This is a genomic window from Geodermatophilus sp. SYSU D00965 (assembly GCF_054050075.1).
The window spans coordinates 1-56,684 of sequence record NZ_JBJGYQ010000004.1; the positions used below are offsets into that span (position 1 = coordinate 1).

The following is a 56,684-nucleotide window of genomic DNA, read 5'->3' on the forward strand; positions in this document are numbered from 1 at the left end:
CCGACGGCAAGCTGGAGTTCCTCGGCCGCCGCGACAGCCAGGTCAAGATCGCCGGTTTCCGGATCGAGATCGGCGAGATCGAGAACACCCTGCTGCGCACGCCGGGCGTCCGCGACGGCGCGGTGGTGGTCGCCGAGGCGGCCGACCACAGCCGGCACCTGGTCGCCTTCTACACCGGCGACCGGGCGGTCGAGGCGGACCTGCTGCGCGCGCGGATCGCCGCCGCGCTGCCGCCGTACATGGTGCCCAAGGCCTTCCACTGGCGGGACCGGCTGCCGCTGACCACCAACGGCAAGATCGACAAGAAGGCGCTCACCGCCCTCGCCGCGGACCTCGCCGCCGCCGAGGCCGAGCACAGCAGCCCGCGCACCGCCACCGAGCGCCGGCTGGCCGCGGCGTGGGCCCGGGTGCTGGGCATCGGCGAGGACCAGATCGGCCGCGCCGACTCCTTCTTCGACCGCGGCGGCACCTCCCTGTCCGCGGTGAAGCTCGCCATCGCCCTCGACCGCGCCGTCACCCTGCCCGAGCTCATGGCCCACCCCGTCCTCGCCGACCTCGCCGCCCTCGTCGACGAGAAGACCGGCGCCCCGGCCTGACCGTCCCCTCTCGCTAAGGAGCACCGATGTCCTCCCTCTCCCCGGGCGCGCTGCTCGACGTCGCGCAGCACCCCGGCCGGCCGCCCCTGCTCCAGGTCGACGGGTCCGGCGACCCGGCCGGCTGGGTCGCCGCGCACCGGGACGCCGTGCGCGCGGCGGTCACCGAGCACGGCGCGCTGCTCGTCCGCGGCCTCGGCCTGGCCGACGCCGGCACCGTGGCCGCGGTGTGCGACCGGCTGGCCGACCGGCTGATGCCGGAGCTGGAGGCGTTCGCGCCCCGCGAGCCGGCGGTCGACGGCGTGTACTCGGCCACGCCCTGGCCGGCGAACCAGCAGATGTGCATGCACCACGAGCTCAGCTACACCGAGCAGTTCCCCGGGCTGCTGCTGTTCGCCTGCCTGACCCCGCCCACCACCGGCGGTGCGACCGGCCTGGCCGACGCGCCGTCCGTGCTGGCCGCGCTGCCCCCGGACCTGGTGGCGCGGTTCGAGCAGGAGGGCTGGCTGCTGGTGCGCAGCTACAACGACGAGATCGGCGCCTCGGTGGCCGAGGCGTTCGGCACCGACGAGCGGGGCGCGGTGGAGGCCTACTGCCGCACGCACGACATCGAGTTCGAGTGGCAGCCCGACGGCGGGCTGCGCACCCGCCAGCGGCGCGGCGCCGTGGTCCGGCACCCGGTCACCGGGACGCGCTGCTGGTTCAACCAGGTCGCCTTCCTCAACGAGTGGACCCTCGCCCCCGAGATCCGCGAGTACCTCGTCGAGGTCTACGGCGAGGACGGCCTGCCGTTCACCACCCGCTTCGGCAACGGCGACCCGATCGGCGCCGACGTCGTGGCGACGATCAACGAGGTGTACGAGGGGGCGACGGTGCGGGAGCCGTGGCAGGCCGGGGACCTGCTGCTGGTGGACAACGTGCGCACCGCCCACGCCCGGGAGCCCTACGAGGGCCCGCGCGAGGTGCTCGCCGCGCTGGCCGACCCGATCCGGCGCTCCGACCTGCCCGGGGAGTCCCGGTGACCGCCGCGGTGCCCCCGTTCGCGGTGGTGCCCGGGGCACAGGTCAGCGCGGTCCTGCAGGGACGGGAGAAGCAGGTCGTCGAACTGGTCGAGGCCACCTACCGGGTGCACGGCGCCGGGGACTCGGTCAACCCGCCGTCCTACTTCCTGACCTTCCCCGACCGGCCCACCGCGCGGATCATCGCCCTGCCGGCCTCGATCGGCGGCGACGTCCGCGTCGACGGGCTGAAGTGGATCTCGAGCTTCCCGGACAACGTGGCCGCGGGCATCCCCCGGGCGTCGGCGGTCCTCATCCTCAACGACCACGACACCGGCTACCCGTTCGCCTGCATGGAGGCCTCGGTCATCAGCGCCACGCGGACCGCCGCGTCGGCGGCGGCCGCCGCCGACTGGCTCAGCCGCGGCCGGCCCCGGCCGACACGGGTCGGCTTCTTCGGGGTGGGCCTGATCGCCCGCTACATCCACACCTTCCTGGCCGGCACCGGGTGGGTCTTCGACGAGATCGGCGTCTTCGACCTCTCCCCCGACAGCACCGCCGGGTTCGGCTCCTACCTGAACTCGTCCGGCACGCCCGGCCGGGTCACCGTCCACGGCAGTGCGGAGGAGCTGATCCGCGGCAGCGACCTGGTGGTCTTCGCGACCATCGCCGGGGAGCCGCACGTCAGCGACCCGTCCTGGTTCGACCACGCCCCGCTGGTGCTGCACGTCTCGCTGCGCGACCTGGCCCCCGAGGTGCTGCTGCGCTCGGTCAACGTCGTGGACGACGTCGAGCACTGCCTCAAGGCGAACACCTCCCCGCACCTGGTCGAGCAGCTCACCGGCAGCCGGGACTTCCTCGCGGGCACGCTGGCCGAGGTTATGGCCGGGCAGGTGGAGATCCCGGCCGACCGCCCGGTGGTCTTCTCCCCCTTCGGCCTCGGGGTGCTCGACCTCGCCGTCGGCAAGTACGTCTACGACGAGGTGGTCCGCGCCGGCGACCTGCGGGTCGTCGACGACTTCTTCTCCGAGCTGCGCCGGTACGGATGAGTCTGCCGGGCCGGCAGGCCGCCGCTCTGGCCGCGGGCGGCCTCCGGCCCGGCGCGGTCCAGGTGTGGTGGGCGGCGACGAGCACGCTGCGGCCGGAGCACGACGTGCTGCTCGCCCCCGCCGACCTCGAGCGACGGGCGCGGCTGGCCCGCGCCGAGGACCGGCAGCGCAGCACCGCGGCCGCGGCCGTGGTCCGCGCGGTCCTGGGCACCGCCCTCGCCGTGCACCCGGCCGAGCTGGGGATCGACCGGACCTGCCCGGAGTGCGGCGCCGCGCACGGCAAGCCGCGGCTGCGCGACGCCCCCGAGGTGCACCTGTCGGTCAGCCACTCGGGCAGCTGCGTCGTGGTCGCCGTCCAGGCCGGCTCCCCGGTGGGCGTGGACGTCGAGGAGGTCGGCCGCTTCGACCCCCGCGAGCTCGACGAGCTCGCCGAGGCGGTCCTCGCCGCCGAGGAGCGCGACCAGCTGGCCCGCCGTCCGGCGGCCGCGCGGGCGCAGGCCTTCACCACCTACTGGACGCGCAAGGAGGCGGTGCTCAAGGCGACCGGGCAGGGCCTCGGCGCGACGCTGGACGAGCTGGTCGTCTCCGCCCCGTCGGAGCCCCCGCGTGTGCTCCGGTGGGCCGGCGCCGGCGCGGTGTGGCTGCGCGACCTGCCCGCCCCGCCGGGTTTCGCGGGGGCGTTGGCCGGTCTGGGGTCGCCGCCGGCCGAGGTGGCGCACCGCGACGCTGGGCTGCTGCTGGATCAGACCAGCCGGCGGCTGTCCGGGGCCACCACGCGCAGCCAGCGGTACCCGTAGCCGTCGAGAGCCAACTCCACCCCGCCGTCCTCCCCGAGCTGCTCCTCGCCCGGCTGCAGGAGGTCGACCAGGCGGTGCTCGGCGCTGCAGTCGGCCAGCGTCAGGGGGACCTTCCGCGGCTCCGGGCCCAGGTTGTGGACGGCGACCAGCGCGCCGTCGTCCCAGGTGCACAGGTGGGCCAGCACCTCGGGGTGCGGCTGCTCGAGGATCGTGAAGGCGCCCCAGCCGAGCTCGGGTGACTCGCGGTAGCGGCGGATGAGCAGCTTCATGAACGACAGCAACGAGTCCGCGTCGTGCCGCTGGTCGGCGACGTTGACGAACTCGGGGGCGAACCCGCCGTCGACGACTGGGCCGGGCAGCCGGTCGGGGTCCTCGACGGTCGAGAAGCCGCCGTGCGGGCCCGACGTCCACTGCATCGGCGTCCGGACGGCGAGCCGGCCCTCGGCGTCGAGGTCCTCCCCCATGCCGATCTCCTCGCCGTAGAACAGCACCGGGGTGCCGGGCAGGGAGAACAGCAGGCTGTAGACCATCCGGATGCGCCGCGGGTCGCCGTCCAGCATCGGCGGCAGCCGCCGGCGCAGGCCCCGGCCGTAGACCTGCATCCGCTCCTCGGGGCCGAACGCGGCGAAGACCTCCTGGCGCTCCTCGTCGCTGAGCTTGTCGAGGGTGAGCTCGTCGTGGTTGCGGACGAAGGTGGCCCACTGGCTGTCCGGGTTGACCGACGGCCGCCCGGTGAGCGCGGTGGCCAGCGGCCCGGCGTCCTCCCGGGCCAGGGAGAGGTAGAGCGCCTGCATGCCGATGAAGTCGAACAGCATGGTCAGCTCGTCGCCGTCGGCGCCGCCGAAGAACTCCGCCTGCTGCTCGTGCGGGAGGTTCACCTCGCCGAGCAGGATGCCGTCGCCGGTGCGGCGGCCGAGGAACGAGCGCAGGTCGCGCAGGTACTCGTGCGGGTCCGGGAGCTTCTCGGCGTCCTCCGGCTGCACCTCCAGGAAGAACGGGACGGCGTCGACGCGGAAGCCGGACAGGCCCAGCTGCAGCCAGAAGCCCATGATCTTGGCGACCTCGTCGCGGACCCGCGGGTCGGTGACGTTCAGGTCGGGCTGCTGCTTGTAGAAGCGGTGCTGGTACCACTCGCCGGTCGGCTCGTTGAAGGTCCAGGTGCTGTCCTCCTGGTCGGGGAAGACGACCTGGTCGGAGGTGTCCGGCGGCTCGTCGTCCCGCCACACGTAGAAGTCGTGGAACGGGTCGTCCCGGCTCTGGCGGGCGCGCTGGAACCACGGGTGCTGGATCGAGGTGTGGTTGACCACCAGGTCGACGATGACCCGCATGCCGCGGTCGTTCGCCGTCCGGACGACCTCCACCAGGTCGCCGTGGGTGCCCAGCCGTGGGTCGACGCCGTAGAAGTCGGTGATGTCGTAGCCGTCGTCCCGCTCGGCGGTCGGGTAGAAGGGCATCAGCCACAAGCAGGTGACGCCGAGGTCGGCGAGGTGGTCGATCCGCTGGGCGAGGCCGGCGAAGTCGCCGCAGCCGTCGCCGTTCCAGTCCAGGTAGGTCTCGACGTCCAGGCAGTAGACGACGGCGGTCTTCCACCAGAGGTCGCTCGTGTCCGTGATCCGCATGCCGGCGTCCTCTCGCTGGGGTGTGCCGCCGTCGTGTGTCGTCGTGTCGTCGTGTCGTCGTGTCGTCGTGTGTGTCGTCGTCCCTACCGGACGCCGGGCCCGTCGGCCAGCCGCTGGAACAGCACGTGGTCGCGCCACTCCCCCGCGATGCGCAGGTAGCGCCGGGCGAGGCCGATCCGCTCGAAGCCGTTGCGCTCCAGCACGCGCTGGGAGGCGAGGTTGTCGACCAGCGTGCCGGCCTCCAGCCGGTGCAGGCCGGCCTCGCCGAACGCGATCCCCACCATGGCGGCCGCCGCGGCCGTGGCGACCCCGCGGCCGCCTGCCTCCTCGGCGACCCAGTAGCCGAGGTTGCCGGACTGCAGCGGACCGCGGACGACGTTGCTCACCGTGACTCGGCCGACGAGTTCGCCGTCGAGCAGGACGACGCCGGGGATGGCCGTGCCCTGGGCGTGCTGCTCCAGGAGGCGGGCGACCTCGTGGCGCTGGAAGTCCTCGGTGAAGTACTCGTCGGGGCGGTCGGGGCTGGTCGGCGCGAGGAACACGCGGTTGGCCCCCAGCAGCCCGGTGAGGGCCGGGACGTCGTCCTCGGTCAGGGTGCGCACGGTGACGGACACGCCGTCGCACCCTAGGCCGCGCCGGCGTCGGGCTGCCGCCGGCTCACTCGCCGAGCTTCTCCAGCAGGACGGCCACGCGCACGCGGGCCTCGGCGAGCCCGGGCCGGCCGGACCACGCGTGGTGGTTGAGCAGCGCCGCGGCCTGCCGCAGCTCTGGCGCCGACAACGCCTCGCCGGTGTTGACCAGCCGGATCACGTCGTCCACGTCGGTCATGCCGTCCCCGTCCCCCGCGCGCCGTCCGCCGTCCGATCCCTGTTCGGCCTGCGGACCGCCGGCGGATGCACGCCGGCGGGCTCCCTGCTCAGGGCAGGACGGCGGGCTGCGGCTCCTGGTGCGGCCGCAGCGGGTCGGCCGGGCCCGGAGGGTCGATCGCCACGGCGGGCGCAGGCGCGGTGACGTCGAGCCGCGGCAGCACGTGCTCGCCGAAGGCGTCGAGGAAGCCGATCTGCTCCTTGCCGACGTGGTGCAGGTAGACCTGGTCGAAGCCGAGGTCGACGTACTCCTGGATCCACGCGGCGTGCTGTCCGAGGTCGGCGGAGATGCGCACGGCCTGGCCGACCGCCTCCGGGGTCACGTGGGCACTGGCCTGGTCGAAGGCGCGGGTCGTGTCGAGGTCCCAGCACAGCGGGGGCGGGAAGACGTTGCTGCGCCACTGGTCGTGCGCGATGGCCACGGCGCGGTCGGGGTCGGGGTCCCAGCTGACGTGCACCTGGATGGTGAGCGTGCCCTGGCCACCGGCGTCCCGGTACTCGCCGATGATCTTGCGGAGGGTGTCGTGCGGCTGGTTGATGGTGACCAGGCCGTCGGCCCACTCGGCGTGCCGGCGGGCGGTGGCGGCGGTGACGGCGGGCGCGATGAGCGCCGGCTGCTGCTCGGGGAGGGTCCAGATGCGGGCCCGGTCGACGGTGACCAGGCCCTCGTGGCTGACCTCCTCGCCGGCCAGCAGCGCGCGGATGACGTCGACGCACTCGCGCAGCCGGGCGTCCCGGATGTCCTTGCGCGGCCAGACGTGGCCGGTGACGTGCTCGTTCATCGCCTCACCCGACCCCAGGGCCACCCAGAACCGGCCGGGGAACATCGCGCCGAGGGTGGCGATGGCCTGAGCGACGATCACCGGGTGGTAGCGCTGGCCGGGGGCGTTGACCGCGCCGAACGGCAGGCCGGTCGTCGCGAGGGCGGCACCGAGCCAGGACCACGCGAAGCCCGAGTGCCCCTGCCGCTCGTTCCACGGCTCGAGGTGGTCGGAGCACATCGCGGCGGTGAACCCGACCTGCTCGGCGTGCTGCACCGCGCGCAGCAGTTCGGCGGGGTGCACCTGCTCGTGCGAGTTGTGGAAGCCGATCACCGTCATGCGCGGCCCACTACCCCGGGTTCCCCGGCGTCTACCTGCGTCGTCGACGGCGACCGCCGGGCCCCAGTTCTGCAGCGTCCGGCCGGTCCGGTCCGGCACCGGCAGTCCGCGGCGGGTGGGCGTGCTCGCCGTGGGGTGGGTGGGCCGGGTCAGAAGGGTGGTGGGTCGTCGGCGGGGTCGGGCGTCGGTGGCAGCTGTGGTGGGGGTTGGGCGAGGACGCGGGGTCCGGTGAGGGGTAGTGCGGGCCGGTCGGTGCCCGGTGGCCGGCTGACCCTGGTCACGGCGCTGGGGGTGGTGACCGAGAGGACGCCGTCGGCGCTCAGGGCGTAGGTCCAGCCGCGGGCGAAGGTCTTGAGCCGGTGGTGGCGCCGGCACAGGCAGCACAGGTTCTCCCAGGCGGTGCGTCCGCCGCAGCCGTGCGGGGTGACGTGGTCCAGATCCGCCCAGCCGGCCTTGTTGGCACAACCGGGGTGCCGGCAGGTGCGGTCGCGGGCCTGCAGCCAGCGGCGCTGGGCCGCGGTGGGCGCGTAGCCGTCGGTCGGTGCGGGCCGGCCCAGCAGCGCACACCGGCAGTCGCCGGCTTCTGTGCCGTCGGTGGGGGTGGGTGGGGCAGCCGCGGCGGGCCAGCCGCTGCAGCTCGGCGCGGGTGGTGGTGGCCAGCAGCCCGCCGGCGGCGTCGGTGAGCGCCACGGTCAGCGTGCCGCCGGCCGGCGCCTGCAGCCCGCCGGGGCAGACCGCGTCCAACTGGGCGAGCAGTGCGCGCAGGTGGGCGGCGGTGATCGGCTGCCCGTCGACCTCGCCGGTCGGCGCCGGCACCGCGCCCGGCCGGGCCCACGCCGGCGCACCGGCGTTGCCGTCGTCGTCGGTCTGCGGCCGCGCCCACGCCGCCGGCACCGGGCCGCCGTCGGCGAGGAAGCGGGCCGGGGTGAGCGCGTCGAGGGGGGCGGTGACGGTCAGCTGCGCGGTCACCGGCTCCCGCCCGGCCTCCCACGGCCGCAGCACCAGATCGGCCAGCGCACCCACCCGCAGCATCCCCAGCGGCCGCTCCTCGCCGGCGGTCTTCGCCGCGCGGGCCAGGCCGTCGACCACGCCGCGGCAGGCGGTGGCCAGCTCGTGCGGCATCTTGGCCACCAGCTCCGACATGCCATCCCCGACCGGGCGCACCACCACGTTCGCCCCCCGCTGCGCGTCCGTGCGGCGCCGGTCGGCCGCCTCCGCGTCGCGGGCGGCCAGCTCGGCGGCCACCACCGCCTTGAGCCGGCGGATCGACAGCTCCCCGGCGCGGGGCAGCACCGCCGCCTCCACGGCCGCCAGGATCGCCGGATCGGTGGCCCGCGCCTTCCACCACAGCTCGGCGGCGATCGCCCGGGCCCGCGGCCAGTCCAGCCGCCCCTCGGCCAGCGCCGCCCGCGTCCCCGGCAACGTCTGCGTCAACGCCGCGGCCTGGTCGATCAGGCAGGTGGCCGCGGCGCGGGAGGTGTTGAGCACCAACGCCAACTCGTCGGCGAAGAACTCCGACACACCCGCCGGCTGCCCCGGCCCCCGCTGCGCGTCCGCGGCGGCACCGGGCTGCCCGGGCCGCCGGTCGTGCGTGTCGGGCCGGTCGGCGGCCAACCCCGCGATCAGATCGAGCTTGTACGCGGCCAGCATGCCCTCCAGCTGCTGCAGGCGCTGCAGCTCGGCGGCCTTCTCCTCCGGGCTGCGGGCGTGCACCGGCAACGCATCGGACAGCTGCACCGGCACCGGGTCCACCGGGATGCCGGCCGGCAGCTCGAGTGGGGCCACCGTCAGCCCCACCCCGAACCCGCTGCCACCGAACACGCCCTCAACCTAGGCCGGGGGTACGACAATTCCGGCCTCTCACCAGGGAAGACGTCCGACCGGAATTCGGAAGTCCGTCAGCGCCCGCACCGTCAGGCGAGCAGTTCGGCGACCCAGGAAGGGATGGTCGCGACGTCGGGACGAGCGCGCTGGCTCACTCTGCACGTCCGCCGTCGGGTCCGCGCAGCCGATGCGTCTGTCGTTCGCCAGGGCAGCTGCCCGTACCGGACGCCGTCAGTCGAGCCACACCACCTGGCAGACGCGGACAGCGGCCACCGCGACACCACCGCGTCAGTTGCCCGCGCGCAGGGCGCCGATCCACCACTCCACCGCCGGCACGGACGGCTCGAACGGCGGCCACCCGTTGAGGACGCCGAGCAGCTGCCAGTAGCGCTCGACCCGGGCGTCGGTGAAGGTGGCCAGCCGGTCGGCCAGCTCGCGGCGCCGGCCCGGGCCTCCCGGCCGCCCGTCGGCCAGCAGCTCGGTGACCAGCGCCTCGGCCTCCGGCGTCCCGGCCACGACGCCCGCGGCCAGCGCGTCCCGGCCCAGCGCCACCAGGCGCCCCGCGTCCACCGCCGAGGCGTCGGGGTCCTCCGGGGTGGCCGCGGCGCCGGCCAGCGCCATCTCGCGCACCCGGTCGGCGAAGGCCGGCTCGGCCACCAGGCGCGCGAGCTCCAGCCACGCGCCGATCTGCTCGGGGGTCGGCTCCTCGGGCAGCTCGGCCGGCAGCGTCCGCATGCCCCCGGCGATCCCGGCGCCCGGGGCGTCCTCGGGGACGCCGGCGAAGGCCCGCGCCACGAAGTCGTCGATCAGCTGCTGCCGCTCCCGCGCCGACAGCGTCGCCAGGTCGTGCACGAGCCCCATCTCCTCCGTCGTCGTCCCGGCCGCGGCCAGGACCCGCAGCAGGGTCCGGCGCAGCCGCAGCAGCCGGATCTCGGCGTCCAGCGCGCGCACGTGCTCGGCCGCCACCTCGGCGACCGTGCGCCGCCGGGCCAGCAGCTCGCGGATGGCCGGCAGGCCCAGGCCCAGCTCCCGGAGCGTGCGGACCAGGTCCAGCCGGGCCACCGCGGCGGCGTCGTACAGGCGGTAGCCCCCGGCCGAGCGCACCGGTGGGTCGACCAGCCCCTCGTCGGACCAGAAGCGCACCGTCCGGACCGGGACGCCGATCCGGTCGGCCAGCCGGCCGATCGTGAGCACGTCGTCGTCCATGCCGTCACTCTGGACCCTCCCGCCGCTGGAGGGTCCAGACGGAGAGCGGCACCACTCACCCCCTGCCGTGTGGGCGGCGGGTGCGCTGGGGAGTATCGGAGGCGTGACGCGCACGCCGACGGACGAGTGGGGCATCGACGCCAGCTGGCTGGACGCCCTCGACGAGGAACACCAGGTCGACCAGGCCACCATCGAGCGACTGCGGGAGGTGATCGGCACACCGCCGGCCGACCTGGAGGACCGCGCCCCGATCGTGGCCCGCCCCGGCGACGCGCTGGAGGTGGACGAGGCCGAGGTGACGCTCGAGGACGGCACCACCCGGCACGTCGACGGCGAGCTGCCCGACGACTTCCCGCTGGGTTACCACTGGCTCCAGGCACCCGGCGGGCACCGCCGGCGGCTGATCGTCTCCCCGGGCCGCTGCTGGCTGCCCGACGACCGCGCCTGGGGCTGGGCCGTGCAGCTCTACGCCACGCGCAGCCGGCGCAGCTGGGGCATCGGCGACCTCGCCGACCTGCGCGCCGTCCGCGAGATGGCCGCCGCCCAGGGAGCCGGGTTCGTCCTGATCAACCCGCTGCACGCCGTCGCCCCCACGCCGCAGCAGGAGGCCAGCCCCTACCTGCCGGCCACCCGCCGGTTCCGCAACCCGGTGTACCTGCGGGTCGACGAGGTACCCGGCGCCGAGGACGCCGCGGACGACGCCGGCCGCGACCTCGGCGAGACCGAGCTCATCGACCGGGACGCGATCTGGGCCCGCAAGCGCGAGGTGCTGCGCCGGGTCTTCGACGCCGCCGGCCGCGACGACCCCGCCTTCCCCGACTGGTGGTGGCACCAGGGGCAGAAGCTGCAGGACTGGGCCACCTGGTGCGCCCTGGCCGACGCGCACGGTCCCGACTGGCACGCCTGGCCCGAGGAGCTGCGCGACCCCCGCAGCGACGCCGTCGCCCGCTTCGTCGCCGACCACGAGCGGGACGTCGCCTTCCACGCCTGGCTGCAGTGGTGCCTGCACGTGCAGCTGGAGCGGGCGACCGAGGGCATGACCGTCATCCAGGACCTCCCCATCGGCGTCGCCGGCGGCGGGGCCGACGCCTGGACCTGGCAGGACGTCCTCGCCGACGGCGCCTCCGTGGGGGCGCCGCCGGACGCCTTCAACGCCCAGGGGCAGGACTGGGGCTCGCCGCCGCTCATCCCGTGGCAGCTGCGTGCGGCCGACTACGAGCCGTTCATCGAGTCGATCCGGGCCACGATGGCCGGCGCCGGCGGCCTGCGCATCGACCACGTCATGGGCCTGTTCCGGCTGTGGTGGGTGCCCCAGGGTGAGAGCCCCGCGGACGGCGCCTACGTGCGCTACCCGGCCGAGGACCTGCTCGACATCGTCGCGCTGGAGAGCACCCGGGCGCAGGCGGTCGTCGTCGGCGAGGACCTCGGCACGGTCGAGGACGGCGTCCGCGAGGCGCTGGCCGAGCACGGGATCCTCAGCTACCGGCTGCTGTGGTTCGAGGAGGACGAGCCCGTGCAGTGGCCGGAGACGGCGATGGCCGCGGTCACCACGCACGACCTGCCCACCGTGGCGGGGCTGTGGACCGGGGCGGACGTCGAGGAGCAGCGTGAGTACGGCACCGGCACGGACGAGGAGCTCGAGCAGGGCCGCCGCTCGCTGCTGGAGAAGCTCGACGGCGTCCGGTCGAACGCCGAGCCGGAGACGGCGGTGAGGCGGGCGCACGAGCGGCTGGCCACGGCGCCGTCCCTGCTGCTGTCGGCCACGCTGGACGACGCGGTCGCCGAGCGGCGCCGGCCCAACATGCCCGGCACCACCGACCGGCCCAACTGGTCCCTGCCGTTGCCGGTGGCCGTCGAGGAGCTGCCCGACCACCCGCTGCTGCAGGCCGTGGCCCAGACCCTCGGCGACGCGGTCCGGAAGAGCTCCTAGCCGCGACGGGCGCTCCGCGGACGACGCGCGGGGCGCCCGTCGCCTCCTGTCGAACAGGCGTTCGACCTCGTGCGACACTTCCCGCGTGGCTGGCGGCATGCACCCGGGGCGGTCGGGCCGCTCCCTCGGGGAGCGGGCGGCCTCGTCCGGGGTGACGCCGTCCGAGCCGGCTCGCTCGGCGGGGCGCCAGACCGAGGGCCGGGGCCGGCACTGCTGGGTGCACGACCCGCCCGGCGCGCCCGGGGTGTGGCCCGGGCTGCTCGTCGAGTGGCGGCAGGGCGAGGGCGGCTGGCAGGGCCGGGTGACGTACGCGGTGGCCGGTCCGCACGGTCCGCTGCTCGTCGAGGGCTGGGTGCCGGCGGCACTGCTGGAGCAACGTTGATCACGGTTGGCGCCCCGGCACCCTGGCTATGGCCCTCCGTGACGAGACGTCCCCGACGAAGCGGAGAACTGTCATGAGCGAGCCCGACCGCCCCAACCTCGACGACGTCATGGACACGACGGAGTCCGCGCCCCGCGACCGTGCGCAGCACGCCGGGGGCTACGACCGGCCCAACGACGACGCCCTCCAGCACCGCACCGAGCAGGAGCGGCAGCTGGTCGACTCCGACGACGCCGACCCCGCCGGTGCGGAGCAGCACTCCGCGACGGATTGACGGAGGCCGGGCGCCGTCCTCCGGGGCCATGACGAGCCGCCTCGCGCCGGGGGACGTCGCCTGCTGGGTGCTCAAGTCGACCCGGCCGCCCGACGCCATCGACCCCGGCTGGCCCGTCGGTGGCACCCGGGAGCTCACCCGCTGCGTGCGCCGCTCCTACCGGCTGGACCTCATGGCGCCGGGCCGGCCCTGCCTGCTGTGGGTCAGCGGCCGCACCGCGCCCGGCGTGCACGCGCTCGGCGAGCTGACCGCGGAGCCCGAGGAGCGCGACGGCGGCCCGGTGATCGCCGTCCGGCTGGTGCGGCTGGCCACCCCCGTGCCGCGGACCGACCTGCTCGCCGACCCCGCGGCCGCCCGCGCCGAGGTGCTGCGGATGCCGGCCGGCAGCAACCCCTCCTGGCTGTCGGCCGGCCAGTTCGCCGCCGTCCTGGCCCACCTGCCGCGCGACGGACGCGCCCAGGCGGAGCTGGGACCATGGCCTCCGTGACTCCCTCCCGGTACCGCTGGGGCGCGACCGCCTGGCTGCTGACCCTCCAGTTCTTCGTCGTCGAGACCGTCGTGCAGCTGCAGGCCGCCGGCTACTCCCGCGCCGACGACCTGATCAGCGACCTCGGGACGGCGGTCTCCCCCGGTCACCTGCTGATGAACGCCTCGTTCGTGGTCCAGGCGGCGCTCATCGGGGCCGGGGTGTGGCTGCTGCGCCCGGCGCTGACCGGTACCGGGGCCGTGGTGGCCACGGTCCTGCTCGGAGCGGCCGCCGTCGGCGTGCTGCTGGTGGGCCTGTTCCCCCTCGACGGCCAGACCACGCTGCACGGGGTCGGCGCGTGGCTCCACCTGGTCGGCGGCGGGGTCGGGCTCATCGCCCTGGCCTACGCCGTCCGGCCGCGGTCGGAGGCGCTGGGCACCACGCTGGCCCTGCTCGGCCTGGTCGGCACCGCGATGACGGTCTTCTTCGTCGCCGGGATCACCGGCTACCTCGGCGAGGGGGGCACCGAGCGCGCCGCCGCCTACGTGCTGCCCATCGGGCTCGCGCTCGCCGGCGCGGGCCTGTGGCGGCTGCGCGACCGCCCGGAGCGCCGGCCGGGCGCCACCGCGCCGTCGCGGCGGGAGCTGCGCGAGCAGGAACGGGCCGCCCGCGCCGAGCGGTCCCGCGAGCGCGACGCCGCGCTGGAGGCCGCGGCCTCGCGGACCGAGCGGCCGAGAACCGAGCAGTCGAGAACCGAGCAGACCCGCACGATGGCCCCCGCCGACCCGGACGACGACTTCGACCCCGACGACCCCTGGGCCTCCCCCGGCCGCCGCGACTGACGAGGCCCCCTGCAGGGGCCCGCCGCGAGCCGGCGAGCGGTGGGGGGCAGGGGGTCCTCTCTCAGCCGGCGAAGCGCAGCACGTCCGCCACCGGACGGCGCCCCGAGTGCGCCGCCCCCTCCGTCGACGGGTAGCCCATGCGCAGCAGCATCTGCGGATAGCCCACCAGCGACAGCCGGCTGCGCATCCGGGTGCGGGTCGACGGCCAGTCCAGCGCCTGGGTGAGCGGCGAGGCGGCCAGCCCCTCCGCGGTCGCGCGCAGCAGCAGCCGGCCCAGCGCCTGCCCGGACAGCAGCCACGCCGCCCGGTCGTCGCTGTCGGTGCCCAGCAGGACGACGGTGGGCCGCTCCACCGCCGGCGGAGGCGCGTCGGCCGCCCCCTCGGGCAGGAACGCGGAGTGGGCGCCCCGGCTGCCGACGACGAAGTCGCGGATCAGCCAGTTCGACGGCCGGGTGGCCGGGTCCTCGCTCAGGACGGCGTCGACCGGGACGCCGTCCACCGCGGCCGGGTCGGTGCGCAGCCAGCGCTCGAGCTCGGCGACGTACTCGGGGTCGCGCTGCTCCATCTCCTCGGCCCGCGAGATGAGGAAGACGGTGGCGACCTCCTCCTCCGACTCGGTGATCGGTTTGACCCACACGCCGTGCCGGCCCGCGTCGTTCTGCAGCCGGTCGACCAGGTCGGCCGGGACCGCCCGCGGCAGGAACGGTGCCCGCTCGGTGTGCCGCCGGTCGATCGCCTCGGCCAGCGCCCGGTCCTCCGCCGCGCTCTCCCGGGCAGCCCCCGCGCGCACGGTGGCCAGGTGGTCGGGGTCGGCCGGCTCGGGCAGCAGGTCGACCTCGGCCTCGACGCCGGCGGCGCGCAGGGCCACCGCGGCGAACTCGACCGCCACCCCGCAGCTGATCACCTGCTGCCGCCCGCTCGGGTCGAGCACGGGCAGCGCGCGCTCCCGGTCGAGGTGCACCTCCAGCCGGTCCTCGGCCGCGGTGAAGCGCCAGGGCTGGGTGTTGTGGATCGACGGCGCCCGGATCGCGGCCGCCACCACCGTCGTCCAGCCCTGTTCGTCCATCACTGCACCTCCGCACGGGTCGGCCGGTCGCCCCGTCCTGCCTACCCCATCGCCCACCGGGCCCGCACGTGACCTGCACGACGGGCTCCCCGGTCGGGGAAGATGTGGCCATGAGCGCCCCAGAACCCGGATGGTCCCTGCGCGTGCTGGTCGGCTACGACGGCTCTCCGAGCTCGGTCAACGCCATCGAGGCGGCGGCCTGCCTGCTGCCGTCGGCCACGGCCTCGGTCCTGCACCTGTGGGAGCCCCCGTTCACCTCCCCCGAGCTGCGGCAGCGGCTGGCCGGCCGCGCCGGGAACCTGCAGGCCCTCGGCGACCTGCTCGAGACGGAGGGCCGCGCCGAGGCCGAGCGGCTGGCCCGCAACGGCGTCTCGCTGGCCCGCGCCGCGGGCTGGGAGGCCCAGCCCCTCGTGAAGCGCACGTTCGGCGGTGACGGCTACCAGTTCGCGCGGACGGCGGAGGAGCAGGAGGCCGACCTGGTGGTCGTGGGGTCCCGCGGCCTCGGCCGCATCCGGGCCGCGCTCGGCAGCTTCTCCGAGCTGGTGGTGCAGGTCAGCCCGGTGCCGGTGCTCGTGGTCCCCTACCCGCTGACCACGGCCGAGTGGTCCGCGGCCGCCTCCGGGCCCGTCGTGGTCGGCACCGACGGCTCGGCCGGCGCGAAGCAGGCGATCGCGGCCGCCGAGCGCCTGTTCCCCGGCCGCCGGCGGCTGCTCGTGGCGGTGGCCGAGCCCGGCGAGGGCCCCGGCCCGGACGCCCCCGACGGCGCCGAGCTGCTCACCGTGCCCTGCGCCGGCCGGCCCGGCAGCGCCCGCGCCACCGCCTCGACGCTGGCCGAGACCGCGGTGCACCGCGGCGCGGGCCTCATCGTCGTCGGCACCCGGGGGCAGTCGGCCAGCAAGGAGATGCTGGTCGGGGGCGTCGCGCGGACCCTCCTGCACGGGGCTCACCGGCCGGTGCTGATCGTCCCCACCTCGCTGCCCGCGGAGGGCTGACCCCGCGCCGCCGGCCGCCCGAGCAGGGGCGGTCGGCGGCGACCTCGCCCGCGTCAGCCGCCGGCCAGCACGGCCCCGGCCCGCACGACGGCCCGCGGCGGGGCGTGCCGGGCGAGCAGGTCGACGGTCCGGGTGGCCTCGTGGACGAGCAGGTCGGCGGGCCCGCCCACCCGGAGTCCGGCGCCGGGCAGCCCCAGCACCCGGGCGGCCGACGTCGTCACCAGGTCGACGAGCACCTCGAGCTGGGGAGCCGACCGCATGTCGAGCAGGTGGGCGGCGAGGAAGGCGACCTCGAGCAGGTTGTGCCGGCCGAACGGGTAGTAGGCGTCCTCGATGTCGTCCTGGCCCAGCGCCACGGGGACGCCGGCCGCGAGCGCCCGCTCCACCGGCAGGGCCACCGACCCGGTGTGCGGATCGCTCACCAGGCCCAGTCCGGCCCGGCGGGCCCGGGCGAGCACGGCGGCCAGCCGGTCCTCGGCGTAGTGCCCCAGCGCCCGCGCGTGACAGGCGACGCCGCGCCCGGCCAGGCCGTACCGCAGCATCGTCTCGGCCAGCATCGCCGTGGTCGCGAACCGCGGGTCCGGCGCGTCGTCGGTCAGCATCGCCACCCGGCGTCCCTGACGGGCGGCCAGTCCGCAGGCCCACTCCACGTGCGCCTGCTGGTCGGCCTCGGTCGCCTCGATCCACGGGATGCCGCCGACGACGTCGGCGCCCAGCGCCAGGGCCTGCTCCACCAGCGCGGCCGCCCCCGGGTCGCGCAGCACGCCGTCCTGGGGGAAGGCCACCACCGAGACGTCCACCCGGCCGCGGAACTCCTCGCGCGCGGCCAGCACCGCCTGCACCCCGGCCAGCCCCGCGGCGGTGTCGACGTCGGCGAACGCCTGCACGTGCAGGACGCCGTGGGCCAGCCCGTCCGCGAGCGCCTGCCGCACCGCCGGCAGCAGCCCCTCGACCGTGTAGTGCCGCTTGACCGCGCTGGCCAGGTCGATCGCGGCCGCCGAGGAGGCCATGCCGTCGTCGGTGTAGGCCCGCAGCGCCGCGTCCCCGACCAGCGGCAGGGTGTGCACCTTGTCCAGGTGCAGGTGCGCGTCGACGAACGGCTCGGTGACCAGGCCGCCGTCGGCGGGCACGACCTGCGCGCCCTGCGGCACGGGCAGCTCGCCGGCCGGCGGCAGCGCGGTCACCCGCCCGTCGGTGCAGTGGACGTCGACCACGTCGCCGCCGCGCAGCCGGGCCTCGGGAACGACCAGCGGGGTCATGACCGGCAGCCTGGCAGCCGGGCCCCCCGGGCGGAGGTCACGACGGGGTGCCGGCCTCCTGCGGGACGGGGACCGGCCGGCGGACCCGGGCGCGACGGCGGGACAGCGCGACCCCGGCCAGGCAGACCGCGCCGCCGACGACGGCCAACGCGGGCGGCACCTCGTCGAGCAGCAGCCAGCCCAGCGCGATCACCAGGGGCGGCACCAGGTAGGTGGTGACCCCGAGCGTGCCGGCGTCCATCCGGGCCAGGGCGTACGCCCACGTGCTGAACGCCAGGGCCGTGGGCACCACGCCCAGGTAGACCATCCCGGCGACCGACCCGGCCGGTGCGGCGGCCAGTTCGCCGGCCAGCGACCCGGCCCACGGCAGGCAGCACAGCGCGCCGATGGCGCAGGCGGTGAGCGTGACCTGCAGCGGCGGCAGCCGGCGCAGCACCGGCTTCTGCGCCACCACGCCGACCGCGTAGGTCAGCGCGGCCACCAGGCAGAACACCACGCCCACCACGTCGGCGTCGGCGCCGCGGGTGGCCAGCCCGATGAGCAGCACGCCGGCGAAGGCGACGGCGATGCCGGCCAGCAGCGGGCGCGGGAAGCCCTCCCCCAGCAGCACGCCGGCGAGGACGGCGATGAGGATCGGGCCGATGTTGACCAGCATCGCCGTCGTCCCGGCGTCCAGGTGCTGCTCGGCGGCGTTGAGCGCCAGGTTGTAGACGCCGAACCAGCCGACCCCGCACACCACCAGCAGCCCCCACTCCCGCCCGGTGGGCCGCACCCAGCCGCGGCCGGAGACCGCCCAGAGGAGCGTGAGCACCGCCGTCCCGACCGCGAGCCGGCCCAGCGCGAGGGCACCCGGGGAGAGGTCGGCGCCCACCCCGCGGATCCCGACGAACGCCGACGCCCAGGCCAGCAGGGTGACCGCGACGGCGGCGAGGACGGGTGCGCGGGAACTCTCCACGTCCGGCGACCCTAGGGCCGGGTACCGACGTCGCTCCGGCGGCTTCCGGACGTCGTCCTCCCCATTGCGGATTCCGGCCGGATCGCCGCGCTCCCCTCAGGACTGCAGGTGCTCCCCGTAGGTGCGCCGGCCGCGGTCGCCGCGGGTGGGCAACGCCGCGCCGTCCCGGAAGGCGCTGGACAGCCGCCCGGGGACCGGCGTGGCCACCACGTGGGCGCCGGGCTCGCGGGCGGCCGCCCAGGCCCGCGCCATCTCCGCGGCGGTCAGCTCCTCCGGGCCGCCGTACTCGACGACGTCCCCGGCCGGCGCCCCGGCGGCGACCGCCGCGGTGTACTCGGCGGCCTCGCCGACGTCGACCGGCTGGGCCCGCCAGCCCATGGGGACCGGCAGCACCGGCCCGCGCCGGGCGGTGGCCAGCAGCTCGTCGACGAAGGTGTGGAACTGGGTGATCCGCAGCAGCGTCACCGGGAGCCCGGAGGCCAGCAGCACCTGCTCGGCGGCGAACTTGGCGTGGTAGTAGCCGTACGGGACGCGGTCGACGCCGACGATGGAGACGTACACCAGGTGGCGCAGCCGCTCCCGGTCGACGGCCTGGACCAGGCGGCGGGTGCCGGCGACGTCGGTCTGCCAGAAGTCCCCCCGCGCGTCGCTGGCTGCGTGCACCACGACCTCCGCGCCGGCCAGCGCCGCCGGCAGGTCGCGGCCGGTGGCCAGGTCACCGCGCACCCCGCCGGGCCCGGTGCCGCGGCGCGACATCTGCCGCACCCGGTGCCCGGCACCCTGCATCCGCTCGACGACCCGCCGGCCGAGCTGGCCGGTTCCTCCCGTCACGAGAACGTCCATGCCTGCAGTCTGGCCGGACCGGTTCGTCCCGCGCACGCGGCGCGCCTGCCCCGTCCGTATCTCACATGCGAGATACTGCTGCCATGACCGCTCTCGACCCGGCTCCCCCCGACACCGCGAGCACCCCGGAGTCCCCCGCGCGCGAGTCCAGCGCCGACACCCCCGCGCGCGAGTCCAGCGCCGACATCCCCGCGCACGAGTCCAGCGCCATGCAGCGCATCGGGCTCCTCGTCCGCGACGCCCGCCGCCACCACGGTCTCACCCAGCAGCAGCTCGCCGAGCGCCTGGGCACCAGCCAGAGCGCGATCGCCCGCATCGAGCAGGGCGGCCAGAACCTCACCCTCGACCTCCTGGGTCGGCTGTCCGGCGCCCTGGACCGCGAGCTGTTCAGCGTCGGGCCGGCCGGCCCCACGCACCTGCGGGTCACCGGCGGCGCCCCCCTGCGCGGACGCGTGGCGGTGAAGTCCTCCAAGAACGCCGCGGTGGCCCTGCTGTGCGCCGCGCTGCTCAACCGGGGCCGGACGACGCTGCGCAACGTCGCCCGCATCGTCGAGGTCGAGCGCATCCTCGACGTGCTGCGCTCCATCGGCGTCTCGGCCACCTGGGACGGCGCCGGCCGCGACCTGACCCTGCAGGTCCCCGACGAGCTGGACCTGGCCGGCATCGACGCCGACGCCGCCCGCCGCACCCGCAGCATCATCATGTTCCTGGGCCCGCTGCTGCACCGCGCCCCGCGCTTCGACCTGCCCTACGCCGGCGGCTGCGACCTCGGGACCCGCACCGTCCAGCCGCACATGATCGCGCTGCGCCCGTTCGGCCTGGAGGTGGAGGCCCGCGCCGGCGAGTACCACGCGACGGTCACCCGTCCGGCCACCGCGGACCGGACCATCGTGCTCACCGAGCGCGGCGACACCGTCACCGAGAACGCGCTGCTGGCCGCCGCCCGCACCGACGGCACGACGACCATCCGCAACGCCAGCTCCAACTACATGGTCCAGGACCTCTGCCTGTACCTGGAGCTGCTCGGCGTCGGCATCGAGGGCCTGGGCAGCACCACCCTCGTCGTCCGCGGGAAGCCCGTGCTCGACGCCGACGTCGACTACACGATCAGCGAGGACCCCGTCGAGGCGATGAGCCTGCTCACCGCCGGTATCGTCACCTGCTCGCAGCTCACCGTCGAGCGCGCCCCGATCGAGTTCCTGGAGATCGAGCTCGCCGTCCTCGCCGAGATGGGCCTGCGCTACTCCCTGTCCCCGGAGTACCTCGCCGACAACGGGCACACCCGGCTGGCCGACGTCACCATCGAGCCCTCGGAGCTAAACGCCCCGATCGACAAGATCCACCCGATGCCGTTCCCGGGGCTCAACATCGACAACTTGCCCTTCTTCGCCGTCATCGCCGCGGCGGCGAGCGGGTCGACGCTGATCCACGACTGGGTCTACGACAACCGCGCGATCCACCTGTCGGACCTGACCCGGCTCGGCGCCGACGTCCGCCTGCTCGACCCGCACCGGGTGCTGGTCAGCGGCCCGACCCGGTGGTCGAGCGCCGAGGTGGTCTGCCCGCCCGCGCTGCGGCCGGCGGTCTGCATCCTCCTGGCGATGCTCGCGGCCAAGGGGACGTCGGTGCTGCGCAACGTCGACATCATCGCCCGCGGCTACGAGCAGCTCTACGAGCGGCTGGTGGAGATGGGCGCCCGCATCGAGGTCTTCCGCGACTGAGGAAGGACCCCGTGCGGACGCCCCCTAGCGTTCCTGGTCGGTGGGGCGGACCAGCACCTCGTTGACGGCGACGTGCGGCGGCTGGGTGACGACGTAGACGATCGCCCGGGCGACGTCGTCGGCCTGCAGGGTGCGCATGCTCGCGGCCATCTGCCGGGAGGCCTCGCGCGCCTCGGGCTGGGTGATGTGGCTGGACAGCTCGGTGGCCACCGCGCCCGGCTCGACCAGCGAGATCCGCACGCCGCGGGCGGTGACCTCCTGGCGCAGCGACTCGCTGAACGCGTTCACCGCCCACTTGCTGGCGTTGTAGACCCCGGCTCCCTTGCGGGCGCTCCGGCCCGCGACGCTGGAGATGTTCACGACGTCGCCGGAGCCCTGCTCGAGCATCCCGTCGATCGCCGCGTGGGTCATGTAGAGGACGCCCATCACGTTGGTCTGCACCATCCGGCGCCAGTCCTCCGGGTCCGCGCCGACGATCGTGCCGAGCAGCATCACGCCGGCGTTGTTCACCAGGACGTCGAGCCCGCCGAGTTCCTCCCGGGTCCGGCGGACGGCGTCGGCGCAGGAGGCCTCGTCGGTGACGTCGAGGTCGAGCGGGAGCACCCGGGTGCCGGCGTCGCGCAGCTTGCCCGCCAGCGCGTCGAGCCGGTCGCGGCGCCGCGCGCCGATCGCCACCGCGGCGCCGGCCTCGGCCAGGGCGACGGCGGTGGCCTCCCCGATGCCGGACGACGCGCCGGTGACCAGCGCGACCCTGCCCTCGAGCGGACGGGTGACCTCGGTCATGCGTGCTCTCCCTCCCGGGCCGCGCCGCGCGGACCCGCGCCCCAGCCTCGCCGATCCGGCCCGGCCCGGCGCGCGGGGGTCAGGTGAGGCGGACGCCGAACCCGCGGACCGCCAGCCGCAGCAGCACCGGCCCGGGCCGCAGCAGGTCGCTGACGCGCGCCGCGGCCGCCTGCTCCAGCGCGCCCACCAGGCGGGTGTAGTCGTCCGGCCCCCGGCGCCGGGCCCGGTCCAGGCGGACGGCGTTGGCCCACACCTTGCGCCGCGACTCGCGCAGGAACACCTGGCTGGCGGTGCGGTTGGCCGGGGAGAGCACCCGGTCGAGGCGGGTGCGGCGGCCGCCGGCCCGGTGCAGCTCGGCGTCCTCCGCGGCCACCCGGGCGGACAGCACCCGGTCGATCCGCTCGTGGTCGCGGCGCCGCCGGGCGAGCACCGCGGGGTCGTCGAAGTGGGCCACCGGGATGACCCGGACCAGCGACTGCGGCAGGTCGAAGTTGATGTGCGCGTTCATGCCCAGCAGCACGTGCGCCTCCGGCGGCAGCGCCGGCCGGGCCCCGAGGGCCAGCCGCCACGGCCGGGGCGGTGCGGCCGGGTCGCGACGGTGGGCGGCGAGCGCGTCGAGGTAGAGACCGGCGAAGTCGACGTCCCACTCCTCGACCCAGGACGGGTCCTCGAACTCGCCGCCGCGGATGGCCGCGGCGACCGCCTGCGTCGTCCGCAGGTAGACGCCGTGGAAGAAGCGGGCCGGGTCGCCGTCGGCCTCCAGGGGCGCCTGGAGGTCGGCCATGTGCCCGATCAGCGCCGCGACGCCCGTGTCCACGCCGCTGACCATGGCGGGCTCAGATGAGTGCGTCCAGACCCTCGTCCGGCGGGAGGGTCAGCGCGGCGTCCACCGGCGGCCGGTGCGGCTGGTCCAGGCCCCGCATGCGGGCCGCGTGCAGGGCCAGCAGCAGGTTCAGCCGCAGCGTCGGGTCGGTGGTGAAGGGGCCGAGCAGCCGCTCCAGCTTCCCGATCCGATACCGCATGGTGTTGTAGTGGAAGTGCAGCCGCCGGGCCGACTCCGCCACGTTGAGGTTGGTCTCCAGCAGCACCCGCAGCGTCTCGCGCAGGTCGGCCGAGTCCGGGTCGGCGGCGTCGGCCAGGGACCCCAGCACCTCGTCGACGTAGTTGCGCAGCTCGGTGCTGTCCGGGATGAGCGACAGCAGCCGGAAGACGCCCAGCTGGTCGAAGTGGGTCACCGCCTGCGCCCCGTGGATCTCCTGCCCCACGCTCAGCGCCCGCGACGCCTGCTGGTGCGCCTCCCCCAGCGCCGACAGCGAGCCCGCCGTCCGGCCGATGCCGGTGCCCAGCACCCGGCCGACGCGGCGCACCCGGGCGTTGACCCGCGAGGTCACCGCCGACACCAGTGCGGTGATCTCCTCCGGCGTGCGCCCGTCCAGCGGGAGCACGGTGACGATCTCGGTGGACAGCCCGGCGACCGCCGCGCCGGACACCTCCGACTCCAGCGCCGAGCGCCAGCCGTCGGCCAGCCGGTCGAGGACGTCGAGGGCGCGGGTCGGGTCGGCCTGCGGGTCGGCGGCGGTCTCGGTCGCGGTCACCAGGACGACGACCGGCCCGTCCAGCCGCCACCCGAAGGACCGGGTCTGCGCCAGCGCCCGCTCGGTGTGCCGCAGCGACCCGGCGACCAGCCGGCGGACCAGGTCGCCCTGGAAGCGCAGCTCGACGGAGTGCACGGCCTGCTGCCGGATGACCGACAGGGCCGAGACCACCGCCGCGCGCTCCAGCACGCCGCCGGCGCCGACCATCATCGGCCCGGACCGGTGGACGGCGACCAGCCAGCCGTGCCGCTGGTCGCCGGCCATGATCGGCGCGACCGCGTACTCCCCCACCCCGCCGGGCAGCTCGTGGTGCCCGGGCACCAGCAGGATGCCGTCGGCCGGGGAGAGGTCGGCGTCGGCGAGCACGTCGGCCGGGGTCACCACCGTCTGGTCGGCGCGCAGCCCCGACAGCCGGCGCGAGGGCGCCATGAGCGCCAGCTCGTCCTCGGCCTCGGCGTCCAGCAGCCACAGCCAGTCGCTGATCTCGGCGACGTCCTCGGCCGGGCCGGCGGTGGTGACGATCTCGCGGTCGGGCCCCAGGCCCAGGACGGCGGCGCCGTCGAGCGCGTGCGCGAGCTGCTCGGTCACCTCGGCCAGCCCGCCGCCGCTGAGCGCGACGTCGATGAACTGGTCGTGCATGCGGTAGGAGAGCGCCAGCGCCTCGCTCTGCTTGCCGACGACCGCGCCGAGCACCTCGGAGACCAGCTCCTCGGTGCGGGCCCCGGCGGCCAGCGCGAGCACCGGGAAAGACCGCCGGTCGGCCTCGACGAGCACCTCGTCGGGCACCGGTGGGGGGCCCTCGCCGCGGCGGAAGGCCAGGGCCGTGGTGCCCATGGAGTCCAGCCGCTCGACGAGCGCGCGGTAGTTGGCCGCGTCGGCCGGCGGCAGCCGCGCCCCGAGGACGACGAGGACGTCGGGGCCGGCCACGGCCAGCGGGTCGGCCGGGTCGTCGACGACCATGTGGCGGAGCACCCGGTCCAGCCCGCGGGCGCCGGCGACGACCTCGGTGCCCTCGAGCGCGGGCAGCTGCAGCGCCTCCTCGAGGGTCAGGCCCATGCGCTCGAGCCAGCTGGGCCGCTCCGGTCGGTTCTCGGTCACCGGCGCCTCCGTTGCCGACAGGGGGCGACGAATCGGAGTCGCACCATCACTCATCGTTCGGGCGGGCGGCGTGGCCTCACTGTGGGTCACGGCATCCACTGTCCCAGTCGCCCTTCCCTCTGGCCATACCACGGCATCCTGTCAGGAGTGCCCGGACCAAGGACCCCATTCTTGGCGACTTCCGCCATACAGGGGCATGCGACGCGCCGCTTAGGTTCGACTCCCGGATCCATTTCCGCCCGCTGGATGGTAGGCCGACCACCGCACCGCGGTGCCGCCGAGTCCCTCCGGTGGAGGGAGCGGCGCCGGGCGGGGGGTCTCGAGCCACGGTTCCTCCCGTAGCTCCCACGGTGAAGAGGCCGCCATGCGCACCATCGACGAGACCGCCGGCCCGGGCGACACGCGCCCCGGAGCCCCGACCTCCCCGCGCGGCCGCGCCGCTCGGGCCGGAGTGCCGACCATCCCCCTCCCCCGGGAGTCGGCCCAGGCAACCGCCCGCACCGCCCGTCCCGCGCGCGCAGCCACGGCGGTCCCCGCGTCCGCCAGCACCGGTGTCGCCGACCTGCTCCGCGGTCCGGTGCGCCCGGCGCGGGTGCTGATGAGCGTTCCCGCCGCGGTGTACCTGTACGTCCCCACCGATCGCGGCGGCGACGTCGTCGGCGTCCTCACCAGTGACGCGGCCCGGTTGCCCCTGGGCTGCGTGCTCTTCCGCCCGAGCAACGGCCGGCCCCTCGTGGCCCTGCCCAGTGACGCACCGGCCGAGGTCGGGGGCGGCCGGATCGTCGTCGGCGACCTCGCGGTCAGCGCGGCCGCGTGGTGGGACCCGCGCCCCCGGCTGCCCAGCACCCGCCCCGCCCTGCTGCCCGAGGGCGTCCGCCAGCTCCGCAACGCGCTCTACGGCGAGGGCGTCCCGCACAGCGCGTTCACCCTGCCCGGCCTGCCGGCCGGTCCGGGCGGCCCGCTGGCCGCGCTGCGCGGCGCCGTCCGCCGGGCCGACCTGGACGCGGCCCTGCGCACCGCCGCCCGGCTGGTCGGCCTGGGCCCGGGGCTGACCCCGGCCGGGGACGACGTCATGGCCGGGACCATGGCCGGGCTGGTGCTGCTCGGCCACCCCGCGGCCGAGCGGTTCGCCGCGGGCGTCTACGCCCTCGCCGCGGGGCGCACCACCGAGCTCTCGCGGGCGCTGCTGCGGCACGCCGCCGCGGGCCGGGTCAGCGGCGAGTACGCCGCCGTCCTGCACGGCCTGGTCGGCGAGCGGCCGCTGGGCCCGGCGATCGCCGGGCTGCTGGCCACCGGGTCCACCAGCGGCCGGGCCATGGCGCTCGGCCTGTGCACCGCGATCGACCTGGTCGACCGCACGACCCGCCACCGCTAAGCCGACGCGACGAGGCCCTCCCCGGCGGACCGGGGAGGGCCTCGTCGCGTCAGATGCGGCAGGCGTGGATGCTGGTGACGAGGATCGCCCGGGCGCCGAGCTCCCACAGCTCGTCCATCACGCGGTTGGTCTCGGTCTGCGCCACCATCGCCCGCACCGCCGACCAGCCCTCGGTCTGCAGCGGGCTGACCGTCGGGCCCTCGAGGCCGGGGGTCAGCGCGGTCGCCTTCTCCAGCAGCTCGTTGGGGCAGTCGTAGTCGAGCATCACGTACTGCCGGGCCACCAGCACACCGCGCAGCCGGCGGCGCAGCTGGGCCACCGCCGGGATCTCCTCCGCACCCGCCCGCCGGACCAGGATCGCCTCGCTGGTCAGCACCGGCTCGCCGATGATGTGCAGCCCCGCGGCGCGCAGCGTCGTCCCGGTCTCCACGACGTCGCAGACGGCGTCGGCCACGCCCAGCCGGCAGGCGGTCTCCACCGCGCCGTCGAGCTTCACCACGCCCGCGCGGATGCCCTGGTCGTCCAGGTACCGCTGCAGCAGGACCGGGTACGCGGTGGCGATGCGCTTGCCCGCCAGCTGCTCGACGCTGCCGATGCCGGACTCGACCGGGGTGGCGAACCGGAAGGACGAGCGGCCGAAGCCCAGCGGCATGACCTCGACGGCGGCGGCACCCTCCCCGTCGGCGGGGGCGGTCTCCAGCAGCATGTCGCGGCCGGTGATACCGACGTCGAGCGTGCCGGCGGCCACGTAGACGGCGATGTCACGGGGCCGCAGGTAGAAGAACTCGGTGTCGCTGTCGGGGTCGTAGACGGCGAGGTCCTTGGTGCTCCGCCGCTGCCGGTACCCGCTCTCGGCGAGCATGGCGGCCGCGGGCTCACTCAGGACGCCCTTGTTCGGCACGGCGATGCGCAGCACGGGGGGTCTCCTCGGGAGGTCGGTGGGGTCGAGCGTGGATCGGAGGTGGGCCGCTTCAGAGGTGGGCGTAGACGTCGTCCAGCGTCAGACCGCGGGCCAGCATGAGGACCTGCACCCGGTAGAGCAGCTGGCTGATCTCCTCCGCCGTCCGGACCTCGCCCTCGTGCTCGGCGGCCATCCAGGACTCCGCGGCCTCCTCGACGACCTTCTTGCCGGCCGCGTGCACCCCGTCGCGGACCGCCGTGACCGTGCCGGAGGCGGGGTCACCGGCGGCCACCTTGGCGGCGAGCTCGGCGAACAGCGAGTCGAAGGTCTTCACGCGCGACTCCCGTCGGCGGCCGGGGTGACGGTGAAGCCGGTGGGCCGCGAGGGCCCGCGCAGCGAGCGGAGGGTGAGCGCGGTGGCCAGCGCGGCGACCGTCGCCTCGAAGCCCTTGTCCTCGGCGGAGCCGGGCAGTCCGGCGCGGTCGCGCGCCTGCTGCTCGGTGTCGCAGGTGAGGACGCCGTTGCCGACCGGCGTGCCGGCGTCGAGGGCCACCCGGGTGAGGCCGGCGGTGACCGCGTCGCACACGTACTCGAAGTGCGGCGTCCCGCCACGGATGACCACGCCCAGCGCGACGACGGCGTCGTGCCGCTCGGTCAGCGCCTGGGCGACCACCGGCAACTCCACCGCACCGGGCACCCGGACGACGGTCGGCTCGGGGATGCCGCAGGCGGCGGCCGCGGCGACCGCGCGGTCCAGGAGCGCGCCGGTGATCTCGGCGTGCCAGGTGGTCGCGACGATGCCGAGGGTCAGGCCCGCGGCCTCGACCGGCTGCGCCTCGGGGGCGCCCTTCCCGCTCACGCGGCCTCCTCGCCGGCGCTCGTCGGACGCGTTCGCGGGCCCACTGCCATGCCCATCGGTGAACTCGCGCGCTCGTTCACAGCTTCTGCTCCTGCTGGCGGAGGGGCACGTCGGTGCCCGGGACGGTGGGGACGTCGGCCGGACCGGACTCGGTCTCGGGCTCGATGATGTCGAGGAGGTGGCCCATCCGGTCGCGCTTGGTCTTGAGGTAGGCCAGGTTCTCCGCGGTGACGTGGCTGGGCAGCGGCACCCGGCCGGTGATCTTCAGCCCGTAGCCCTCCAGCCCGGCCCGCTTGGCCGGGTTGTTGGTGAGCAGCCGCATGGTGTGCACGCCCAGGTCGACCAGGATCTGCGCCCCGGTGCCGTAGTCGCGGGCGTCGGCGGGCAGCCCCAGGTCGAGGTTGGCGTCGACGGTGTCCACCCCGGCGTCCTGCAGCTGGTAGGCCTGCAGCTTGTGCAGCAGGCCGATGCCCCGGCCCTCGTGCCCGCGGATGTAGAGGACGACGCCGCGGCCCTCCTGGGCGACCGCGGCCAGGGCCGCCTGCAGCTGCGGCCCGCAGTCGCAGCGCAGCGAGCCGAACACGTCGCCGGTCAGGCACTCGGAGTGGACGCGGACCAGCACGTCCTCCCCCTCGGCGAGGTCGCCGTAGACGAAGGCGACGTGCTCGCGCTCGTCGTAGGAGGAGCGGTAGCCCACCGCGGTGAACAGGCCCGGGGCCAGCGGCACGGCGGCCTCGGCGACCCGCTCCACGAGCTTGTCGAACCGCTTGCGGTAGGCGATCAGGTCCGCGATCGACACCAGCGGCAGGTCGTGCTCGTCGGCGAAGATCCGCAGCTCCTCCCCGCGGGCCATGCCGGTGGGGTCCTTCTCGCTGACCAGCTCGCAGAGCGTCCCGGAGGGGCGCAGCCCGGCCAGCACCGCCAGGTCCACGGCCGCCTCGGTGTGCCCGGGCCGGCGCAGCACCCCGCCGTCCCGGGCCCGCAGCGGCACGATGTGCCCGGGCCGGGCGAGGTCGGTGGGGTCGGTGTCCGCGTCGGCCAGCAGCCGGATGGTGTGCGCCCGGTCCGACGCGGAGATGCCGGTGGTGATGCCCTCGCGGGCGTCGACGGTCACCGTGTAGGCGGTGCCCCGGCGGTCCTGGTTGACCCGGAACATCGGCGGCAGGTCCAGCCGGTCGGCGTCGGCCTCGGTGACGGCCACGCAGATGTAGCCGGAGGTGTAGCGGACCATGAACGCCACCAGTTCCGGCGTGGCCAGCTCCGAGGCGAAGATCAGGTCGCCCTCGTTCTCCCGGTCCTCGTCGTCGATCACCACCACCGGGCGGCCGTCCTTGATGGCGGCGATGGCGGCCTCGATGGTGTCCAGGCGTGTGCTGGGCTCGCTCACCGGCGTGCTCCCAACAGACGTTCCACGTACTTGGCGACCACGTCGACCTCCAGGTTGACCGGACTCCCCGGAGGCACCGCGCCGAGCGTGGTCTCGCGCAGGGTGGTGGGGATGAGGCTGATCTCGAACCACGGCTCGGGGTCGTCGACGGCGCTGACCGCGCTCACCGTGAGGGAGACGCCGTCGACGGCGACCGAGCCCTTCTCGACCACGTAGCGGGCCAGCTCGCCGGGCAGCGCGACCCGGACGACCTCCCAGTGCTCGCTGGGGGTCCGGGCGAGCACGGTGCCCACACCGTCCACGTGGCCCTGCACCAGGTGGCCGCCGAGCCGGGTCTGCGGGGTCACGGCGCGCTCGAGGTTCACCGGGTCACCGGCGCCCAGCGCGCCGAGGCTGCTGCGGCGGAGGGTCTCGGCCATGACGTCGGTGGCCCACACGTCGCCGTCCACGCCGGTGACGGTGAGGCAGACGCCGTTGACCGCGATCGAGTCACCCAGCGCCACCCCCTCCAGCGCCCGGCGCGCACGGATCTGCAGCCGGGCGGCGTCCTCCTGGTCCTCGCGGACGAGCAGGGTGCCGATCTCCTCGACGATCCCGGTGAACACGATCAACTCCCTCCGGTCGCGCCCGGGCTGTCCGCGGACCGACGTGCACCAGTGTGCCGGTTCGGTCGCAGCCGGATGCCGACGTCCCCGCCCAGGAGGGTGACGTCGACGACCGACAGGGTCAGCGCCTCCCCGATCGAGGTGATTCCCAGGTCGCCGACGAGGGACGCACCGGCCCCGAGCAGCTTGGGCGCCAGGTGGACGACGGCCTCGTCGACCAGGCCCTCGCGCAGGAACGCCGAGGCCAGCGTGGGGCCGCCCTCGAGCAGCACCCGGCGCACGTCGCGGTCGAACAGCTCGGCCAGCAGGTCGCGCGGCCCGGCCGCGGCGCTGACCAGCGTCGGGGCGGCGCCGTCGAGGACGCGGGCGGTGCGCGGCAGCCGGCCGCGGCGGTCGAGGACCACCCGCAGCGGCTGCCGGCCGGCGGCCGGGTGGCCGGGTGGCAACTCGGCGTCGCGGACGGTCAGCTGCGGGTCGTCGGCCAGCGCGGTGCCCGAGCCGACGACGACGGCGTCGCAGGTGGCGCGCAGCCGGTGGACGGCGGCTCGCGCCTCCGGTCCGGTGACCCAGCGGCTGCTGCCGTCGGCGGCGGCCACCCGGCCGTCGAGCGTGCCGGCGGCCTTCCACACGACGTACGGCCGGCGCTCCCGGACGCCGGTGAGCCACGCGGCCAGCGCGCCCTCCTCCGCCGCGGCCTGCTCGACCCCGAGCTCGACGGCGACCCCGGCGTCGCGCAGCTGCTGCGCCCCGCCGCCGGCCAGCTCGGTCGGCTCGGGGACGGCGACGACGACCCGCGCGATCCCCGCGGCGAGCAGGGCGTCGGCGCAGGGGCCGGTGCGGCCGGTGTGCGCGCAGGGCTCGAGGGTGACCACGGCGGTGCCCCCGCGGGCCCGCTCCCCGGCCGCGGCCAGGGCCTGCACCTCGGCGTGCGGGCCGCCGGGCGGGGCGGTGGCGCCCTCCCCCACCGGCGTCCCGTCGGCGGCCAGGACGACGGCGCCGACGGGCGGGTTGGGGCTGGTCGTGCCGAGGACCGCGGCGCCGAGCTCGCGGGCACGGGCCATGGCGCTGCGCTCGGCCGGGGTGGCCGTCACCCCGTCATCGCCGCGGCGGCCTGCGCGCGCAGACCGGCGATGGCGCGCGCGGGGTCCTCGGCGCCGTAGACCGCCGACCCGGCGACGAACACGTCGGCACCGGCCGCGGCGGCCTGCTCGATGGTGTCGGCGTTGATCCCGCCGTCCACCTCGACGAGCAGCGTCAGGTGCCCGGTGTCGACCAGCTCGCGGGCGCGGCGCACCTTGGGCAGCACCTCGGCCAGGAACTCCTGGCCGCCGAAGCCGGGCTCGACGGTCATGACCAGCAGGGTGTCGAAGTCCGGGAGCACGTCGAGGTACTCCTCGAGCGGGGTGCCCGGCTTGAGCGCCAGCCCGGCCAGCGCCCCGGCGGCGCGCAGGTCGCGGGCGACCGCACGCGGGTCGGTGCACGCCTCGGCGTGGACGGTGACGTTGCGCGCGCCCGCTTCGGCGTAGCCCGGGGCCCACCGCTCCGGGTGCTCGATCATCAGGTGGCAGTCGAGCGGCACCGGGCTGACCGCCTGGAGCGCCTGGAGGACCGGCAGGCCGAAGGTCAGGTTGGGCACGAAGTGCGCGTCCATGACGTCGAAGTGCAGCCAGTCGGCGTCGGCCACCCGGTGCGCCTCCTCGCCGAGGCGGGCGAAGTCCGCCGACAGCAGGCTGGGCGCGATCATCGGGGTGCGGGACACGTCTGCGGAGTCTAAGCGGCGGCGGGGCGGCCTCCGGCCCCGGCGCAGGTCAGGGCCGGGCGCGGGACCGCCGCACCCACAGGCCCCCGGCGACGCCGGCGACCAGCAGCACGCCCAGGGCGACCAGCCAGCCGGCGCCGACGCCGCCGTCGTCCTCCTCCTCGACCGCCGGTGTGGTGGCGGTGGCGGCCGTCTCCTCCGCCGACGTCTCCGGCGCCGCGGAGGTGGTGGCCCCGGCCGCGGGTGGGGACGCCGGGGCCGGGGCGCCCGGCGCGACGGTCAGGACGGGGGCCGGCTGCTCGGGCTCGGGCGCACCCGGCGCGGCCTGCTCGATCCACGCGTCCTCGGTGCCGTCGGCGTAGCTCTGGATCGTGGGGAAGACCAGCTCGGTGACCCCGGCGGGCAGCTGCGCCACGGTGACCGCGAACTGGGCGTCCTCCCCGGAGGGCAGCGGCGGCCCGCCCACCTCGAAACCGTCCGCGGTCGCGGTGAGCGCCCAGCCGGCCGGCCCGGAGGCGAGCGAGACGGTGGCCGGGTCGATGCCGGCGGGCAGCTGCGTGCGCAGGCCGGCGACGCCGGACGGGTTCTCGGCCGCGCCGGAGAAGGTCACCGTCACCGGCCCGGTGCCGGCGGTGGCGCCCGGCGCGCTCACCTCGACGTGCGCGGCCGCCGTCCCGGTGCCGACGGCGAGCAGGACGGCGGTCAGGACACCGGTGGCCAGGGGGCGGCGCACGGCCGCGCTGCGGGTCGTCACGGGGCTGTAGTCGTCCCCCGGGGCCCGCTGGTTCCCGGCGGACGGCCCCGCCCCGGCTCAGGAAGCGGAACGCGGGAGTCCCACGATGTCGGCGGGCGGACCTAGCCTGACCCCGTGGGACGCACTCCCTCGAGCCGGTACTCCGGCACCGGCCACGGCCGGATCTCCGTGGCGGCCTCCGTCACGCGCTTCACCGTCGCCGGTGTGGTGGCGACGCTCGCGCTGTCCCTGCTGATCGCCTCCCTGTCCCGGCGGGCCGGCGTCGAGGAGGGGATCCGGTCGGCCGAGCGGGTGGCCCGGGTCGTCGGCCACGGCGTGGTCGCGCCGCTGCTGACCCCGGAGCTGCGCAGCGGGGACGCGCAGGCCGCCGCTCGGCTGGGCACGGCCGTCGCCGCGGTCGCCGCGTCGGGCCCGGTGAGCCGGATCGAGGTCATCGACGGCCGCGGCCGGGTGCTGTGGTCCGACGAGCCGCGGGTGGTGGGCGTGGTCGCGCCGCTCGACGGGCTGGAGCGCGCCGCGCTGGAGGACGGCACGGTCGGTTCGCACGTCACCGACCTGACCGCGCCGCAGAACCGCTTCGAGTCGCCCGACCGGGCCCTCCTCGAGGTGCACGTGGGGGTGCGCGACGCGGCGGGGCGGCGGCTGCTGGTCAAGGTCTACCAGGGCTACGACGTCGTGCAGGACTCCGCGCGGGCGGCCTACATGCGGTTCGCCCCCGCCGCCCTCGGCGCACTGCTGCTGCTGCAGGCGGTGCAGATACCGATCGCCTGGCACCTCGCCCGTCGGCTGCGCCGCCACCAGGAGGCCGAGACCCGGCTGCTGCAGTCGGTCGTCGACGCCTCCGAGGACGAGCGCCGGCGGATCGCGGCCGAGGTGCACGACGGCGTCGTGCAGGACCTCACCGGGCTCACCTACGACCTCGACGTCGCCCGGCTGCACGCCGCCGGCGCCGAGCCCGAGCTGATCGCCCGCACCGCCGAGCGGGTGCGGCAGAGCGTGACCGAGCTGCGCTCGCTACTGGTCGACCTCAACCCGCCGCGGCTGCCGGAGGCGGGCCTGGCGCCCGCGCTGGCCGTCCTGGCGGAGGGTCTGGAACGGGAGGGCCTCACCGTGCACCTGGACGCCGCGGCCGCCGACGACCTGCCGGAACCGGTCGCCTCGCTCCTCTACCGCGCCGCCCTCGAGGCGCTGCGGAACGTGCGGTCGCACAGCGAGGCCGGCCGGGTCGCCGTCGTCGTCAGCCGGACGCCGACCGAGGCCGTGCTCAGCGTCGACGACGACGGCCGCGGGATGGACCGGGTCGGCCTGGCCGCCAGCAGCGTCCGCGGCCACCTCGGCCTGCGCACCCTGGAGGACCGCCTGCAGGCCGCGGGCGGCGCGCTGACCATCGCCAGTGCGCCGGGGCAGGGCACCCGGGTCCTGGCCCAGGTCCCGCTCGACGGAGCCGCGGTGCTCCCCCGGGGCGCGGAGGCACCCTCCTCCGTCGGGGTCGCCCGGTGATCCGGGTGCTGGTGGTCGACGACCACACCGTGGTCCGCCGGGGGCTGACCCACCTGCTGGGCACCGCTGCCGACATGGAGTGCGTCGGGGAGGCGGCCGACGGCGACCAGGCGCTGGTCATGATCGCCGAGCACCGGCCCGACGTCGTCCTGCTGGACCTGTCGATGCCCGGTGCGGACGGCGTCGCGGTGATCCGCCGGCTGCGGTCCCTCGGGGACCTGACGCGGGTGCTCGTGCTCACCTCGTTCAGCGACGCCGGGCTGGTCCTCGACGCCGTCTCGGCCGGCGCCGACGGCTACCTGCTCAAGCAGGCGCGGGCCGAGCAGATCCTCGACGGCATCCGCACCGTCGCGACCGGGGGCGCGCCGGTCGACCCGGCCGTGGCCCGCTCGCTGCTGCGCGACGTCCGGGACCGCGGCGCGGGGCCGGCGGTGCCGCTCACCGACCGGGAGACCGAGGTGCTGGAGCTGATCCGGCTGGGCTACCCGAACCGGCTGATCGCCCGCCGGCTGGCCATCAGCGAGCGCACCGTCAAGGTGCACGTCACGCACATCTTCCAGCGGATCGGCGTGGCCGACCGCACGCAGGCCGCGCTGTGGGCCGAGCGCAACCTGCGGCCCACGCGGGGCTGACCGGAGGCGGCCGTCAGCGGGTGCGGCGCAGCAGCGCCATGAACATCGCGTCGGTGCCGTGCCGGTGCGGCCACAGCTGCCCGTACCGGCCGCGGGCGACCCCGGGGACGTCGGGCAGCAGCGGGGCCACCGGCAGCACCTCGACGTCGTCGCGGGCGGCCGCGGCGTCGGCGACCGCCACGGTCTCGGCCGCGTGCGGGGAGCAGGTCACGTAGGCCACCACGCCCCCAGGCCGCACCGACTCCAGCGCGGCGGCCAGCAGCGCCGTCTGCAGCTCGACCAGCGGGGGGACGTCCGCGGGCGTCCGCCGCCAGCGGACCTCGGGACGGCGGCGCAGCGCGCCCAGCCCGGTGCACGGGGCGTCGAGCAGCACCCGGTCGAAGGCGGCGGCCGGCCACGGCGGACGGCGGCCGTCGGCGACGAGCACCTCGACGTCGTCCTCGGCGGCCAGCGCCTGCCGCACCAGCTCGGCGCGGTGCGGCGAGCGGTCGGCGGCGGTCAGCCGCACGCCCTCGGGACGCACCGCGGCGAGCAGGGACGCCTTCCCGCCGGGGCCGGCGCACACGTCCAGCCAGGCCGCGTCGGGGCCCTCCAGCGGCGCGCGGGCCAGCAGCAGCGCGGCCAGCTGGCTGCCCTCGTCCTGGACGCCGGCGGTCCCGGCGCGGACCGAGGGCACCCGCCCGGGGTCGCCGCCGCCCAGCCGGACGGCGTAGGGCGACCACGGCCCCGGCGTGCCGCCGGACTCCTCGACCAGCCGGTCGCGAGCCACCCGGCGGGCCACCAGGTGCACCTCGGGCGCCGCGTCGTCGGCGAGCAGCGCCGGCTCGAGCTCGGCGGCGTCGGAGGAGTCGTCTCCCCCGAGGGCCTCCCGCCAGGCCTGCACGATCCAGCCGGGGTGGTCGGTGGCCAGGGCCAGCCGATGCTCCTCGTCGCCGCCGAGCCGCTCGAGCCAGGCCGCGCGGTCGCCGCCGGCGGCCACCTTGCGCAGCACCGCGTTCACCAGCCCGGAGGCCCCGGCGCCGACGACGGCCCGCGTCAGGTCGACGGTGGTGGCGACCGCCGCGTGCGCGGGCACCCGCAGGTCGAGCAGCTGGTGGGCGCCCAGGCGCAGCAGGTCGAGCACCCGCGGGTCGAGGTCGGCCAGCGGCCGGTCGACCAGCCCGGCCAGCACCGCGTCGAGGGTGCCCCGGGCGCGCAGGGTGCCGTAGGTCAGCTGGGTGGCGAAGCCGGCGTCGCGCGGGTCGAGCTCGCGCTCGCGCAGCAGCTGGGGCAGCAGCAGGTTGGCGTAGGCCTCGCGGGAGGACACCGCGTCCAGGACGTCGTAGGCGGTCAGCCGCGCCCCGTCGAGCTGCGGCCGGGGCGCCCGCCGTCCGTCGCGCCGTCCCGGCCGCGGCCGGCCCGGCCGGCGTGGGGGCCGCGTCATCCGACCCGCTCGCCGGGGGCCGGGCGGGCGCCCCGGGCCCAGTCGGCGGCCGGCAGCACGCGCTTGCCGGCCGGCTGCACGTCGCCCAGGCGCACCGCGCCGCGGCCGGTGCCGACCAGCACGCCGGTGGACCCCACCGACAGCTCCCCGGGCGCGAGGCCCAGCGACGACGGCAGCGGCTCGACCGGGCCCAGCCGCAGGCGGTCGCCGCGCCAGGTGGTCCAGGCGCCGGGCGCCGGCGTCACCCCGCGGACCCGGCGGTCGACGACGTGCGCCGGCAGCGCCCAGTCGACGCGGGCGTCAGCCGGCTCGATGCGCGGCGCCAGGCTGACCCCCTCGGCCGGCTGCGGCTCGGGCGCGAGCGTGCCGGCCTCGATGCCGTCGAGCGTGGCCAGCAGCAGGCGGGCGCCGCTGACGGCCAGCCGGCCCAGCAGGTCGCCGGCGGTGTCCCGCGGCGCGATCGGCTCGGTGACCACGCCGTAGACCGGCCCGGTGTCGAGGCCGGCCTCCAGGCGGAAGGTCGACGCTCCGGTGACCTCGTCGCCGGCCATGACCGCGTGCTGCACCGGCGCCGCGCCGCGCCAGGCGGGCAGCAGCGAGAAGTGCAGGTTGACCCAGCCGTGGCGCGGCAGGTCCAGCGCCGCCTGCGGCACCAGGGCGCCGTAGGCGACGACCGGCGCGCAGTCGACGGCGAGGTCGGCGAGCTGCTGGAGGAACTCGGGCTCGCGGGGCGAGCGGGGCTGCAGCACCGGCACGCCGGCGGCGTCGGCCCGCTCGGCGACCGGGGAGCGGCTCACCGTGCGGCCACGCCCGGAGCGGGCGTCGGGCCGGGTGAGGACGGCGGCGACCTCGTGCGCGGAGTCGAGCAACAGGTCCAGGGCGGGGACGGCGACGTCCGGCGTCCCGGCGAAGAGGAGCCTCAGTGGGGGCTCACCTCCACGTGCGGCACCCAGGCCTCCATGCCCGTCCACTCGGCCGCGGCGATCTCGGCCAGCGCGGCCGCGCGGGCGGCGTCGGCCAGCCGGTCGACGAAGAGCACGCCGTCGAGGTGGTCGACCTCGTGCTGTACCGCGCGGGCCAGCAGGTGCGAGCCCTCGACCCGGATCGGCTCGCCGTGCAGGTCGAACCCGGTCGCGGCGACGTACAGGTGCCGGCGGCAGTCGTAGGCGAACCCCGGGATCGACAGGCACCCCTCGGGGCCCTCCTGGGTCTCCTCCCCCACCGGGGTCACGACCGGGTTGACCAGGTGGCCGAGCTCGCCGTCGACGAGCCAGGTGAACACCCGCAGGCCGACGCCGATCTGCGGAGCGGCCAGCCCCGCGCCACCGGCGGCGAGCATCGTGTCGGTCAGGTCGGCGACCAGGCCGCGCAGCTCCTTGTCGAAGTCGACGACGGGCGCGGCCGGCGTGCGCAGGACGGGGTCGCCGTAGAGCCGGATGGGGGTGACGCTCACCGGTCGATCCTAGGTGGCGCCCGAGCCGCACTCGACGCGCCGGACCGGGTTCGGGACCGAGCGGGTCCGGAAGTACTCGTCCCGGGCGGCCCTGGTGCGTAGCCTCGGAGCGCCCTCCATCACGCCGAACGAGCGAGAAGCACGGTCTGCCCACCTGACGTCGACGCGCCGCTGTCCAGCGGTCACCGCGCGTCCGCTCCGAGGGGGAACTCTGTGACCTCGATGATGTCCAGGCGCAGCTTCCTGCGCTCCGTGGGTGTGGCCGGCGGAGCCGGTGTCCTGTTCGAGACCATGGGTGTCCTCGGGCTGGCGCCCACCCCCGCCGCGGCGGACGCGGACTTCCAGGCACCTCGGCGGTCCGACTTCACGCTCACCGGCCGCTCCAGCAAGAAGGTCCTCGTCCTGGGGGCCGGGATCGCCGGGTTGACGACCGCCTACGAGCTGGGCAAGGCGGGTTACGACTGCGTGGTGCTGGAGGCCAAGGACCGGCCGGGGGGCCGGAGCTGGACCGTGCGGAACGGGAGCACGGAACGTGACCTCGACGGGCACACGCAGACGGCGTCCTTCGCCGACGGCCAGTACCTGAACGCGGGGGCGGCTCGCATCGCCCAGTGGATGGTCACCCTCGACTACTGCCGCGAGCTCGGCGTGGCGATCGAGCCGTTCGCGAACCAGAACGCCGACGCCTTCATCTACCACCAGGGTTCCGCGGCGCAGGCCGGCACGCCCATCCGCTTCCGGACGGCCCGGGCCGACGTGTACGGCTACGTCTCGGAGCTGCTGGCCAAGGCCACGGACCAGGGTGCGCTGGACGCCGAGTTGAGCGCCGCGGACAAGGACCGCCTCCTGGACTTCCTGCGGGGCTTCGGTGCCATCGGCGGCAGGACGGACGGGTGGGCGTACACCGGGACCGACCGGCGGGGGTACGTGGTGGATCCGGGCGCCGGGAACCAGGCCGGGGTGGTCGCCGGCCCGCCGCCCTCCCTGGCCGACGTGCTCGCCAGCGGGTTCGGCCGCGAGTTCTTCTTCGAGCTCGAGTACGGCCAGGCGATGATGATGTTCCAGCCGGTCGGCGGCATGGACCGCATCGTCGACGCGCTGCAGCGGGCCGTGGGAGCCGACCGGCTGCGGTACCGGTGCGAGGTCGTAGGGGTGACCGATCTGCCCGACGGCGTGGAGGTCGTCTACCGCGACGCCGCCGGCCGACAGCAGGTCGAGCGTGCCGACTTCTGCGTGGCGACGCTGCCGCCGCACCTCATGGCCCGCATCCCGACCAACCTCGCCCCCTCGGTGCAGGCCGCGCTCACCCGGCCGCGGCCGCTGCCGGTCGGGAAGCTGGGCCTCGAGTACGGCCGCCGGTGGTGGGAGGAGGACGCGCGGATCTTCGGTGGCATCACCCGGACCGACATGGACCTCCGGGAGATCTGGCTCCCCTCCCACGGCTACCTGGGCGAAGGGGGCGTGCTCCTCGGCTACTACAACAGGGGCGAGGACGCCGTCAGCTACGGCCGTCTCGATCCCGCCACCCGCGCCCGACGGGCCGTCGCCCTGGGCGCGGAGATCTTCGGCGCGAGCTACCGTGACGAGCTCTCCTCGTCGTTCTCGGTGGCCTGGCACCGTGTCCCGTACATCGAGGGGGGCTGGATGTCGTGGCCGCCGGACAGCCGCCAGGACTACGACCTGCTCCTCGAGCCGGCCGGGAACGTCTACTTCGCCGGCGACTGGCTGACCCACCTCATCTCCTGGCAGGCCGGCGCGTTCCTCTCGGCACGGGCGGTGGTCACGCACCTCCACCAGCGGGTGATGTCGCGCTGAGCGGTGCAGGTCACCCTGCCCACCTCTCGGTCCCGCACACCCGAGCTACGCCGGGGCGAGCACGGCGGTGCTCTGGTAGGCCCCCCGGCTGGCACTGATGACCACGTCCCCGTCGGGGACACCCGGGCCCATGTGGCGCACGGCGACGCTCGCGGCCGCGCCGTCGATCATGTACGGGCTGAGCACGAACGGCACCTGCACCTCGACCTGGCGCCCGGAGTCCTGGTCGCGGAACGGGATCGCGACGCGGTCCGACCGGACGCGGCGTTGCAGGACCAGCGGCGACTCGGCGGCGGAGGAGAGGAGATCCGACCACTCCTGGTCCGACAGCCGGTCCCCGAACACCACGGCGCGCCCGGAGTTGCCGACGGCGGGTTTGGCGACGAGGAGGTCCCGCTCGCCGGTCGTCCTGCGCAGCAGCTCCTCCTCCGCGGCCGGATCGCCGTCCAGGCCCAGGCACGCCGTCCACGGGACGTGGGTGCGGACCAGGGCCTGGTCCGCCGCGGAGAGCAGCCCGGCGTCGCAGTCCTCGTGCAGCCAGGCCAGGACCGCCTTCGAGGAGAGGATGGCCGTCTCGGTGCGCGGGAACAGCTGCACGGTCCCGGCCCGGTCGGCGGCGCGCAGGGCGTCGAACCCGCCGCGGTCGTTCACGATGCGGTTGCCGCCCCACTCGAGCAACACCAGGTCGATCGGCACGTCGGTGGCGAGCAGCCGGCCGGCGGCATCGACGCGCAGCTCGGCGAGGTCGGCCTCGACGACGTCGACACCCAGCCGCCTGAGATCGGCCAGGAGGGGCTTCGACGCCGTCGCGAAGCGCTGGCAGGTGCGGGGGTTGTCCATCCCCCAGTACAGCGGCAGGAGCAACCGGCCCCCGTGGCCGTTGCCGTTGCCGTTACCGGCGGTCCCGGCGCGCAGCGTCCGGGCCAGCGCCGCGGCGCGCGCGGTCACGCTGGAAGGCGGCGGGTGCAGACCGCTCTGCGGGCACAACGCGGCGTAGGCCTCCGCGAGCTCGGGCGTCACCACGGTGCCGCCGAGCCGGGTGCTGTTGTTGGTCTCCAGGAGGCGGGGGCGGCCGTGCTCGAGCAGCAGGTCGGGACGGGCGTACCGGATGAGCTCGGCGGCCCGCAGCGGGCGGTCGGGGTCCATCAGCGGGAGGGCGTGGGGGAAGCGGAGGACCCGGTACAGCTCGCCCAGGGTCGAGGCGCGGCGGCGGCAGGCGTCCACGGCCAGGCGCAGCAGCCGGGCGGCGAGGAACTCCAGACCGCGGTAGGCGGACTCGTCGATGACGACCGGCCGGAGCGGTTCCCAGCGCCGGCTGTCCGCCTTCTGCCGCGGGTTGGTGCCCCACCCGGATCCGGTCGACGCCGCGCGGCGGGTGACGAACTCGTCGCGGAGCTGCGCGGGCAGCTCCTCCCAGACGTCGCTCACGAGCAGGTCGGTGCGTTCGTCGACGTGCATGGTCTGCCTTCTCCCGTGTCGAGGACAACGTCAGGGGTGCCGTTCGCCGCCGTGGACCGGCGGAGTCGACCCGGTCGGGACCCGGTGCCGATCGCAGGCCTCGCGGTACAGCGCGAGCAGGAGCGGATCGCGGATCCGGCCGCGCTCGAAGTGCGGACCGAAGCGCAGGTCGTACTGCTCGAACCACCGGCTGGACGGGTGGAGGAAGAGGATGTCGTGCGGCGCCATGTACCGCATCGCGAGCAGGGCCACCGGCGCGACGGAGACCCGGAACTCCGGGTTGCGGACCGCTCGCTCGTCGCAGCGCGGGTGGAACTGCCCCACCATCAGCCCCGACTGCACCGCGAAGTCCTTCAGGCGCGCGTAGTAGACCGCGTCCAGGCGGTCCCAACCCGCAGGGTCCATGCGCGGCAGGACGATCAACCTGCTGTCGAGCGACACCCCGGAGCTGTGCGGCGGTCGGCCGAGCTCCCCGAACCGGCGGATCTCGGCCGCCAGCTCGTCGTACAGCTCCGCCTCGTCCGACCCGTCGATGTCGTACCGCACGCAGATGTCCACGGCCCCCTCGACGAGGGCACGGGGGATGAACGGGCAGACCGGGCCGGTCCTGCCCACCCTGCGGTCCGGGGCGGAGACGTAGTCGCGCAGCCAGGCGTCCACCAGGTCGTGGTACTCGTCGGAGCGCTGCTCGTGGGTCATGGCGTCGGTCATGGCGTGGCCCTCCCTGGGACAGCGGCGGCTGTGCCGCTATCCGGTCGGCGCGGTGGACGGCTCGTGGAAGCGCAGGCGCAGGAGATGGCGCGCCGGGTCGGTGAACGCGGTGCGCCCGTGCAGGGCGATGTGGTTGTCGACGACCAGCAGGCCGTCGGTGGGGATGACCTGCCGGACCTCCCCGGGGCCGTGGGTGAGCTGCTCGGTGACGGCGTCGAGCGCGTGGTGCACCTCGGGCGTCGCGTACTCGGGACGGGCTGCGATCCCCTTCCGGATCGAGTCCTCCCGCCAGCGCCACAGGGGTCTGTCGGCGAGCACCGGCGCGTACAGGTGGCCGTCCGGAGCGACGTCCGTGTGCTCCCGGAACGCCCGGGGGACCCGCCGGGGCAGCGGCGTCCCGGTGAGCAGCCGCACCGCCTCCCGCCCGCCGGGGGCCTGCTCCAGCCGGCGCACGACATCGCGGCCGTCGCGGAGCAGGGACACCCCGCCGCCGCACCGGGCGGCCCGGACGGCGTACAGCAGGAAGAAGCGCTCCGGGACGGGCAGGACCGCACTGTCGGTGTGGTACTGCGCCTCGAGGTCGTTCTCCGAGAAGCTCGTGTGGCTGGAGGACCCGTCCCCCCGGTTCCGGACGTCCCACACCACGCGGTCGAACGGGATGTTGGGGGTCGGGTCGCCGAGCAGCACGGAGAGCGCGAAGACGCCGGTGCGCTGGGCGTCGAGGCCCACCTCGCCCAGGCCGACCGCCGGCACCACCACCGCGCAGGCCCCGTCGGCGTCGAAGGCCGCGCGGATGCGGTCGGACAGGGCGGTCAGCCGGGGCGCGACGTCCCGGAGCAGCGCGCGGAGGGCCGCGGGGTCGGGCGGAGGAGGAAGCGCCTCCGCCGCGACGCCGGCGCCGAGGGAGTCGGCCAGAGCCGCCCCGATGGCCGCTCCCTCCGCCGCCCACCAGGACCGTCCGCCGTCCGCCGCGAGGGAGACGACGCTGCTCGCCGGCGCGGTCGTCGTCACGTGGGACACCCCCGGACGAGGAGCCGCTGCCCGTGCGCGGCCACCGCTCGGCCGGCCTTCGCCCGCGCGGCCCGGGAGAGCTCGTTGTTGCTGACGCCCAGGTGGATGCCGTGGTCGGCCATGGCGACCAGGACGGCAGGCGCGAGGGCGGGGTCGGCCCGGACCATGGCGGCCAGGAGGCGGGAGAAGTGGCGCCGTTCGAGGAGGGCGCCGCCGGTGCGGTCGGCGGGCTCGTCCTGCCCGGCCAGTTCCAGCCCGCGCAGCAGCATCCGGTCGAAGCGGGTGGCGTCGGCGCCGGCGTCGCTGACCCGCCGGCGGGCGCTCCAGCACGCGGAGGCCCAGATCGTGCCGTCGGCGTGGGGGTCGCTGTAGCGGCCGCCCTGGAAGTCGGCCATCGTCCAGCGCGGGTCGAGCCGGCGGCGTCGCCGGTCGGTCGGTGGGATGCCGTGGCGGTGCCACCCGTAGATGTCGGGGGTGCCCAGCAGCACCGCCGTGATCGCGTCGGCGGTGCCCTCGTCCACGGGTCGCTTCTTGCTGGTCTGCTGGTCCGGCGGGCGCAGCCGGTTGAGCCGGAAGTCCGCGGTGTGCCGGCACACGTGGTGGCCGACCTCGTGACAGACGATGGCGGGGTTGTGCGCCGGCGCGCGGAAGTACCGGCCGGTGCCGGTGGTGGCGACGACACCCGCGCCGCCGCCCAGGTGGACCTCTCCGGTCGGGCTCACCGCCTCCGGGTCGGACCCCACCCCGGTGCCGGGCAGCCGGTAGTGCCCGCCCGCCCACCGGCGCGGCTGGTCGTGCACCCCGATGCGCACCACCAGCCGCGGCAGGGGGTGCCCGAGCAGCCCACCGACGTAGCGCAGTGCGCGCTGGGTGTGGAAGGCCGTGTTGACCACGCCGAACGCCCGTGCCGCCCGGTCGGCCGCCGCACCGGCCCAGGGGCCACCGCCGGCGGACGGGTCGCACACCAGCTCGCCGTCGCTGAACAGCGCCCCGCCGCGCTCGTCGCGGACGGTGGCCTCGGGCAGGACGACCTCCGCCGGACCGACCTCCAGCACGTCCAGGTCGACCTCCGCGAGCTGCCCCGGCCCGACCTGGCCCTCGGCCCAGCCGCGCGGGTCGGGCAGGTAGACCGCCGCGCGGGTCATGCCGGGACCTCCGCGCCGCTCAGCAGGGCCAGCGCACCACCGGCGATGAGCTCCTCCGGCGACACCACCGGGAGGCCGGTCGCGGCCGCCGCCTCCCGCGACGCCAGCGGGCTCGACGACACCAGGCCGCTCACCGCCCGCAGCGGGGCACCGAGGTCCGCCAGGATCCCGGCCCCGGCGACCGCGCCGAGCGCATCGCCCACCGCCAGCACCACGCCGTCGGCGAACCCCGCCAGGCCGGCGGCCAGCTCCCGGGTCTCCTCCTGCAGCAGCCCGTCGGCGATCTCCAGGACCACCACCGCCGCGCCCCGCTCGACCAGGGCGTCCCGGATCCCGAGCATCGTGGCCCACAGCCGCTCCGGTGGGTAACCGAAGGTCGAGGCCATGCCGAAGTCCAGGAAGTCCACGATCTCGGCGGCCCCGGCGTCCTGGTACATCCACCGGTCCTTGCCGCTGCCGGAGCCGGTGACCTTGCCCGCGCCCACGCGAACCCCGGCGCGGGACCACCCCTGCGCCAGCGCCGCCGCCGTGGTGGTCTTGCCCGCCCCCATCGAGGACCCCACCACCACGAAGGTGCCCAGCTCGGGCCGCCCCGGCGGAGGAGCCGCCATCGCGAGGTCGTCCAGCGACAACGGCCGGCCGGAGCGATCGGTCAGCAACCCCAGCAGGTCCAGGACCGTGGGCTCACCCCGACGGGCGTGCGCCGAGGCCACCTGCCCGACCACACCACCCGCGGTCAGCAGGTGGGCTCCCGGTCCGGTCGGCAGGTACCCCTCGTAGTAGTCGGTGGCATACCGGTTGCCGAAGGCCCCCACCACGACGTCCCCGGGGTACAGCCGGACCTGCCGGCCGTTGGTGTCCTCCAGGTGGTCGTGGGCCCGCACCTCCACCACCCTGGCCGCCGCGAGGTCCCCCAACCGCGGCTTCCGATCGAGGCCCCCCAGCCGGACCGCGCCACGGTCGACCAGCCTGCGGGTGACATAGCTCCACTTGACGTCCGGTAGCGGGTGCATCACTGGCCTCCCGGGAAGGTGCTCGGACCGGATCCCTGCGCTTCACGTGTGGTCGATCTCGCGCTGCTCCTCTGCCGCAGCCGCGTTCCCGGCGTAGCCGGTCGCCCCGGGACGTCGTCCGGGCGGCCGCCGCCGGGTCCCGTTCCCCCCGGATGGCGGCGTCCGGTGGGTCCGGTGGTGCGGGGCGATGTGGACGGTCCGGTCGGCGATGGCCGCCAGGACCGGGTCGTGGGTGACCAGCACCACCGTGCGGCCCCGCGTGGCCGATCGGATCGCGCCGACGACCTGCCGGGCGGCCTCGGCGTCGAGCGACGTCGTCGGCTCGTCGAGGAGGACGACCGGCGCGGGCGACACCACCGCGCGGGCCAGGGCCACCCGACGGCGCTGACCGCCCGAGAGCAGGATGCCGCTCTCGCCGAGCGGGGTGTCGTAGCCCTGCGGGAGGGCGGCGGCGAACTCGTCCACCCAGGCCGCCCGGCCGGCCTCCAGGACGTCGGCACGGGTGGCGGCCGGGTTCCCGAAGGCGATGTTGTCGGCGACGGTGCCGTCGAGCAGCCACGGGTCCTGCGGCACGAAGGCCATCTGCCGCCGCAGCTCGACGGTCGGGACGTCGCGGATGTCGACGCCGTCGACGACCACCCGGCCCGCGTCCGGGTCGTAGAGCCGCAACAGCAGGGAGAGGACCGTGCTCTTCCCCGCGCCGCTGGGTCCGAACAGGCAGACGGTCTCGCCCGCGCGGACGTCGAGGTCGAAGTCGCGCAGCACCGGACGGTCGGAGCTGTAGGCGAAGCTCACCGACTCCAGCCGCAGGCCCTCCCGGACGGGGGGCACCGGCCGGGGGTCGACGGGCTCGGGGACCGCCTCGGCGCAGGACAGGACGTCGTGGATCCGCTCGGCACTGGCGTTGGCCTTGGCCACCACGCCGACCAGGCGCACCAGCCCCCGCACCGGCGACTGCAGCTTGCCGAGGTAGGAGATGACCACGAGCAGCTGACCCACGGTGAGCGCGCCGGCCAGCACCTGCAGCCCGCCCGCGACGAGGACGATGCCGGTGCCGATGCTGAGCAGGAAGCTGGGCACCGGACCCCAGCGCGCCTCGGTGATCGCCGCCCGGGTCTGCGCGACGACGGTCTCCTCGTTGGGCTCCGCGAACATCCGCTCGGCCCGATCGGTCCGGCCGAACGCCTGGACGGCCCGCACGTTGCGCAGCAGGTCCGTGGCCGTCCCGGACAGCCGGCCCGCAGCCCTGCGGGCCTCGCCGGCCGCGGTACGGATCCGTCGGCGCTGGTGCGTGGTCAGCCAGGCCAGCAGGGGCAGGACGACGAGCCCGAGCCACGCCAGGGACGGGTCCACCGCGAACAGCAGCACCAGCGCCCCGCCGAGCAGGAGCAGGTCGGGCAGCAGGGACGTGAACCCCAGCACGATGGCGTCGAGCACGCGGCCGACGTCGGAGGTCAGCCGGGAGACGACCTCCCCGGTGCGCATGCGGTCGTGCCATCGCAACGACAGCGTCACGGCCCGCTGGAACAGCGCGGCCCGCATGGCGCCGCCCGTCCGCTCGGCCGCCCGCTCGGCCCACACGTCGGTCATCACGGCGAGCAGGGCGCCCAGGACGTTCAGACCGATCAGGGCCAGCCCGGCGACGACGAGCAGCCCCACCGGGCCCAGACCGGACAGGACGTGCAGGGGACCCTGCAGCGGCCGACCGCCCAGAGCGTGGTCCACCGCGAGAGCGAGCGGCCACGGGCTCAGCAGGGACGCGGTGACCTGCAGCGCCGCCGCCGTGGCGGCCAGTCCGAAGAGCCGTGCCTGGGGCCGGATGAAGGGAGCGGCGACTCGCACGGTCCCCCGGACCCGTGATGTCGTCTGCTCCGGCATGCCGCCCAGCGTTCGCCTCGGGGGGGTGGAGTATCCATCCGTCCCTGGACGTACACCGTTGGTCCCCGGCGCGCGGGACCGTGCACGCCGCACCGCGGAGACCCATTTCGAGCCGCGCTCGTCCTATCCTCAGCGGCGTGACCTGGACCACGTCACGGCCGCGGGGGTGGCCGGCGGAACTGCCGGTCCCCGTGGCGGCGTCCCGGGTCACCGCAGTGAGGTCGCGGTCGTGATCCGGGTCCTTGTCGTCGACGACCACGCGGTCGTCCGCCAGGGACTGCTGAGCCTCCTCGAGGAGGGCGTTGGCATGGAGTGCGTCGGGGAGGCAGGGGACGCCGACGGTGCCCTCGGCCTGACCGAGCAGCTGCGCCCCGACGTCGTCATGCTCGACCTCTCGATGCCGGGAGAGGACGGCGTCAGCGTCATCCGCCGGCTGCGGGCCCGCGAGGACCCCGCCCGGATCCTGGTCCTGACCTCGTACGGGGAGGGTCCCCGCGTCCTCGAGGCCCTCGACGCCGGCGCCGACGGCTACCTGCTCAAGCACGCCTCGTCCGACGCGATCCTCGACGGCATCCGGGCCGTCGCCGCCGGGGGCGGCCCGATCGACCCGCAGGTGGCGCCGTCGGTGATCTCCGCGCTGCGGGACCGCGGCCAGAGCGAGGTGCTCACCGAGCGGGAGCGCGAGGTCCTCGAACTGCTCCGCCAGGGGCACTCGAACAAGGCGATCGCCCGCCGGCTGCGGATCGCCGAGGGCACCGTGAAGACCCACGTGACCCACATCCTGCAGCGGGTGGGGGCCGCCGACCGCACGCAGGCGGCGCTGTGGGCCGAGCGCCACCTGCGTCCCGGCCGGGCCGAGGAAGGGGGCGTCTGATGTCCCGGAGCGCCCCGCGGCACCGTCGCGGGTCCCGGGCCCCGCGGCATCGGCAGGTGCCCGGCGTCCCGCCCTTCCTCGTCGACAGCCGGCACCGGCCGGTGGTGGTGGGGCGCGCGGTGGTCCTCCGGCCGCGGCACGAGTGGGCCGGGGTCGTCCGGGTGACGGCCGGCACGCTGACGATCACCGGCGCCTTCCTGCTCGTCCTGCTGCTGGGGACGTGGACCGGGCTGTCCCTCGTCGGCGGTCCCGGCGTCGCGGACCGCTCCGGGCCCGCCGTGGCGCTCCCCCTGCCCGGGAGCGGGCCGTCGTCCGGCCGGGACGCGCCGCGCCCTCGGGACGCCGTCCCGCCGCCCGGGGAGGTCGTCGCGGTCGTGCCGCCCGCCTCGTCCGGGGCGGTTCTCCGGCCGGCGGCGGCCACCCGCGAGCGCGCGCCCGAGGTGGCACCCGCCTCGCGGGCCGACCTCCCGGCCGGGGCCGCCGCGCAGGTCCCCGTGCCGCCGGCCCGTGCGGCCGCGGTCCCGCCGCTCGCGGCGGCCACCGCGGCCCAGCCACCCCCGGCGGCGCCGGCGGCCGACCCAGTGCCTGTCCGCCCGGCCACGCCGGACCCTGCAGTGCCGCCCGCGGCGGCCCCCTCGGGGCCGGAGCCGGCTCCGGTCACCGGCACCGATCCCCCGGCTCCCAGCCCCGGCAGCCCGGCGCCCGTCGAGCCGGAGGCCCCGGGTCCCGGCCGGGACGGCCCCGGGGACCGCGACGGGCACGGCGACCGCGGCCGGCACGGCGACGGTGATCGGCACGGCGACGGTGATCGGCACGGCGACGGTGACCGGCACGGCGACGGTGACCGGCACCACGACGGGGACCGCGATCGGCACCGGTTCGACGGCGGTCCCGGGCGGCACGGCGCGGACCCGGGCCGTGGGCCCGACCGCACCGAGCCGTGCCCTCCCGGGGCCGTGCAGGCGCCGCTCGCGGCCGGGGCGGCGGCCGCCCCGGCGATGGGGGCTCCCGTCGAGGCGGCTCCCACCGATGCGGCTCCCGTCGAGAGCGCTCCGGTCGCCGAGCAGGCCGTCGAGGAGGCCGTCGAGGAGGCCGTCGAGACCGCGGCCGGCGCGGACTGACCACCTCCGCCGGGGCCGCCGCTCAGACCAGGTCGAGCGGGTCCAGTTGCACGCGGACGTGCTCGGGCGCCTTCTTCGCGCTGCGCACCCCCTGCACCTCCGCCAGCGCGTGCGCCAGCGCCACCCCCTCGGTGCGCGGCACCCGCACGAGGTAGCGCTCCCGGTCGCCGTCCTGGCCGGGGCGCAGCGGTTCGGGCACCGGGCCGAGCAGGTCGGCGTCGCCGGGCAGCCGGGCGGCCTCGAGGAACTCCGCCAGCGCCTGCGCCGTCCCCGACAGGGCGGCCATGCGGGTCGCGGGCGGGAAGCCCAGCGCCCGCCGGTCGGCCAGCTCCCGGTCGGCCAGCCACGCGGGGTCCCAGCGGACCAGCGCCTGGACGACGGGGTGGGCGGCGTCCGCGGCGACGACGACCTGCCCGCCGGCCGACGCCGGGCGGACCAGGGTCGCGGCGTTGAGCCAGCGGCGCAGGGTCTCCTCCCCCGCCCGCAGGTCGGCCCGCCCGAGCAGGGCCCACGAGTCCAGCAGCAGCGCCGCCCCGTAGCCGCCGTCGGCAACTGGCTCGGCGCCGGGTGTGGCCACGACCAGCGCCGGTCCGGCGGGCACCGAGGCCAGCACGCCCGAGCCCCGGCCGGAGACCCGCACCGCCGCGCCGGGGAACGCCCGCCCCAGCTCCTCGGCGGTGCGGGCGGCGCCGACCACCGACGCCCGCAGCTTGGTGCCGTGGCAGTGCGGGCAGTCGAACGTCGCCGCGGGGCGGGCGCACCAGCGGCAGGCCGGCACCCGGGAGCCGCCGGGGCCGGGCGTGGGCGAGATGCCCAGCGGCCCGGAGCAGGCCGGGCAGCGGGCCGGCGCCCGGCAGCGGTCGCAGGCCAGCCCGGGCGCGTACCCGGCGCGGGGCACCTGCACCAGCACCGGGGCGCCGTCGGCGAGGGCCTGCCGGGCGACCCGGTGGGCCAGGCTGGGCAGCCGTGCGGTGCGCGCGGCCGGGTCGCGCGCCAGCTCGGCGTCGGCGCCGAGCGCGTGCACCCGCGGCATGGCGGCCCGCAGGACGGCGCGGTCGGCGACCAGCTGGTGCGCCCACCCGCTCTCCACGAGCAGCTGCGCCTCCGCGGTCCGGGCGGTGGCGGCCACGACCGCGGCGCAGGAGGCCAGGTGCGCGCGGTGCACGAGGACGTCGCGGGCGTGCGCGTAGGGGGCCCGAGGCTCGGCGTGCAGGTCGTCGCCGTCGTCCCAGACGGCGACCAGCGCGAGGTCGGCCACCGGCGCGAAGACCGCGGCCCGGGTGCCGAGCACGACCCTGGCGCTGCCGCGGGCGGCGTCCAGGAAGCGCCGGTACCGGGCGTCGGGTGCGGCATCGGCGCGGAGCACCACGAAGGAGCCCTTCGGCAGCCGGGCCTCCGCCGCGGCGGCCAACCGGTCGAGGTCGCGACCGTCGGGGGCGACGACGAGGGCGCCGCGCCCGCCGGACAGCGCGGCCTGGCACAGCTCCACCAGCCGGGCCGGCCAGTCCTCGCCGGGCAGCGCGGTCCACACCGCCCGGGCCGGCCGGCCCTCGGCGACCGCGGCCAGCAGCGCGGCGCCGGCCTGGTACCGGGCGAAGCCGGCCGGGTCGGGCGCGGCCGGGGGCGGCGGCGGCTCGGCCGGCGGCCGCTTCTCGGCGGCGGCGCGGCGCGGCGGGACGGCCAGCCGCAGCACGTCGGTCACCGTGCCGCCCCAGCGTTGGGCGACCGAGCGGGCCAGCGCGAGCACCTCGGGGGTCAGCACCGGCTCCGGGGAGACCAGCTTGGCCAGCGGTGCCAGCTTGCCGCCGTGCTCGCTGGTGTCGCCGAGCTCGACGACGAACCCGTCGACCAGCTGGCCGGCGAAGCGCACCCGCACCCGGCAGCCGGGGCGGATCTGGCCGGCCAGCTCCTCGGGGACGGCGTAGTCGAACGGCCGGTCCAGGTGGGCCAGGGGCACGTCGACGACGACCCGGGCCACCCGCGGGGTGCGGGCGCCCGGGTCGTCCGAGGTGGGTCGGGTGGGGGCCGAGGTCAGCGGGATCTCCGTTCGGGCGTGGTCGTCCCCGGCAGTGTCTCCGAGGGGTACGACGGCGCCGTGACGCCCCTGGCCCCGCTGCAGGGGCCCGCCGCGAGCTCGCGGGTGGCGGGGGGCAGCGGCGGCCCGTCCAGAGGCTCGCCCCGAGCTCGCGAGCGGTGAGGAGGACGGAGTCCTTCGTCAGACCCCGGCGGCGGAGCGGAGGGCGTCGACGCGGTCCAGCCGCTCCCAGGGCAGCTCGACGTCGGTGCGGCCGAAGTGGCCGTAGGCGGCCGTCGGCGCGTAGATCGGCCGCAGCAGGTCCAGGTCGCGCACGATCGCCCCGGGGCGCAGGTCGAACACCGTGCCGATCGCCTTCTCCAGCACGTCGTCGGGCACCGCCCCGGTGCCGAAGGTCTCGACGAACAGGCCGACCGGGTGCGCCGCGCCGATGGCGTAGGCCACCTGCACCTCGCAGCGGCGCGCCAGCCCCGCGGCCACGACGTTCTTGGCCACCCAGCGCATCGCGTAGGCACCGGAGCGGTCGACCTTCGACGGGTCCTTGCCGGAGAAGGCCCCGCCGCCGTGGCGGGCCATGCCGCCGTAGGTGTCGACGATGATCTTGCGGCCGGTCAGCCCGGCGTCGCCCATGGGGCCGCCGATGACGAACTTGCCGGTCGGGTTCACCAGCAGCCGGTAGCCGGTGGTGGGCAGGCCGAGGGCGGCCAGCTCGGGCTCGACCACGAGCTCCTGGACGTCGGGGGTGAGCAGCTGCTCGATCGAGATGTCCTCGGCGTGCTGGGAGGAGACCACGACCGTGTCGACGCCGACCGGGCGGTCGTCCTCGTAGACGACGGTGACCTGGGTCTTGCCGTCGGGCCGCAGGTAGGGCACCGAGCCGTCCTTGCGGACCGCGGACAGCCGCCGCGACAGCCGGTGCGCCAGCGCGATCGGCAGCGGCATCAGCTCGGGGGTCTCGTCGGTGGCGTAGCCGAACATCAGCCCCTGGTCGCCGGCGCCCTGGCGCTCGATCTCGTCCTCGGTCGTGCCGGCGGTCCGGGCCTCGTAGGCGGTGTCGACGCCCTGGGCGATGTCCGGGGACTGCGAGCCGATCGAGACGCTGACGCCGCAGGAGGCGCCGTCGAAGCCCTTGCGGGAGGAGTCGTAGCCGATCGCGAGGATCGTCCGGCGGACGATGTCGGCGATGTCGACGTAGCCGGCGGTGGTGACCTCGCCGGCGATGTGGACCTGGCCGGTGGTGATCAGCGTCTCGACGGCGACCCGGCTGCGCGGGTCCTGCTCGAGCATCGCGTCGAGGATCGAGTCGCTGATCTGGTCGGCGATCTTGTCCGGGTGGCCCTCGGTCACCGACTCGGACGTGAAGAGACGGCGTGGCACTGGGGGCTCCTAGTGTTCGGGAACGGGTGGGCCCCGCCGCGCGGGCGGGGGCTTCGGGTGCACGTTACCGGCGCGGCACGCCGGAGGGGCGCCGCGCCGCCGGGGCGCTCAGGGCAGCCGGGCGGCCGCCACGGCCCAGATCCCCGCCGCGACGGCGTCCTTGCCGCCCTCGGGGACGTCGGTCGCGGTCCCGTCCGCGGCGAGCACGACCGCGGCGTTGTCCGGCCGGCCGAAGACCCGCCCGCCGGACACGTCGTTGACCACGAGCAGGTCAGCGCCCTTGCGGGCGAGCTTGGCCCGCGCGTGGGTGAGGACGTCGCCCTCGTCGTCCCCCGTCTCGGCCGCGAAACCGACGACCAGCTGACCGGTCCGGCGCTTGGTGACCAGCTCGGCGAGCACGTCGGGGTTGCGCACGAGCGGCACCGCGCTGGGCTCGGCGGCGCTGTCCTTCTTCAGCTTGGTCCCGGCGACGGCGGCCGGCCGGAAGTCGGCCACGGCGGCGGACATGACGACGACGTCGGCGTCCGCGGCCTCCGCCAGCATCGCCGTGCGCAGCTCCTCGGCGGTCCCGACCGGGACGACGCGGACGCCGAACGGGGCCGGCATCTCGACGTTGGCCGCGACCAGCACCACCTCGGCCCCGCGGGCGGCGGCGACCCGGGCCAGCGCCCAGCCCTGCCGGCCCGAGGAGCGGTTGCCGAGGTAGCGGACCGGGTCCAGTGGCTCGCGGGTGCCGCCGGCGCTGATGACGACCCGTCGCCCGGCCAGGTCCTGGGCCAGCGCCGCGGGGCCCTCGGTGAGCACCACGCCGGCCAGGGCGGCGATGTCGGCGGGCTCGGGCAGCCGGCCGGGGCCGGAGTCGGGGCCGGTCAGCCGGCCGACGGCGGGCGGCAGCACGATCGCGCCGCGCCGGCGGAGGGTGGCGACGTTGTCCTGCGTCGCCGGGTGCAGCCACATCTCGGTGTGCATGGCCGGGGCGAAGACGACCGGGCAGTGCGCGGTGAGCAGCGTGGCGGTGAGCAGGTCGTCGGCCCGGCCCGCGGCCGCGCGGGCCAGCAGGTCGGCGGTGGCGGGGGCGACGACGACGAGGTCGGCGGTCTGCCCGATGCGCACGTGGGCCACCTCGTCGACGTCGGACCAGACGCCGGTGGTGACCGGGTTGCCCGAGAGCGCCTCGAAGGTGGCCGCGCCCACGAAGTTCAGCGCGGCCGGGGTCGGGACGACCCGCACCTCGTGCCCGGCCTCGGTGAACGCGCGCAGCAGGAAGGCCGCCTTGTACGCGGCCACGCCTCCGCTGACCCCCAGGACGATCCGGCTCATGGGGTCATCCTCCCCCAGACGCGACGACGCCCCCGGCACAGGCCGGGGGCGTCACCACAACGGGCGGGGACGTCGATGACGTCACCAGCGGTCGGCCCCTCTGCAGGGGCCCGCGCCGAGCGTGCGAGGCGTGGGGGGCAGAGGGGTCCTTCCTCAGTTCTCGCCGGCGGTGTGGGTCAGCAGGCCCTCGTTGATCTCGCGCAGCGCGATGGAGAGCGGCTTCTCCTGCGGGGCGGTGTCGACCAGCGGGCCGACGTACTCCAGCAGGCCCTCGGAGAGCTGGCTGTAGTAGGCGTTGATCTGCCGCGCGCGCTTGGCGGCGAAGATGACCAGGCCGTACTTGCTGCTGGTGCGCTCGAGCAGCTCGTCGATCGGCGGGTTGGTGATGCCCTCGGGGGCGGGTGCGACTCCGGACACGTTGGGGCGTGCTCCTTGCGATCGTCAGGCGGGAGTGTCGGGCGGCGGGACCGGGCCCGTCACTCTGAGGCGTCGCTGCTCGGAACGGTGCCGGGCGACGGCGCAGTCAGCAATCCTACCAACTCGTCCGCGGCCCGGGCCACGTCGTCGTTGACCACGACCACGTCGAACTCCCCCGCGGCGTCCAGCTCGGCCTGCGCGATCGCCAGCCGGCGCTCCTGCACGGCCGGCGGTTCGGAGCCGCGGCCGGCCAGCCGGCTGACCAGCTCGCCCCACGACGGGGGCGCCAGGAAGACCAGCTGCGCGTCGGCGTCCCGGGCGCGGACCTGGCGGGCGCCCTGGAGCTCGATCTCGAGCAGGGCCGGCGCCCCGGTGGCGAGCCGCTCGCGCACCGGGGCGAGCGGCGTCCCGTAGCGGTTGCCGGCGTACTCGGCCCACTCGAGGAGCCCGTCCTCGGCGACCAGCCGGTCGAACTCTGCGTCGGTGACGAAGTGGTAGTGCACCCCGTCGACCTCACCGGGGCGGGGCCGACGGGTGGTGGCCGACACCGACACCCAGACCTCGGGGTGCCGGCGCCGGACCTCCGCCACGACCGTGCCCTTGCCGACCCCTGAGGGGCCGGACAGCACGGTCAGCCGGGCCGGGGTGCGGTCCTCGGCAGCACTTCCCACTCGTCGTCGTCCTCGGCCTCCGGGTGCCTCGTCGAGCGGGTCAGCCCTCCGCGGAGACCTGGTCGGCGGCGACCTTCTCGCCACCGAACTCCGCTTCGAGGGCCCTGCGCTGGTTGGCACCCAGGCCACGCACCCGGCGGGTCGGGGAGATCTCGAGCCGCTCCATGATCTTGGCAGCCCGCGCCTTGCCGACTCCCGGCAGGGACTCCAGGACCGCGGAGACACGCATCTTGCCGATGACCTCGTCGGTCTCCCCCTGGCGGAGGACGTCGCCGACGGTGGCGCCCTTGCTCTTGAGCCGCTCCCGCAGCTCGGCACGGGTCTTGCGGGCCGCGGCGGCCTTCTCCAGTGCGGCGGCGCGCTGTTCGGGGGTCAGGTCAGGAAGGGGCATGGTGCGACCCAATCGTGTCGTCGCCGGCGCTCGTCTCGACCGGCGGGCTCGGTGCGGTGTCGGGGGAAGGCTCGCTGCTGAGCCTGTCGGCCAACCTAGTTCCCGGTATATGCGCAGGTCACGTCCCTCTGAACCACCGAAATCCGACTTTCGGTGACCTCCCGTTCACCGTCCGTCTGCCTGGGCGATGACCGTCCGTCATACGCGCAGGTCACCGGGGGGTTCCTACCGTCCGCGCCGACGCCCCGTTTGCGGACGGTTCCGTCCGACACACCGACGACGACACGCCGACGCATTTCGGAAACCGCAGGTCCGCCCGGGGAGCGAGGGTCGTTGCGCCGGGCCGACGGGTCGGCCGGCCGGCTCACCGGGCCAGTTCGGTCGCCCAGCGGTCGGCCGCGGCCCGCAGCCCGGCGGCGTCCGGCCCGGCGGCGAGCACGTCCCGGGAGACGGTGGGGACGACGGCGACGTCCGACCCGAACAGCCGCCGCAGGTCGGCCACCGAGCCGCCCTGGGCGCCCAGGCCGGGCGCCAGCACGGGGCCGCCCAGGCCGGCGAGGTCGACGTCCAACGCGGGCAGGGTGGCGCCGACGACGACCCCGAACGAGCCGGTGGCCGCGCCGAACCGGCTGCTCAGGTCGCGGACCGCGGCGACGTCGGGCAGCGGGTCGCCGACGACCCAGCCCGGGGTGTTCCAGCCGCGGACGGTGTCGACGACGACCTGCGCGACGGACCGCTCGCCCACCCGCGCGTGCTGCAGCGTCCCGGCGTCCGGGTTGGACGTGCGGGCCAGCACGAACAGCCCGCCGCCGTGCTGCCGGGCGGTGTCGACGGCCGGCTGCAGCGAGCCTGGCCCGAGGTAGGGGCTGACCGTCATGGCGTCGGCGTACAGCGGGTGCCCGGGGCGGAGGTGGTCGGCGTAGGCGTCCATCGTCGAGCCGATGTCCCCGCGCTTGGCGTCGAGCAGCACCAGGGCCCCGGCGGCCCGGGCGCGGGCGACGGCGTCCTCCAGCACGGCCAGCCCGCGGGAGCCGTGCCGCTCGTAGAAGGCCAGCTGCGGCTTGAGGACGGCGACGGTGCCGGCCAGCGCGTCCACCACCGCGTCGGTGAACCGGGCCAGGCCCTCCGGGCTGTCGGCCAGCCCCCAGCGCTCCAGCAGCGGCACGTGCGGGTCGATGCCCACGCACAGCGGCCCGCGGGCGGCGACGGCGTCGGCGAGCCGCTGACCGAAGGGGGCCGTCACGACCGCACCGCCCGGGGCAGGGTCTCCCCCAGCGTCGCGATGCAGTCGCGGGCCAGGAACGGGTCGGCGAAGGCCCCCGACGCGGACTGCACCGCGTCGGCGCCGGCGGCGAACAGCGCCGCGAACGAGGCCGGGTCGGTGACCCCGCCCATCGCCAGCACGTCGAAGGAGTGCCCGCCGTCCTCCCGCAGGGCCACCAGGCGCCGGGTGAAGTCCAGCGCCGACCCGCGCACCGCGGCGCCGGACAGCCCGGCCAGCTCGCGGCCGGGGAAGGTCGCCTCGCCGTCGCTGCGGCGGACCCGGCTCTGCAGCGTGTTGATGCCCGCGACGCCGTCGACCAGCGGGGCCAGCCGGGGCACCAGAGCGGCCAGGCCGGGCCCGTCGAGCCAGGAGAGCTTGGCCACCAGCCCGGTGCGGTCGTCCAGCGCCCGCCGCACCGCCTCGACGACGGCCACCGTGGCGTCGGCGTCCAGGCACAGCGGTGGCTTCACCCCGGCCGCGGACCGGTCCAGCGTGTTGGGGCAGGAGAGGTTCAGCTCGACGACGGGCGCACCGGCCTGCTGCGCCAGCAGCGCGGTCCGGGCGAAGTCGTCGACCAGGGCCGGACCGTCCCCCTCCCCCATGACGCTGACCAGCAGCAGCTGGTCGTCGTCGAGCGCGGCCAGCGACCGCTCGAGGTCGGGCACCCACTCGTCGGGGGCGAGGGACGGGACGCCGAAGGAGTTGACCGTGCTCACCTCGGGAGAGCCCGGCGCGACCCAGTCCCACGGGTCCGCGGTCACCTCGGCGGCCGCGCCCGCCGGGAGGCTCGCGGTCTCCCGGGCGGCGAAGACCCAGTTGGGCTGCGGGTTGGGCACGGAGGCGCGGCTGCGGACGGTCTTGTAGGTCAGGACGCTGTAGCCGTTGCCCGCGAAGTGGCGCACCCACTGCTCGCCGCCGTTCAGCACGCACGCGGGCACCCCGATCGGGAAGCCGACCTCCCGGCCGAGGACCCGCCAGCGCCGCCCGGCCGCGACCGGCCGCTCGGGCAGCCGGGGGCCGACCGGGGTGGCCAGGTTGTCCCGGTAGGACCCGAGGACGTCGTAGGCCGGCGTCCGGACCCCGGCGGCCGCGAGCACGCCGCCGTGCCCGGCGAAGAACAGCACCCGGGTCAGCAGGGGCAGGTCCTCGTCCCCGGCCGTCCCGGCCGCCAGCCGGCCGGCCAGCCCGCGGGCCGCGGCGGCCAGCGCGTCGAGCTCGGGCCGGGGCGGGCGCGCGAACCGGGTGACGCCGGCCAGGAAGGCGTCGGTCAGCCCGTCG

The 56,684-nt window shown here is 76.1% G+C and carries 54 protein-coding genes (1 of these 54 running past the window's edge); 17 read left to right on the plus strand and 37 right to left on the minus strand.

Annotated elements, in window-relative coordinates:
- The 4 genes from ACI789_RS04530 to ACI789_RS04545 all read left to right on the plus strand — a co-directional run.
- A partial coding sequence (locus ACI789_RS04530) for a phosphopantetheine-binding protein (protein WP_457006926.1) occupies positions 1-596 on the plus strand: 596 nt, incomplete at its 5' end.
- Between the two features lie 26 nt (positions 597-622).
- The gene (locus tag ACI789_RS04535; RefSeq protein ID WP_457006927.1) at positions 623-1,615 is read left to right on the plus strand and encodes a TauD/TfdA family dioxygenase; all 993 of its coding nucleotides are present in this window, start codon (positions 623-625) and stop codon (positions 1,613-1,615) included.
- On the plus strand, positions 1,612-2,640 hold the full coding sequence (sbnB, locus tag ACI789_RS04540; RefSeq protein ID WP_457006928.1) for a 2,3-diaminopropionate biosynthesis protein SbnB: 1,029 nt from the start codon (positions 1,612-1,614) through the stop codon (positions 2,638-2,640). The genes ACI789_RS04535 and sbnB overlap by 4 nt, the downstream gene beginning before the upstream one ends.
- Positions 2,637-3,437: a 4'-phosphopantetheinyl transferase family protein gene (locus ACI789_RS04545; RefSeq protein WP_457006929.1), complete on the plus strand. Its 801-nt coding sequence runs from the start codon at positions 2,637-2,639 to the stop codon at positions 3,435-3,437. The genes sbnB and ACI789_RS04545 overlap by 4 nt, the downstream gene beginning before the upstream one ends.
- Here ACI789_RS04545 and ACI789_RS04550 read toward each other — a convergent pair.
- From ACI789_RS04550 to ACI789_RS04570, 5 genes are all read right to left on the minus strand, one after another.
- Entirely contained in the window at positions 3,383-5,056 is a 1,674-nt protein-coding gene (locus ACI789_RS04550; protein ID WP_457006930.1) for an alpha-amylase family protein, read from the minus strand. The two genes, ACI789_RS04545 and ACI789_RS04550, sit on opposite strands and share 55 nt — an antisense overlap.
- An 83-nt stretch (positions 5,057-5,139) precedes the next feature.
- The gene (locus ACI789_RS04555) at positions 5,140-5,670 is read right to left on the minus strand and encodes a GNAT family N-acetyltransferase (RefSeq protein ID WP_457006931.1); all 531 of its coding nucleotides are present in this window, start codon (positions 5,668-5,670) and stop codon (positions 5,140-5,142) included.
- 43 nt (positions 5,671-5,713) lie between these two features.
- The gene (locus ACI789_RS04560) at positions 5,714-5,884 is read right to left on the minus strand and encodes a hypothetical protein (protein ID WP_456919377.1); all 171 of its coding nucleotides are present in this window, start codon (positions 5,882-5,884) and stop codon (positions 5,714-5,716) included.
- Between the two features lie 88 nt (positions 5,885-5,972).
- Positions 5,973-8,843, minus strand: a complete 2,871-nt coding sequence (locus ACI789_RS04565) for a TIGR03885 family FMN-dependent LLM class oxidoreductase (protein ID WP_457006932.1) — start codon at positions 8,841-8,843, stop codon at positions 5,973-5,975.
- 291 nt (positions 8,844-9,134) lie between these two features.
- The gene (locus ACI789_RS04570; protein ID WP_457006933.1) at positions 9,135-10,052 is read right to left on the minus strand and encodes a helix-turn-helix domain-containing protein; all 918 of its coding nucleotides are present in this window, start codon (positions 10,050-10,052) and stop codon (positions 9,135-9,137) included.
- On the opposite strand from ACI789_RS04570, the gene malQ reads away from it, so the two are divergent.
- From malQ to ACI789_RS04595, 5 genes are all read left to right on the plus strand, one after another.
- Entirely contained in the window at positions 10,051-11,982 is a 1,932-nt protein-coding gene (malQ, locus tag ACI789_RS04575; RefSeq protein ID WP_457006934.1) for a 4-alpha-glucanotransferase, read from the plus strand. The two genes, ACI789_RS04570 and malQ, sit on opposite strands and share 2 nt — an antisense overlap.
- A gap of 85 nt (positions 11,983-12,067) precedes the next feature.
- Entirely contained in the window at positions 12,068-12,364 is a 297-nt protein-coding gene (locus ACI789_RS04580; RefSeq protein ID WP_457006935.1) for a hypothetical protein, read from the plus strand.
- Positions 12,365-12,437: 73 nt separating this feature from the next.
- Positions 12,438-12,638, plus strand: coding sequence for a hypothetical protein (locus tag ACI789_RS04585; RefSeq protein WP_456919371.1), 201 nt, complete (start codon positions 12,438-12,440; stop codon positions 12,636-12,638).
- 28 nt (positions 12,639-12,666) lie between these two features.
- On the plus strand, positions 12,667-13,125 hold the full coding sequence (locus ACI789_RS04590) for a hypothetical protein (protein ID WP_457006936.1): 459 nt from the start codon (positions 12,667-12,669) through the stop codon (positions 13,123-13,125).
- The gene (locus ACI789_RS04595) at positions 13,113-13,946 is read left to right on the plus strand and encodes a DUF998 domain-containing protein (RefSeq protein WP_457006937.1); all 834 of its coding nucleotides are present in this window, start codon (positions 13,113-13,115) and stop codon (positions 13,944-13,946) included. Before ACI789_RS04590 ends, ACI789_RS04595 begins: the two co-directional genes overlap by 13 nt.
- 61 nt (positions 13,947-14,007) lie before the next feature.
- Here the strand turns inward: ACI789_RS04595 and ACI789_RS04600 are convergent, their stop codons facing one another.
- Entirely contained in the window at positions 14,008-15,012 is a 1,005-nt protein-coding gene (locus ACI789_RS04600; protein WP_457006938.1) for an Acg family FMN-binding oxidoreductase, read from the minus strand.
- 110 nt (positions 15,013-15,122) lie between these two features.
- On the opposite strand from ACI789_RS04600, the gene ACI789_RS04605 reads away from it, so the two are divergent.
- Positions 15,123-16,004, plus strand: a complete 882-nt coding sequence (locus tag ACI789_RS04605) for a universal stress protein (RefSeq protein ID WP_457006939.1) — start codon at positions 15,123-15,125, stop codon at positions 16,002-16,004.
- Positions 16,005-16,057: 53 nt separating this feature from the next.
- On the opposite strand, the gene ACI789_RS04610 is transcribed toward ACI789_RS04605, so the two are convergent.
- From ACI789_RS04610 to ACI789_RS04620, 3 genes are all read right to left on the minus strand, one after another.
- Positions 16,058-17,263 (minus strand): amidohydrolase family protein, encoded by a 1,206-nt coding sequence (locus ACI789_RS04610; RefSeq protein ID WP_457006940.1) that lies wholly within the window; start codon positions 17,261-17,263, stop codon positions 16,058-16,060.
- 37 nt (positions 17,264-17,300) lie between these two features.
- Positions 17,301-18,218: a DMT family transporter gene (locus ACI789_RS04615; protein WP_457006941.1), complete on the minus strand. Its 918-nt coding sequence runs from the start codon at positions 18,216-18,218 to the stop codon at positions 17,301-17,303.
- Positions 18,219-18,314: 96 nt separating this feature from the next.
- Positions 18,315-19,061, minus strand: coding sequence for an SDR family oxidoreductase (locus ACI789_RS04620; RefSeq protein WP_457006942.1), 747 nt, complete (start codon positions 19,059-19,061; stop codon positions 18,315-18,317).
- Between the two features lie 83 nt (positions 19,062-19,144).
- Here ACI789_RS04620 and ACI789_RS04625 point away from each other — a divergent pair, with 83 nt between their 5' ends.
- The gene (locus ACI789_RS04625; protein WP_457006943.1) at positions 19,145-20,782 is read left to right on the plus strand and encodes a helix-turn-helix domain-containing protein; all 1,638 of its coding nucleotides are present in this window, start codon (positions 19,145-19,147) and stop codon (positions 20,780-20,782) included.
- Between the two features lie 24 nt (positions 20,783-20,806).
- Here the strand turns inward: ACI789_RS04625 and ACI789_RS04630 are convergent, their stop codons facing one another.
- The 3 genes from ACI789_RS04630 to ACI789_RS04640 all read right to left on the minus strand — a co-directional run bounded on the left by ACI789_RS04630 (position 20,807) and on the right by ACI789_RS04640 (position 24,258).
- Positions 20,807-21,565, minus strand: coding sequence for an SDR family NAD(P)-dependent oxidoreductase (locus tag ACI789_RS04630; protein ID WP_457006944.1), 759 nt, complete (start codon positions 21,563-21,565; stop codon positions 20,807-20,809).
- A gap of 79 nt (positions 21,566-21,644) precedes the next feature.
- Positions 21,645-22,382 (minus strand): DUF5995 family protein, encoded by a 738-nt coding sequence (locus tag ACI789_RS04635; protein ID WP_457006945.1) that lies wholly within the window; start codon positions 22,380-22,382, stop codon positions 21,645-21,647.
- A 19-nt stretch (positions 22,383-22,401) separates the two neighbouring features.
- Positions 22,402-24,258, minus strand: a complete 1,857-nt coding sequence (locus ACI789_RS04640) for a PucR family transcriptional regulator (protein WP_457006946.1) — start codon at positions 24,256-24,258, stop codon at positions 22,402-22,404.
- Positions 24,259-24,856: 598 nt separating this feature from the next.
- Here ACI789_RS04640 and ACI789_RS04645 point away from each other — a divergent pair.
- Positions 24,857-25,633 carry a DUF2877 domain-containing protein gene (locus ACI789_RS04645; RefSeq protein ID WP_457006947.1) on the plus strand — a complete coding sequence of 259 codons (777 nt, stop codon included), beginning with the start codon at positions 24,857-24,859 and terminating at the stop codon, positions 25,631-25,633.
- Between the two features lie 49 nt (positions 25,634-25,682).
- Here the strand turns inward: ACI789_RS04645 and hisG are convergent, their stop codons facing one another.
- From hisG to ACI789_RS04685, 8 genes are all read right to left on the minus strand, one after another.
- Entirely contained in the window at positions 25,683-26,549 is an 867-nt protein-coding gene (gene hisG, locus ACI789_RS04650; RefSeq protein ID WP_457006948.1) for an ATP phosphoribosyltransferase, read from the minus strand.
- A 55-nt stretch (positions 26,550-26,604) separates the two neighbouring features.
- Positions 26,605-26,868 (minus strand): phosphoribosyl-ATP diphosphatase, encoded by a 264-nt coding sequence (locus ACI789_RS04655; RefSeq protein WP_456919355.1) that lies wholly within the window; start codon positions 26,866-26,868, stop codon positions 26,605-26,607.
- Positions 26,865-27,392 carry a 6,7-dimethyl-8-ribityllumazine synthase gene (ribH, locus tag ACI789_RS04660; protein ID WP_456919354.1) on the minus strand — a complete coding sequence of 176 codons (528 nt, stop codon included), beginning with the start codon at positions 27,390-27,392 and terminating at the stop codon, positions 26,865-26,867. The genes ACI789_RS04655 and ribH overlap by 4 nt, the downstream gene beginning before the upstream one ends.
- 76 nt (positions 27,393-27,468) lie before the next feature.
- Complete coding sequence (locus tag ACI789_RS04665; RefSeq protein WP_457006949.1) at positions 27,469-28,779, minus strand: bifunctional 3,4-dihydroxy-2-butanone-4-phosphate synthase/GTP cyclohydrolase II; 1,311 nt, start codon at positions 28,777-28,779, stop codon at positions 27,469-27,471.
- Positions 28,776-29,384, minus strand: a complete 609-nt coding sequence (locus ACI789_RS04670; protein ID WP_457006950.1) for a riboflavin synthase — start codon at positions 29,382-29,384, stop codon at positions 28,776-28,778. The genes ACI789_RS04665 and ACI789_RS04670 overlap by 4 nt, the downstream gene beginning before the upstream one ends.
- Before the next feature lie 2 nt (positions 29,385-29,386).
- Entirely contained in the window at positions 29,387-30,475 is a 1,089-nt protein-coding gene (gene ribD / locus ACI789_RS04675) for a bifunctional diaminohydroxyphosphoribosylaminopyrimidine deaminase/5-amino-6-(5-phosphoribosylamino)uracil reductase RibD (protein WP_457006951.1), read from the minus strand.
- Positions 30,472-31,143, minus strand: a complete 672-nt coding sequence (rpe, locus tag ACI789_RS04680) for a ribulose-phosphate 3-epimerase (protein ID WP_457006952.1) — start codon at positions 31,141-31,143, stop codon at positions 30,472-30,474. The genes ribD and rpe overlap by 4 nt, the downstream gene beginning before the upstream one ends.
- A gap of 49 nt (positions 31,144-31,192) precedes the next feature.
- Entirely contained in the window at positions 31,193-31,897 is a 705-nt protein-coding gene (locus ACI789_RS04685) for a DUF1775 domain-containing protein (protein ID WP_457006953.1), read from the minus strand.
- A 114-nt stretch (positions 31,898-32,011) separates the two neighbouring features.
- On the opposite strand from ACI789_RS04685, the gene ACI789_RS04690 reads away from it, so the two are divergent.
- Both ACI789_RS04690 and ACI789_RS04695 read left to right on the plus strand, forming a co-directional pair.
- On the plus strand, positions 32,012-33,397 hold the full coding sequence (locus ACI789_RS04690) for a sensor histidine kinase (protein WP_457006954.1): 1,386 nt from the start codon (positions 32,012-32,014) through the stop codon (positions 33,395-33,397).
- Positions 33,394-34,029 carry a response regulator gene (locus ACI789_RS04695; protein WP_457006955.1) on the plus strand — a complete coding sequence of 212 codons (636 nt, stop codon included), beginning with the start codon at positions 33,394-33,396 and terminating at the stop codon, positions 34,027-34,029. Before ACI789_RS04690 ends, ACI789_RS04695 begins: the two co-directional genes overlap by 4 nt.
- A 13-nt stretch (positions 34,030-34,042) precedes the next feature.
- Here the strand turns inward: ACI789_RS04695 and ACI789_RS04700 are convergent, their stop codons facing one another.
- The 3 genes from ACI789_RS04700 to def are packed head-to-tail and all read right to left on the minus strand — an operon-like array spanning position 34,043 to position 36,905.
- Positions 34,043-35,452: an RsmB/NOP family class I SAM-dependent RNA methyltransferase gene (locus ACI789_RS04700; RefSeq protein WP_456919346.1), complete on the minus strand. Its 1,410-nt coding sequence runs from the start codon at positions 35,450-35,452 to the stop codon at positions 34,043-34,045.
- The gene (gene fmt / locus ACI789_RS04705; protein ID WP_457006956.1) at positions 35,449-36,423 is read right to left on the minus strand and encodes a methionyl-tRNA formyltransferase; all 975 of its coding nucleotides are present in this window, start codon (positions 36,421-36,423) and stop codon (positions 35,449-35,451) included. Before fmt ends, ACI789_RS04700 begins: the two co-directional genes overlap by 4 nt.
- Positions 36,372-36,905: a peptide deformylase gene (def, locus tag ACI789_RS04710; protein ID WP_457006957.1), complete on the minus strand. Its 534-nt coding sequence runs from the start codon at positions 36,903-36,905 to the stop codon at positions 36,372-36,374. Before def ends, fmt begins: the two co-directional genes overlap by 52 nt.
- Positions 36,906-37,127: 222 nt before the next feature.
- Between def and ACI789_RS04715 the strand changes: the two genes are divergently transcribed.
- On the plus strand, positions 37,128-38,720 hold the full coding sequence (locus tag ACI789_RS04715; protein ID WP_457007132.1) for a flavin monoamine oxidase family protein: 1,593 nt from the start codon (positions 37,128-37,130) through the stop codon (positions 38,718-38,720).
- 45 nt (positions 38,721-38,765) lie between these two features.
- On the opposite strand, the gene ACI789_RS04720 is transcribed toward ACI789_RS04715, so the two are convergent.
- The 6 genes from ACI789_RS04720 to ACI789_RS04745 form a co-directional block, all read right to left on the minus strand.
- A complete protein-coding gene (locus tag ACI789_RS04720; protein WP_457006958.1) occupies positions 38,766-40,178 on the minus strand; it encodes a hypothetical protein in 1,413 nt (470 codons plus the stop codon).
- Between the two features lie 30 nt (positions 40,179-40,208).
- The gene (locus ACI789_RS04725; protein WP_456919342.1) at positions 40,209-40,889 is read right to left on the minus strand and encodes a DUF6875 domain-containing protein; all 681 of its coding nucleotides are present in this window, start codon (positions 40,887-40,889) and stop codon (positions 40,209-40,211) included.
- 36 nt (positions 40,890-40,925) lie between these two features.
- Positions 40,926-41,900, minus strand: coding sequence for a TauD/TfdA family dioxygenase (locus ACI789_RS04730; protein ID WP_456919341.1), 975 nt, complete (start codon positions 41,898-41,900; stop codon positions 40,926-40,928).
- A complete protein-coding gene (locus ACI789_RS04735; RefSeq protein WP_457006959.1) occupies positions 41,897-43,045 on the minus strand; it encodes a hypothetical protein in 1,149 nt (382 codons plus the stop codon). The genes ACI789_RS04730 and ACI789_RS04735 overlap by 4 nt, the downstream gene beginning before the upstream one ends.
- Positions 43,042-43,929 carry a hypothetical protein gene (locus ACI789_RS04740; RefSeq protein ID WP_457006960.1) on the minus strand — a complete coding sequence of 296 codons (888 nt, stop codon included), beginning with the start codon at positions 43,927-43,929 and terminating at the stop codon, positions 43,042-43,044. The genes ACI789_RS04735 and ACI789_RS04740 overlap by 4 nt, the downstream gene beginning before the upstream one ends.
- A 171-nt stretch (positions 43,930-44,100) precedes the next feature.
- A complete protein-coding gene (locus ACI789_RS04745) occupies positions 44,101-45,936 on the minus strand; it encodes an ABC transporter ATP-binding protein (protein WP_457006961.1) in 1,836 nt (611 codons plus the stop codon).
- A 229-nt stretch (positions 45,937-46,165) separates the two neighbouring features.
- Between ACI789_RS04745 and ACI789_RS04750 the strand changes: the two genes are divergently transcribed.
- Together ACI789_RS04750 and ACI789_RS04755 are read left to right on the plus strand one after the other, a co-directional pair.
- Positions 46,166-46,810: a response regulator gene (locus ACI789_RS04750; RefSeq protein ID WP_456919337.1), complete on the plus strand. Its 645-nt coding sequence runs from the start codon at positions 46,166-46,168 to the stop codon at positions 46,808-46,810.
- Between the two features lie 56 nt (positions 46,811-46,866).
- Positions 46,867-47,931, plus strand: a complete 1,065-nt coding sequence (locus tag ACI789_RS04755) for a hypothetical protein (protein ID WP_457006962.1) — start codon at positions 46,867-46,869, stop codon at positions 47,929-47,931.
- Between the two features lie 22 nt (positions 47,932-47,953).
- On the opposite strand, the gene ACI789_RS04760 is transcribed toward ACI789_RS04755, so the two are convergent.
- From ACI789_RS04760 to ACI789_RS04795, 8 genes are all read right to left on the minus strand, one after another.
- The gene (locus ACI789_RS04760; RefSeq protein ID WP_457006963.1) at positions 47,954-49,909 is read right to left on the minus strand and encodes a primosomal protein N'; all 1,956 of its coding nucleotides are present in this window, start codon (positions 49,907-49,909) and stop codon (positions 47,954-47,956) included.
- A gap of 237 nt (positions 49,910-50,146) precedes the next feature.
- Positions 50,147-51,343: a methionine adenosyltransferase gene (gene metK / locus ACI789_RS04765; RefSeq protein WP_456919334.1), complete on the minus strand. Its 1,197-nt coding sequence runs from the start codon at positions 51,341-51,343 to the stop codon at positions 50,147-50,149.
- A gap of 108 nt (positions 51,344-51,451) precedes the next feature.
- The gene (gene coaBC, locus ACI789_RS04770; protein ID WP_457006964.1) at positions 51,452-52,663 is read right to left on the minus strand and encodes a bifunctional phosphopantothenoylcysteine decarboxylase/phosphopantothenate--cysteine ligase CoaBC; all 1,212 of its coding nucleotides are present in this window, start codon (positions 52,661-52,663) and stop codon (positions 51,452-51,454) included.
- A 153-nt stretch (positions 52,664-52,816) separates the two neighbouring features.
- A complete protein-coding gene (gene rpoZ, locus ACI789_RS04775) occupies positions 52,817-53,080 on the minus strand; it encodes a DNA-directed RNA polymerase subunit omega (protein WP_012949163.1) in 264 nt (87 codons plus the stop codon).
- Between the two features lie 59 nt (positions 53,081-53,139).
- Positions 53,140-53,751: a guanylate kinase gene (gene gmk, locus ACI789_RS04780; protein ID WP_457006965.1), complete on the minus strand. Its 612-nt coding sequence runs from the start codon at positions 53,749-53,751 to the stop codon at positions 53,140-53,142.
- A 40-nt stretch (positions 53,752-53,791) separates the two neighbouring features.
- Complete coding sequence (gene mihF / locus ACI789_RS04785) at positions 53,792-54,142, minus strand: integration host factor, actinobacterial type (protein WP_456919329.1); 351 nt, start codon at positions 54,140-54,142, stop codon at positions 53,792-53,794.
- A 364-nt stretch (positions 54,143-54,506) separates the two neighbouring features.
- Positions 54,507-55,385: an orotidine-5'-phosphate decarboxylase gene (gene pyrF / locus ACI789_RS04790; protein WP_457006966.1), complete on the minus strand. Its 879-nt coding sequence runs from the start codon at positions 55,383-55,385 to the stop codon at positions 54,507-54,509.
- Positions 55,382-56,684, minus strand: partial view of a dihydroorotate oxidase gene (locus ACI789_RS04795; protein ID WP_457006967.1) — the 3' portion only. Its footprint extends 68 nt past the window's final position; the window shows 1,303 of its 1,371 coding nt (coding positions 69-1,371); the start codon falls outside the window, past its right edge; its stop codon occupies positions 55,382-55,384. The genes pyrF and ACI789_RS04795 overlap by 4 nt, the downstream gene beginning before the upstream one ends.

Coding starts and splice junctions, on each gene's coding strand:
- ACI789_RS04715 (WP_457007132.1), top strand. CDS start 37,128: ATGATGTCCAGGCGCAGCTTCCTGCGCTCCGTGGGTGTGGCCGGCGGA.
- ACI789_RS04570 (WP_457006933.1), bottom strand. CDS start 10,052: ATGGACGACGACGTGCTCACGATCGGCCGGCTGGCCGACCGGATCGGC.
- ACI789_RS04545 (WP_457006929.1), top strand. CDS start 2,637: ATGAGTCTGCCGGGCCGGCAGGCCGCCGCTCTGGCCGCGGGCGGCCTC.
- ACI789_RS04590 (WP_457006936.1), top strand. CDS start 12,667: ATGACGAGCCGCCTCGCGCCGGGGGACGTCGCCTGCTGGGTGCTCAAG.
- ACI789_RS04595 (WP_457006937.1), top strand. CDS start 13,113: ATGGCCTCCGTGACTCCCTCCCGGTACCGCTGGGGCGCGACCGCCTGG.
- ACI789_RS04735 (WP_457006959.1), bottom strand. CDS start 43,045: ATGACCCGCGCGGCGGTCTACCTGCCCGACCCGCGCGGCTGGGCCGAG.
- ACI789_RS04620 (WP_457006942.1), bottom strand. CDS start 19,061: ATGGACGTTCTCGTGACGGGAGGAACCGGCCAGCTCGGCCGGCGGGTC.
- ACI789_RS04700 (WP_456919346.1), bottom strand. CDS start 35,452: ATGACGCGGCCCCCACGCCGGCCGGGCCGGCCGCGGCCGGGACGGCGC.
- ACI789_RS04625 (WP_457006943.1), top strand. CDS start 19,145: ATGACCGCTCTCGACCCGGCTCCCCCCGACACCGCGAGCACCCCGGAG.
- ACI789_RS04630 (WP_457006944.1), bottom strand. CDS start 21,565: ATGACCGAGGTCACCCGTCCGCTCGAGGGCAGGGTCGCGCTGGTCACC.
- ACI789_RS04550 (WP_457006930.1), bottom strand. CDS start 5,056: ATGCGGATCACGGACACGAGCGACCTCTGGTGGAAGACCGCCGTCGTC.
- ACI789_RS04645 (WP_457006947.1), top strand. CDS start 24,857: ATGAGCGTTCCCGCCGCGGTGTACCTGTACGTCCCCACCGATCGCGGC.
- coaBC (WP_457006964.1), bottom strand. CDS start 52,663: ATGAGCCGGATCGTCCTGGGGGTCAGCGGAGGCGTGGCCGCGTACAAG.
- ACI789_RS04535 (WP_457006927.1), top strand. CDS start 623: ATGTCCTCCCTCTCCCCGGGCGCGCTGCTCGACGTCGCGCAGCACCCC.
- ACI789_RS04725 (WP_456919342.1), bottom strand. CDS start 40,889: ATGACCGACGCCATGACCCACGAGCAGCGCTCCGACGAGTACCACGAC.
- ACI789_RS04610 (WP_457006940.1), bottom strand. CDS start 17,263: ATGACCCCGCTGGTCGTTCCCGAGGCCCGGCTGCGCGGCGGCGACGTG.
- ACI789_RS04745 (WP_457006961.1), bottom strand. CDS start 45,936: ATGCCGGAGCAGACGACATCACGGGTCCGGGGGACCGTGCGAGTCGCC.
- mihF (WP_456919329.1), bottom strand. CDS start 54,142: ATGCCCCTTCCTGACCTGACCCCCGAACAGCGCGCCGCCGCACTGGAG.
- ACI789_RS04560 (WP_456919377.1), bottom strand. CDS start 5,884: ATGACCGACGTGGACGACGTGATCCGGCTGGTCAACACCGGCGAGGCG.
- ACI789_RS04600 (WP_457006938.1), bottom strand. CDS start 15,012: ATGGACGAACAGGGCTGGACGACGGTGGTGGCGGCCGCGATCCGGGCG.
- malQ (WP_457006934.1), top strand. CDS start 10,051: ATGCCGTCACTCTGGACCCTCCCGCCGCTGGAGGGTCCAGACGGAGAG.
- ACI789_RS04585 (WP_456919371.1), top strand. CDS start 12,438: ATGAGCGAGCCCGACCGCCCCAACCTCGACGACGTCATGGACACGACG.
- ACI789_RS04605 (WP_457006939.1), top strand. CDS start 15,123: ATGAGCGCCCCAGAACCCGGATGGTCCCTGCGCGTGCTGGTCGGCTAC.
- ACI789_RS04720 (WP_457006958.1), bottom strand. CDS start 40,178: ATGCACGTCGACGAACGCACCGACCTGCTCGTGAGCGACGTCTGGGAG.